Annotated in this window: 47 protein-coding genes and 1 pseudogene (1 of these 48 running past the window's edge); 13 read left to right on the top strand and 35 right to left on the bottom strand. The window is 76.0% G+C overall.

What is annotated here, in order from left to right; translation table 11 throughout:
- From chvE to Cpa01nite_RS06890, 17 genes are all read right to left on the bottom strand, one after another.
- Positions 1–662, bottom strand: the 5' portion of a protein-coding gene (gene chvE / locus Cpa01nite_RS06970; protein WP_203668025.1) for a multiple monosaccharide ABC transporter substrate-binding protein. 484 nt of this gene lie to the left of the window's left edge; 662 of the gene's 1,146 nt are visible here — the first part of the coding sequence; its start codon is at positions 660–662; its stop codon lies off the left edge, out of view.
- A gap of 404 nt (positions 663–1,066) precedes the next feature.
- Positions 1,067–2,575, bottom strand: coding sequence for an L-arabinose isomerase (gene araA / locus Cpa01nite_RS06965; protein WP_203668024.1), 1,509 nt, complete (start codon positions 2,573–2,575; stop codon positions 1,067–1,069).
- Positions 2,572–3,327, bottom strand: a complete 756-nt coding sequence (locus Cpa01nite_RS06960) for an L-ribulose-5-phosphate 4-epimerase (protein WP_203668023.1) — start codon at positions 3,325–3,327, stop codon at positions 2,572–2,574. Before Cpa01nite_RS06960 ends, araA begins: the two co-directional genes overlap by 4 nt.
- Before the next feature lie 26 nt (positions 3,328–3,353).
- Positions 3,354–4,967, bottom strand: a complete 1,614-nt coding sequence (locus tag Cpa01nite_RS06955; RefSeq protein ID WP_203668022.1) for a xylulokinase — start codon at positions 4,965–4,967, stop codon at positions 3,354–3,356.
- A 281-nt stretch (positions 4,968–5,248) separates the two neighbouring features.
- The gene (locus tag Cpa01nite_RS06950) at positions 5,249–6,289 is read right to left on the bottom strand and encodes a LacI family DNA-binding transcriptional regulator (protein WP_308439357.1); all 1,041 of its coding nucleotides are present in this window, start codon (positions 6,287–6,289) and stop codon (positions 5,249–5,251) included.
- Between the two features lie 8 nt (positions 6,290–6,297).
- Positions 6,298–7,146, bottom strand: a complete 849-nt coding sequence (gene proC, locus Cpa01nite_RS06945; RefSeq protein ID WP_203668021.1) for a pyrroline-5-carboxylate reductase — start codon at positions 7,144–7,146, stop codon at positions 6,298–6,300.
- A 61-nt stretch (positions 7,147–7,207) separates the two neighbouring features.
- Entirely contained in the window at positions 7,208–7,540 is a 333-nt protein-coding gene (locus Cpa01nite_RS06940) for a YnfA family protein (protein WP_203668020.1), read from the bottom strand.
- Between the two features lie 80 nt (positions 7,541–7,620).
- Entirely contained in the window at positions 7,621–8,610 is a 990-nt protein-coding gene (locus Cpa01nite_RS06935) for an Abi family protein (RefSeq protein ID WP_203668019.1), read from the bottom strand.
- Between the two features lie 227 nt (positions 8,611–8,837).
- A complete protein-coding gene (locus tag Cpa01nite_RS06930) occupies positions 8,838–10,988 on the bottom strand; it encodes an efflux RND transporter periplasmic adaptor subunit (RefSeq protein WP_203668018.1) in 2,151 nt (716 codons plus the stop codon).
- Positions 10,981–11,871: a hypothetical protein gene (locus tag Cpa01nite_RS06925; RefSeq protein ID WP_203668017.1), complete on the bottom strand. Its 891-nt coding sequence runs from the start codon at positions 11,869–11,871 to the stop codon at positions 10,981–10,983. The genes Cpa01nite_RS06930 and Cpa01nite_RS06925 overlap by 8 nt, the downstream gene beginning before the upstream one ends.
- A 50-nt stretch (positions 11,872–11,921) precedes the next feature.
- Complete coding sequence (locus tag Cpa01nite_RS06920; RefSeq protein WP_203668016.1) at positions 11,922–13,154, bottom strand: ABC transporter permease; 1,233 nt, start codon at positions 13,152–13,154, stop codon at positions 11,922–11,924.
- Positions 13,151–13,885 carry an ABC transporter ATP-binding protein gene (locus Cpa01nite_RS06915; protein WP_203668015.1) on the bottom strand — a complete coding sequence of 245 codons (735 nt, stop codon included), beginning with the start codon at positions 13,883–13,885 and terminating at the stop codon, positions 13,151–13,153. The genes Cpa01nite_RS06920 and Cpa01nite_RS06915 overlap by 4 nt, the downstream gene beginning before the upstream one ends.
- Complete coding sequence (locus Cpa01nite_RS06910; protein WP_203668014.1) at positions 13,878–15,173, bottom strand: efflux RND transporter periplasmic adaptor subunit; 1,296 nt, start codon at positions 15,171–15,173, stop codon at positions 13,878–13,880. Before Cpa01nite_RS06910 ends, Cpa01nite_RS06915 begins: the two co-directional genes overlap by 8 nt.
- A 162-nt stretch (positions 15,174–15,335) precedes the next feature.
- Positions 15,336–16,898 (bottom strand): DUF7059 domain-containing protein, encoded by a 1,563-nt coding sequence (locus Cpa01nite_RS06905; protein WP_203668013.1) that lies wholly within the window; start codon positions 16,896–16,898, stop codon positions 15,336–15,338.
- Between the two features lie 94 nt (positions 16,899–16,992).
- Complete coding sequence (locus tag Cpa01nite_RS06900) at positions 16,993–17,664, bottom strand: histidine phosphatase family protein (RefSeq protein ID WP_203668012.1); 672 nt, start codon at positions 17,662–17,664, stop codon at positions 16,993–16,995.
- A complete protein-coding gene (locus Cpa01nite_RS06895) occupies positions 17,661–18,116 on the bottom strand; it encodes a hypothetical protein (RefSeq protein WP_203668011.1) in 456 nt (151 codons plus the stop codon). Before Cpa01nite_RS06895 ends, Cpa01nite_RS06900 begins: the two co-directional genes overlap by 4 nt.
- A 67-nt stretch (positions 18,117–18,183) precedes the next feature.
- Positions 18,184–20,478, bottom strand: a complete 2,295-nt coding sequence (locus tag Cpa01nite_RS06890) for a sodium-translocating pyrophosphatase (protein ID WP_203668010.1) — start codon at positions 20,476–20,478, stop codon at positions 18,184–18,186.
- Positions 20,479–20,740: 262 nt separating this feature from the next.
- Here Cpa01nite_RS06890 and Cpa01nite_RS06885 point away from each other — a divergent pair, with 262 nt between their 5' ends.
- The 3 genes from Cpa01nite_RS06885 to Cpa01nite_RS06875 all read left to right on the top strand — a co-directional run bounded on the left by Cpa01nite_RS06885 (position 20,741) and on the right by Cpa01nite_RS06875 (position 23,641).
- Entirely contained in the window at positions 20,741–21,274 is a 534-nt protein-coding gene (locus Cpa01nite_RS06885; RefSeq protein ID WP_203668009.1) for a SigE family RNA polymerase sigma factor, read from the top strand.
- The gene (locus Cpa01nite_RS06880; protein WP_203668008.1) at positions 21,271–22,659 is read left to right on the top strand and encodes a hypothetical protein; all 1,389 of its coding nucleotides are present in this window, start codon (positions 21,271–21,273) and stop codon (positions 22,657–22,659) included. The genes Cpa01nite_RS06885 and Cpa01nite_RS06880 overlap by 4 nt, the downstream gene beginning before the upstream one ends.
- A gap of 745 nt (positions 22,660–23,404) precedes the next feature.
- The gene (locus Cpa01nite_RS06875; RefSeq protein ID WP_203668007.1) at positions 23,405–23,641 is read left to right on the top strand and encodes a hypothetical protein; all 237 of its coding nucleotides are present in this window, start codon (positions 23,405–23,407) and stop codon (positions 23,639–23,641) included.
- A 301-nt stretch (positions 23,642–23,942) separates the two neighbouring features.
- Here Cpa01nite_RS06875 and Cpa01nite_RS06870 read toward each other — a convergent pair whose 3' ends face one another.
- The 5 genes from Cpa01nite_RS06870 to Cpa01nite_RS06850 form a co-directional block, all read right to left on the bottom strand.
- Complete coding sequence (locus Cpa01nite_RS06870; protein WP_444542262.1) at positions 23,943–24,278, bottom strand: STAS domain-containing protein; 336 nt, start codon at positions 24,276–24,278, stop codon at positions 23,943–23,945.
- A gap of 79 nt (positions 24,279–24,357) precedes the next feature.
- Positions 24,358–25,101, bottom strand: a complete 744-nt coding sequence (locus Cpa01nite_RS06865) for an anaerobic ribonucleoside-triphosphate reductase activating protein (protein WP_203668006.1) — start codon at positions 25,099–25,101, stop codon at positions 24,358–24,360.
- Positions 25,101–26,921, bottom strand: coding sequence for a ribonucleoside triphosphate reductase (locus tag Cpa01nite_RS06860; protein WP_203668005.1), 1,821 nt, complete (start codon positions 26,919–26,921; stop codon positions 25,101–25,103). Before Cpa01nite_RS06860 ends, Cpa01nite_RS06865 begins: the two co-directional genes overlap by 1 nt.
- A gap of 279 nt (positions 26,922–27,200) precedes the next feature.
- On the bottom strand, positions 27,201–28,949 hold the full coding sequence (locus tag Cpa01nite_RS06855; protein WP_203668004.1) for a 5-oxoprolinase subunit B/C family protein: 1,749 nt from the start codon (positions 28,947–28,949) through the stop codon (positions 27,201–27,203).
- A gap of 13 nt (positions 28,950–28,962) precedes the next feature.
- Positions 28,963–29,736 carry a LamB/YcsF family protein gene (locus Cpa01nite_RS06850; protein WP_239068597.1) on the bottom strand — a complete coding sequence of 258 codons (774 nt, stop codon included), beginning with the start codon at positions 29,734–29,736 and terminating at the stop codon, positions 28,963–28,965.
- Positions 29,737–29,800: 64 nt separating this feature from the next.
- Between Cpa01nite_RS06850 and Cpa01nite_RS06845 the strand changes: the two genes are divergently transcribed.
- Positions 29,801–32,464 carry a DEAD/DEAH box helicase gene (locus tag Cpa01nite_RS06845; RefSeq protein ID WP_239068596.1) on the top strand — a complete coding sequence of 888 codons (2,664 nt, stop codon included), beginning with the start codon at positions 29,801–29,803 and terminating at the stop codon, positions 32,462–32,464.
- Positions 32,465–32,704: 240 nt separating this feature from the next.
- On the opposite strand, the pseudogene Cpa01nite_RS18845 reads toward Cpa01nite_RS06845, so the two are convergent.
- From Cpa01nite_RS18845 to Cpa01nite_RS06810, 7 genes and pseudogenes are all read right to left on the bottom strand, one after another.
- Positions 32,705–33,088 (bottom strand): annotated as a pseudogene (locus Cpa01nite_RS18845) (Rv3654c family TadE-like protein); the annotation flags it as partial.
- Positions 33,089–33,252: 164 nt separating this feature from the next.
- Positions 33,253–33,705, bottom strand: coding sequence for a TadE family type IV pilus minor pilin (locus Cpa01nite_RS06835; protein WP_239068595.1), 453 nt, complete (start codon positions 33,703–33,705; stop codon positions 33,253–33,255).
- An 11-nt stretch (positions 33,706–33,716) separates the two neighbouring features.
- Entirely contained in the window at positions 33,717–33,983 is a 267-nt protein-coding gene (locus tag Cpa01nite_RS06830; protein ID WP_203668002.1) for a DUF4244 domain-containing protein, read from the bottom strand.
- 244 nt (positions 33,984–34,227) lie between these two features.
- Positions 34,228–34,764: a type II secretion system F family protein gene (locus tag Cpa01nite_RS06825; protein WP_203668001.1), complete on the bottom strand. Its 537-nt coding sequence runs from the start codon at positions 34,762–34,764 to the stop codon at positions 34,228–34,230.
- On the bottom strand, positions 34,757–35,737 hold the full coding sequence (locus tag Cpa01nite_RS06820) for a type II secretion system F family protein (RefSeq protein WP_203668000.1): 981 nt from the start codon (positions 35,735–35,737) through the stop codon (positions 34,757–34,759). Before Cpa01nite_RS06820 ends, Cpa01nite_RS06825 begins: the two co-directional genes overlap by 8 nt.
- Positions 35,738–35,858: 121 nt before the next feature.
- Positions 35,859–37,106 carry a TadA family conjugal transfer-associated ATPase gene (locus tag Cpa01nite_RS06815; RefSeq protein WP_239068594.1) on the bottom strand — a complete coding sequence of 416 codons (1,248 nt, stop codon included), beginning with the start codon at positions 37,104–37,106 and terminating at the stop codon, positions 35,859–35,861.
- A complete protein-coding gene (locus tag Cpa01nite_RS06810; RefSeq protein WP_203667999.1) occupies positions 37,103–37,876 on the bottom strand; it encodes a CpaE-like family protein in 774 nt (257 codons plus the stop codon). Before Cpa01nite_RS06810 ends, Cpa01nite_RS06815 begins: the two co-directional genes overlap by 4 nt.
- A gap of 154 nt (positions 37,877–38,030) precedes the next feature.
- On the opposite strand from Cpa01nite_RS06810, the gene Cpa01nite_RS06805 reads away from it, so the two are divergent.
- A complete protein-coding gene (locus tag Cpa01nite_RS06805) occupies positions 38,031–38,906 on the top strand; it encodes an HAD family hydrolase (protein ID WP_203667998.1) in 876 nt (291 codons plus the stop codon).
- Between the two features lie 353 nt (positions 38,907–39,259).
- On the opposite strand, the gene Cpa01nite_RS06800 is transcribed toward Cpa01nite_RS06805, so the two are convergent.
- Positions 39,260–40,162, bottom strand: coding sequence for a cell filamentation protein Fic (locus Cpa01nite_RS06800; protein ID WP_239068593.1), 903 nt, complete (start codon positions 40,160–40,162; stop codon positions 39,260–39,262).
- 245 nt (positions 40,163–40,407) lie between these two features.
- On the opposite strand from Cpa01nite_RS06800, the gene Cpa01nite_RS06795 reads away from it, so the two are divergent.
- The 6 genes from Cpa01nite_RS06795 to Cpa01nite_RS06770 all read left to right on the top strand — a co-directional run bounded on the left by Cpa01nite_RS06795 (position 40,408) and on the right by Cpa01nite_RS06770 (position 49,557).
- Positions 40,408–41,850, top strand: coding sequence for an NAD-dependent malic enzyme (locus tag Cpa01nite_RS06795; protein WP_203667997.1), 1,443 nt, complete (start codon positions 40,408–40,410; stop codon positions 41,848–41,850).
- Positions 41,851–41,919: 69 nt separating this feature from the next.
- Positions 41,920–43,044: a 23S rRNA (uracil(747)-C(5))-methyltransferase RlmC gene (gene rlmC, locus Cpa01nite_RS06790; protein ID WP_203667996.1), complete on the top strand. Its 1,125-nt coding sequence runs from the start codon at positions 41,920–41,922 to the stop codon at positions 43,042–43,044.
- A 68-nt stretch (positions 43,045–43,112) separates the two neighbouring features.
- Positions 43,113–44,039 (top strand): formate/nitrite transporter family protein, encoded by a 927-nt coding sequence (locus Cpa01nite_RS06785; RefSeq protein ID WP_203667995.1) that lies wholly within the window; start codon positions 43,113–43,115, stop codon positions 44,037–44,039.
- A 185-nt stretch (positions 44,040–44,224) separates the two neighbouring features.
- Entirely contained in the window at positions 44,225–45,592 is a 1,368-nt protein-coding gene (locus Cpa01nite_RS06780) for a hypothetical protein (protein WP_203667994.1), read from the top strand.
- Positions 45,593–45,895: 303 nt separating this feature from the next.
- Entirely contained in the window at positions 45,896–47,836 is a 1,941-nt protein-coding gene (gene acs / locus Cpa01nite_RS06775) for an acetate--CoA ligase (protein WP_239068608.1), read from the top strand.
- 296 nt (positions 47,837–48,132) lie between these two features.
- Complete coding sequence (locus tag Cpa01nite_RS06770) at positions 48,133–49,557, top strand: dicarboxylate/amino acid:cation symporter (protein WP_203667992.1); 1,425 nt, start codon at positions 48,133–48,135, stop codon at positions 49,555–49,557.
- Positions 49,558–49,726: 169 nt separating this feature from the next.
- On the opposite strand, the gene Cpa01nite_RS06765 is transcribed toward Cpa01nite_RS06770, so the two are convergent.
- The 4 genes from Cpa01nite_RS06765 to Cpa01nite_RS06750 are packed head-to-tail and all read right to left on the bottom strand — an operon-like array spanning position 49,727 to position 54,094.
- Positions 49,727–50,914, bottom strand: a complete 1,188-nt coding sequence (locus Cpa01nite_RS06765) for a glycoside hydrolase family 1 protein (RefSeq protein ID WP_203667991.1) — start codon at positions 50,912–50,914, stop codon at positions 49,727–49,729.
- Between the two features lie 38 nt (positions 50,915–50,952).
- On the bottom strand, positions 50,953–51,846 hold the full coding sequence (locus tag Cpa01nite_RS06760) for a carbohydrate ABC transporter permease (RefSeq protein WP_373307348.1): 894 nt from the start codon (positions 51,844–51,846) through the stop codon (positions 50,953–50,955).
- Between the two features lie 8 nt (positions 51,847–51,854).
- Positions 51,855–52,814 carry a carbohydrate ABC transporter permease gene (locus tag Cpa01nite_RS06755; protein WP_203667990.1) on the bottom strand — a complete coding sequence of 320 codons (960 nt, stop codon included), beginning with the start codon at positions 52,812–52,814 and terminating at the stop codon, positions 51,855–51,857.
- Between the two features lie 5 nt (positions 52,815–52,819).
- Entirely contained in the window at positions 52,820–54,094 is a 1,275-nt protein-coding gene (locus Cpa01nite_RS06750; RefSeq protein WP_203667989.1) for an extracellular solute-binding protein, read from the bottom strand.
- Positions 54,095–54,264: 170 nt separating this feature from the next.
- On the opposite strand from Cpa01nite_RS06750, the gene Cpa01nite_RS06745 reads away from it, so the two are divergent.
- The gene (locus tag Cpa01nite_RS06745; protein WP_203667988.1) at positions 54,265–55,353 is read left to right on the top strand and encodes a LacI family DNA-binding transcriptional regulator; all 1,089 of its coding nucleotides are present in this window, start codon (positions 54,265–54,267) and stop codon (positions 55,351–55,353) included.
- A 9-nt stretch (positions 55,354–55,362) separates the two neighbouring features.
- On the opposite strand, the gene Cpa01nite_RS06740 is transcribed toward Cpa01nite_RS06745, so the two are convergent.
- On the bottom strand, positions 55,363–56,256 hold the full coding sequence (locus tag Cpa01nite_RS06740) for a LysR family transcriptional regulator (RefSeq protein WP_203667987.1): 894 nt from the start codon (positions 56,254–56,256) through the stop codon (positions 55,363–55,365).
- Between the two features lie 121 nt (positions 56,257–56,377).
- Here Cpa01nite_RS06740 and Cpa01nite_RS06735 point away from each other — a divergent pair, with 121 nt between their 5' ends.
- Entirely contained in the window at positions 56,378–57,658 is a 1,281-nt protein-coding gene (locus Cpa01nite_RS06735; protein WP_203667986.1) for an MFS transporter, read from the top strand.
- The last annotated feature ends 13 nt before the right edge of the window (positions 57,659–57,671 follow it).

Genomic DNA, 57,671 nt, shown 5'->3' with positions numbered 1-57,671 from the left:
TGCTCGATCTCGGTCTGGCCCGACTTCACGACGAGCGTGCCGTTGTCGATGTACGGCTGCAGCGTGTCCATCGCGCCCTGGAAGAAGAAGTGCGCGTTGTTGTCGTCCAGCGAGCCGGCGAACAGCTCGATGTTGAACGGGCCGGTGGCGCCGGCCTCGTTGCCCTCGGCGTCGAGGATGCCCAGGCCGACGAGCAGCGAGGTGGCCTGCTGGACGCCGACGTTGTAGTTGTCGAACGTGACGTAGAAGTCGACGTTCTCGGTGTCGCGGATCAGGCGGTCGTAGGCGATGACCGGGATGCCCTGGTCGGCCGCGGCCTGCAGCTGGTTCGCGAGCGCCGTGCCGTCGATCGAGGCGACGATCAGGAGGTCGGCGCCCTTCGTGATCATCTGGTCGATCTGCTGCGCCTGCGTCGGGATGTCGTCGGCCGCGTACTGCAGGTCGACCGTGTAGCCCGCCTCCTCCAGCTGGCTCTTCACGGCGTCGCCGTCGGCGATCCACCGCTCGGAGGTCTCCGTCGGCATCGCGACGCCGATCGTGAGGTCGCTGGGCTCCGCGTCGGTGCCGCCCTCGGCGCCGCCGCTGCCGGCGCCGCCGCCGGAGCACGCCGCCAGGCCGAGCGCGAGCACGCCGCCGAGCGCGACGAACCGGATGCTCTTCATGTCCTTCTCCTCCTCGAGAGGGTTTGCTGACCTCGTCGTCTGGGGCGCGGAGTCGCACCGTCGCCCGTCCTGCCCTGCGCCGCGCGGCCGGGGTTCATCCCCCACCGCCGGCGAGCACCTGCATACTGTCGCGGCCTTGACTTCAAGAAGTCAAGCCAAAGGATCGGCCGCCAGGTTGCAGATGGGTAACGGTCCGCTGCCACCGCCGGGAACCGTACGACGTCGCAGGTCAGGCGGACTTTTCCGCCGACCGCGCGCGCCTACGGGGGCACCCGGTTCACCCGCCCGGCGCATCGCCTTGGGTTCGGTGCGCGAAGTCAGAACGCCGATCGGGTGAGCGCTCACATGGCGACGGCCCGCCCCCGCGGCAGCGGGGACGGGCCGTCGTGACGAGCGCGTCGGGCTCAGAAGCCCTGGGCGATCCGGTAGTACACCTGGTTCCAGCGCACCTGGTCGCGGAAGCCGCGGCGGGTGGTGCTCTCGTCGATGACCAGCAGCTCCGTGCCGGCGATGTCGGCGTAGATCTCGAACGCCTCGACGCCCGCGGCGGTCGACATCACCGTGTGGTGCGCGCCGCCCGCGGTCAGCCAGGCCTCCGCCGACGTGGCGAAGTCGGGGCGGGGCTCCCACACCGCGCGGGCCACCGGGAGGTTCGGCAGCTCCTGCGTCGGGGGCACGACGTCGACGACGTTCGCGGTCATCCGGAACCGGTCGCGCATGTCGGCGAGCGACACCACCACGGCCTCGCCCGGGTCGGCGTCGAACACCATGCGGACCGGGTCCTCCTTGCCGCCGATGCCGAGCGGATGGATCTCCACCTTCGGCTTCGACGTGGTCAGGGAGGGGCAGATCTCGAGCATGTGGGCGCCGAGGATCTTCTCCGCGCCCGGGGTCAGGTCGTAGGTGTAGTCCTCCATGAGCGACGCGCCGCCGGGCAGGCCCTCGCCCATCACCTTGGCCGCGCGGACCAGGACGGCGGTCTTCCAGTCGCCCTCGGCGCCGAAGCCGTAGCCCTTGGACATGAGCCGCTGCACGGCGAGGCCGGGGAGCTGGCGCAGGTCGCCGAGGTCCTCGAAGTTCGTGGTGAACGCCTTCGCGCCGACCGAGGTCAGGAACGTCTCGAGCGCGATCTCCTGGCGCGCGGCGTACCGCAGCGACTCGTGGCGGTCGCCGCCGCGGCGCAGCTCGGGCACCACGTCGTAGAGGTCCTCGTACTCGGCGACGAGCGCGTCGACGTCCGCGTCGGCCACGGCGTCCACCGCGGCGACCAGCTCGTTGACGCCCCAGGTGTTCACCGAGACGCCGAACCGCAGCTCGGCCTCGGTCTTGTCGCCCTCGGTGACCGCGACGTTGCGCATGTTGTCGCCGAACCGGACCAGCTTCAGCTCGTGCGTGGCGGCCCAGCCCGCGGCGGCGCGCGCCCAGGTGCCGACCCGCTTCGCGACGGCCGGGTTCGACGCGTGGCCGACGACGGTCGTGCGGGCGACGCCGAGGCGGGACGCGATGTACGCGTACTCGCGGTCGCCGTGCGCGGCCTGGTTGAGGTTCATGAAGTCCATGTCGATGCTGTCCCAGGGCAGCTCGACGTTGGCCTGCGTGTGCAGGTGCAGCAGCGGCTTGCGGAGCTGGTCCAGGCCGGCGATCCACATCTTGGCCGGGCTGAACGTGTGCATCCAGGTGATGACGCCCAGGACGCGGTCGTCGGAGTTCGCGTCGAGCATCGCCCGGCGGATCGACACGGAGTCCTTGAGCACCGGCTTCCACACGATGCGGACCGGCACGTCGGCGGCCTCGTCCAGGGTGCGGGCCACCTCCTGGGACTGCTCAGCGACCTGGCGCAGGGTCTCCTCGCCGTACAGGTCCTGGCTGCCGGTGAAGAACCAGACCTCGCGGTCGGCGTAGGGCTTGGTCATGCGTCCTGCTCCTTCGTGTTCGCGGCGGCCGGGGCAGCACTGCCCTGGCCGTAGACGTTCTGGTACCGGGCGTACAGCGAGTCGACCTGGTCCTGCGGGATGCGCGTCGGCTCGCCGAGCTGGCGGGAGATGTGCACGGTGCGCGCGACCTCCTCGACCATGACGGCGGCCTTCACCGCGGTCTTGGCGTCCTTGCCGATGGTGAACGGGCCGTGGTTGCGCATCAGCACCGCCGGGCTCCGGGACTCCCGCAGCGTCTCGACGATGCCGCGACCGATCGAGTCGTCGCCGATGAGCGCGAACGGGCCGACCGGGATGTCCCCGCCGAACTCGTCGGCCATCATCGTCAGCACGCACGGCACCGGCTCGGCGCGCGCCGCCCAGGCCGTCGCGTAGGTCGAGTGCGTGTGCACGACGCCGCCGATCTCGGGCATGTGCGTGTACACGTAGGCGTGCGCCGCGGTGTCCGAGGACGGGCTGCGGGTGCCGTCGACCAGGTTCCCGTCGAGGTCGCAGACGACCATCGACTCGGGGGTCAGCTCGTCGTAGGTCACGCCGGACGGCTTGATGACGAGCAGGTCGTCGGCCGACGGGCCGGCCGGGTCCACCTGGACGCGCTGGGACACGTTGCCCGCCGTCCAGACGATCAGCTCCCAGCGGGGCAGCTCGGCGTGCAGCCGCGCGACGACCTCGCGGGTGCGCGCGACCGCCTCCTGCACCTCGGCCGGGTAGTCGGCGAGGGTCCGGGTCATGGGGTCTCCTCCTCGGGAGTGGGTGGTCAGAGGGCCTCGGTCGCCGCGCGCTCGACCGCGAGGCCGGCGCGGTAGCGGTCCAGGAACTGCTCGTAGCCGGCGACGTCGGCCGGCTCCGGGGTGACGGTGTCGACGGCCGCGCCGGCGAACACGCGCTCGGTCAGGTACGTCGGCAGGTCCTGCTCCGCCGCGGCGTCCAGGTAGGCGGCGAGCACCGCGATGCCCCACGCGCCGCCCTCGGCCGCCGTCTCGCCGACGGCGACGGGCGCGTCGATCGCCGCGGCCAGCAGGCGCTGCGCGACCCCGGCGGTCCGGAACATGCCGCCGTGCGCGAACATCGCGTCGATCGCGACGCCCTCGCCCTGCAGGACGTGCATGCCGAGGCTCAGGGTGCCGAACGCCGAGTACAGCTGCGTCCGCATGAAGTTCGCGAGCGTCAGGCGGCTGTCGGGCGTGCGGACGACGAGCGGGCGACCGGCGTCGAGCCCGGTGATCGGCTCGCCGGACAGGTAGTTGTACGCGAGCAGGCCGCCGCCGTCGGCGTCGCCCTCGAGCGCGGCGCGGAACAGGGCGCCGAACACGTCGTCGGCTGCGGCGGAGGCGCCGAGCGCGGTGGCGAACTCGCCGAACAGGCCCGCCCAGGCGTTGAGCTCGGACGCGCCGTTGTTGCAGTGCACCATCGCGACCAGGTCGCCGGCCGGCGTCGTCACCACGTCGAGCTCGTGGTGCACCCGGGCCAGCGGCTTCTCGAGCACGACCATGGCGAAGATGGACGTGCCCGCGCTGACGTTGCCCGTGCGCGGGGCGACCGAGTTGGTCGCGACCATGCCGGTGCCGGCGTCGCCCTCGGGCGGGCAGAGCGGGATGCCGGCCTGCAGCGCGCCGGTCGGGTCGAGCAGGGCGGCGCCCTCCTCGGTGAGCCGGCCGGCGTCGGCGCCCGCGGGGAGCACCTCGGGCAGCAGCGCCTCGACGTTCAGGCCGGGGCGGCGGGTCGCGACGATCTCGTCGACCTGGGCCAGCATCGTCGCGTCGTAGCCGCGGGTGGCCGGGTCGATCGGGAACATGCCCGACGCGTCGCCGACGCCGAGCACCTTCCGCCCGGTGAGCTTCCAGTGCACGTAGCCGGCCAGCGTCGTGGTGAAGTCGATCTGCGGGACGTGCGGCTCGTGGTCGAGGATCGCCTGGTAGAGGTGCGCGATCGACCAGCGCAGCGGGATGTTGAAGCCGAGCTTGTCGGTGAGCTCCGCGGCCGCCCGGCCGGTGGAGGTGTTCCGCCACGTGCGGAACGGCACCAGCAGCTCGCCGTCGGCGTCGAACGGCAGGTAGCCGTGCATCATCGCCGAGACGCCGAGCGCGCCGAACGTCGTCGGGCGGACGCCGTACCGCTGCTCGACGTCGGAGAGCAGCGTGGCGATCGACTCCTGGAGGCCGGCCCAGACCGCGTCGAGCGAGTAGGTCCACACGCCGTCGACGTACTGGTTCTCCCACGCGTGGCTGCCCGTGGCGACGGGCGCGTGGTCGGGGCCGATCAGGCAGGCCTTGATGCGGGTGGAGCCGAGCTCGATGCCGAGGGACGTGCGCCCCTCGGTGATCGCGGCGGCGATCTCGTCGCGGCGTGCGTCGTCGTGGTCCTGCGCCATTGCGTGCTCCGTCCTCGCGCGCCGGGCTGCGCTGCCCGGTCTCGCCTGCGATGTTCCCGCACGCGGCGAGGCGCCGCGTCCTCCCGCTGATGTTAGCGCTCACACGCGCGCCGTCCAACCGCCCTGGTGCCCGGCGCGGACCGCGCCCCTCCCGCGCGCACAACCCGCCGAGATGACAACTCTCGGCTGCGCGCCGGGCTTGCACCACAGCCGAGAGTTGTCATCTCGACTCACCAGCGCGGCGGGGGCGGGGGGCGGGAAGCGGCGGGGCGCGAGGGGCGTCAGCGGGCGGCGGGGGGCGCGGTGCTCGCGCGGGGGACCAGGGTGGCCGGCAGCAGGGTGCGGGGCGGGGGGTCGCCCGCGAGGGCCCCGACCAGGGCCTGGATCGCGCTGCGGCCGAGCGCCGGGAAGTCCTGCCGGACGGTCGTCAACGGCGGCACGAAGTACGCGGCGCCGGCCTCGTCGTCGAAGCCCACCACCGACACGTCCTGCGGCACCCGCAGCCCGCGCTCCCAGAACGCCCGCAGCAGGCCCAGGGCGAGCTGGTCGTTCGCGGCGAAGACGGCGGTCGGCGCGCCCGCGTCGGCCAGGCGCAGCCCCTCGCGGTAGCCGGACTCGGCGGACCAGTCGACCTCGACCGGCTCCGGCGCGGCGACCCCGGCGGCCGCGCACGCCTCGCGCCAGCCGGCGAGCCGCTCCTGCGCGTCGAACCAGTCCTGCGGCCCGGCGAGGTGCACGACCTCGCGGTGCCCGAGGTCGACCAGGTGCCGGGTCGCGGCCCGGGCGCCCTCGCGCTGGTCGACGCCGACCGCCACCACGTGCGCTGGCCCGGGCACGGGCTCGCCGGACGTCACGGAGACGACCGGTACCGGGACGTCGAACGCCGCGACGGCCTCCGCCACGTCGACCTGCGGCGCGATGATCGCGATGCCCTCGACGGCCTGGTCCAGGAAGTGGTCGAGCGCGCCGCGCATCGTCCCGCCGTCGAACGTGTCGATGGCCGCGACGCTCACGTAGTAGCCGACCTCGCGGGCCGCGCTCTCCAGGCCGATCAGCGTGCTGGTGGGGCCGTGGTGCACGGACGACGTGGTGACCACGCCGAGCGCGCCGGACCGCCGGGTGACGAGCGCCCGCGCCGCGCTGTTGCGGCGGTAGCCGAGCTCGGCGATCGCGGCGAGCACCCGCTCGCGGGTCTCCGGCCGGACGCTCGGGTGGTCGTTGAGCACGCGCGACACCGTCTGGTGCGACACCCCCGCGAGCGCGGCGACGTCGCTCATCGCGGGCGGGCGCCGGACCGCGGGGGCGCCGGGCGTGCCGGTCACGGCGCGGCCTACCGGTCCCCGCGGGGCGAGGGGGCCGCCGCCGCGCCGAGCTCCCGCGACCGGTCGTAGGCCGCACGCGCCGCCGCGACGACCCCGGCCCGGACGCCGTGCGCGTCGAGCTGCGCCACGCCCGCGACCGTCGTCCCGCCGGGCGAGGAGACCCGCTCGCGCAGCACGACCGGGTGGTCGCCGGTCTGCGCGGCGAGAGCCGCCGAGCCCTCGACGGTCGCGACGGCCAGCCGGGTCGCGAGGTCGCGGGTCAGACCCAGCAGGACCCCGGCCTCCGCCATGGCGTCGATCAGGTAGAGCGCGTACGCCGGACCGGAGCCCGAGATCGCGGTGACCGCGTCCAGGTCCCTCTCGGCCACCCGCACGACGAGGCCGGTCGCGGCGAGCGCCCGCTCCGCGAGGTCGAGGTGCTCGTCCGTCGCGTGCGTGCCCGGGGCGATCGCGCTGGCGCCCTTGCCGACCAGCGCCGGGGTGTTCGGCATGACCCGGACGACCGGCGTGCCCTCGGGCAGGGCGGCCTCGTACACCGCGACCGGGATGCCGGCGGCGACCGAGACGACCAGGGTGCCGGGGCGCAGCGTCGGGGCGATCTCGGTCAGCACGTCCGGCACGACCTGCGGCTTCACGGCGATCAGCACCAGGCCGGCGCCCTTCACCGCCTTGGCGTTCGGGTCGGCGGCGCGCACGCCGTACCGGCCGGACAGCTCCATCGCGCGGGCGGCGCTGCGCTCGGTGACGTCGACGTCGTCGGCCGTCCAGCCGGCGGCGAGCAGGGCCGTGACCAGGGCCTCGCCCATGACGCCGCCGCCGAGGACCGCCGCGTGCGGTCGTGCCGTGGTCTGCGTCATCGGGTGTCCTCCGGGGTGGGCGTGCGGGTGGGGCTGGCGGCGAGCCTAGCCCTGGCGGCGGTCACGCCGGCCGCGGCGCGTACATGATGACCGCGACGCCGGCGAGGCAGAGCAGCGCGCCGAGCACGTCCCACCGGTCCGGCCGGAAGCCGTCCGCGACCATCCCCCACACCAGCGACCCGGCGACGAACACCCCGCCGTACGCCGCGAGGATCCGGCCGAAGTGCGCGTCCGGCTGCAAGGTCGCGACGAAGCCGTACAGCCCGAGCGCGATGACGCCCGCGCCGATCCACGCCCAGCCCCGGTGCTCCCGCACCCCCTGCCAGACCAGCCACGCGCCGCCGATCTCGAGCAGCGCGGCGAGCGCGAACAGCAGCACCGAGCGCAGCGGCATGCGGACCCTCCCCCGCCGGGCCGCGGGCGGGCACCGGCGGGACCAGGGTGGCAGAAGGGCGCCCGGCCGGAGCGAACCGGCTACGTCGGTTCGTAGTTCCACAGCTCCAGTTGCTGCCATCCGTCGGGGAACCCCATCGAGGACCCCGGGCTCAGGTCCGACACCGCGGGGAACTTCTTCACGACGGTTGCGAGCTGGCGTGGCCAGTTCGTCGTCGGGTCCAGGCAGACCAGCAGGTGCCCGATGATCGCGGCCAGGACATACACACGGTTGTTGTCCGCATCGGGCAAGTGGTGGAGCCGAGCATGCGTGAGCCCCGGCGGCGGGATGCGCGGCGGGTAGACGGTCGGCCGGTTCCACACACGCGCGTTGTGCGCGCAGTGGTTCCGCAACACGTTGAGCGCTCGCAGCCAGCCATGCACCACATCGCGGTTCTTGACCTCGAGTGCGAGTGCGATCGCGGCGGCGTCCCGGGAGCTGAGCAGGTTGTAGAGCCCGGTGAGGCACCCGAAGGTCATGATCTCCGTGGCTGCCCAGATCGGCAGCCGACCGTCGTACTTCCGGACGAAGTGGCGGACGAACTCCTCGGTTCTGGCGTCGTCGAGCAGCGCGTCGAAGCGCCGCAACCACTCCGCGTGGAGCGTGCGTCCGGTGTCGGAACCCCGCGTCCGCGCGAGCTGTCCACAGCGTGCGGCGTCGAGGTGCGCCGGATCGAGGTGGCCGTGCGGGTCGGTCTTCCCGAGCTGGTAGCCGATCTGCACGCGCATAGCCACCTCGATCCGTTCGAGACCGCTCAGGAGCACTCCGCGCAATCGGTCGTCGAAGTCGTGCAGAGCGACGGCTTGGTCCAACGTCGCGCCCTCGATGAACTGGTCCGAAGGAGCGAGTCGCTCGGACGACGGTCCGGGCGCGGCGGCTCGACGCAGCACGTACGTGTAGGCGGAGAGGCGGTAGTAGCCGATGCGCCGGAGGGCACGGACAGCCGCGCGCTCATCACCGATGCTCAGACCTCGTTGGCGGAGCAGGTCGAGTTGCGCGTTGTAGTTCAGGTGGGGCTTCGCGTACTTCACGGACGCTCCATCAAAAAGAAAACCGACCCATCGGTGCCGGTGACCTGACGGTCGGTAGCACCCAGAGGGGTCGGTGTTTGTGCCTTCGAGGGTAGCCGAGTCACGGCCGCGGCGCAGGTGACCTCCGTCACATCCATCAGGTGGCCCATAGGAGGTCGCAGAAGGGCGCCCGGCCGGTCCGCGCAGGGGGACGCAGGACCGGCCGGGCGCCGTCGTGGGGCCCGGGCTCAGCTCCCGGGCGGGCTGCCGGCCGGCAGCTGACCGCCGCTGAAGCCGCCGGGGAACGTCATCTGGCCCTGGCCGGACGACGAGTCGTCGGTGCTGCCGCCGAGACCGCTGAGACCGCTGCCGGCCTCCGAGTCGTCCGACACCAGCGACTGGCTCAGGTCCGCCAGCACCACCTCGTCGCCCTCGGACAGGCCGGACACGATCTCGGTGAGCTCGGCGCCGACGGCCCCGCGTTCCACCTCGACCGACTGGACCGTCCCGCCGCTCAGCACCTGCACCGTGGCGGTCGAGCCGTCCAGGTGCACCGCCGACGACGGCACGGTGAGCGTCTGCTCGGATGCGGCGACCGCGATGGACACCTGGGCCGACGAGCCGTTGTAGAGCGCGACGTCCTCCAGGTCGACCGCGATGTCCACGGTGTACGTCGGGTCGGACGACGTCGTGGACGCGTTCAGGATGCCGACGCCGGTGACCGTGCCGGTCAGGTCCTCGTCGCTGGTGCGCACCGAGAGGGCGGCCTCCTGGCCGACCTCGACCAGGTCGACCTGGCTGAGCGGCACCGTGGTGGACACGGTGTACCCGTCGTCGCCGATGACGGTGATGACGGCCGACGTCGAGGACGCCTCGACCTCGTCGCCCGCGGCGATCGACACCGCCGCGACGGTCCCGGCGATCGGGCTGGTGAGGTCGACCAGGTCCAGCTTGCTCTGCGCGATGGCGAGCTCGGCCTCGGCGTGGTCGATCGCGGCCTGGTCGGCGAGCAGGTCGGCGGCGGTGGCGACGGTCGAGCCGCCCGCGGCCCCCGAGGTTCCCGAGCCGGAGGTGCCGGAGAGCGCCGAGCCCGTCGAGGACGAGGCGCCCGTGCCGGACGACGACCCGCTGGGCAGCGCCGTGCTCTGGTCGGCGGCCGCGGAGCCGTCGGTGCCGGTCGTGCCGCCGGTCGACGGCGCCGAGCCGGTGTCGACGCTCGAGCCCGAGGCGGCCGAGGTCAGCGCCTCCTGCGCCGCCGTCACCGCGGTGTCGAGGCCGGTCACGAGGGTCATGAGGCTGGTCTGCGCCTCGTCCACGGTCGTCTGCGCCGAGAGCACGGCGGTGATCGCGTCCTGGCACGACGTGAGGTCGTCGGTGGTCGTGCTGGTGGTGTACGCGGCGCCGGTGACCACTGCGCCCGTGGTCGTCCCGGCGCCGGTCGCGGTGGCGTCGTCCGTCGCGGCGTCCTCCGTCGGTGCGTCCTGCGTCGGCTCCTCGCTCGGCTCCGTGGTCGGTTCCGCCGTCGGCTCCTCGCTCGGCTCGGTGGTCGGCTCCGTCGTCAGCTCCTCCGTCGAGCCGTCGCCGGACGCGTCGCCGTCGCCGTCGAGCACCGCCTGGCACGCCTCCTGCGCGGCCGCGGTCGCGGTGGACGCCTCCGCCAGCGCCGCCTGCGCGGTCTGGTACTGCGCGAGAAGCGCCTGCTGCGCGGCCTTCACCGCGGCGATCGCCTGCGTGACGGCGGGGTCCGCCGTCGACCCGCCGGTCGAGCCGTCTCCCGTCGAACCGCCGGCCTGCGCGTCCCCATCGGTCGCCGCGGCCACCGGGGCCGAGCCGGTCGAGCCCGTCGCGGTCGACCCGGACCCCGTCGACCCGGTCGTCGACGACCCCGTCCCGCCCGAGGCGGACGAGCCGGTGCCGGACGAGCTGCTGCTGCTCGAGGTCTGGGAGTCGATGTCGTCCTCCAGCTGCTGCTGCGCGTCGGCGACCGCCTGCTCGGCCTCCTCGACCGCGTCCTCCAGCGAGGCCGTGTCGAGCGTGGCGAGCACCTGGCCCGCCGTGACCGTGTCGCCGACGGCCACGTCGACCGCGCCGACGGTGCCCGCGACGGAGAACGCCCGGTCGTACCGGCTGGCCGAGGCGACCGTGCCGGTGGCGTCGATCGTCTGCTCCACGGTGCCGAGCTCCGCGGTGGCGGTCCGGTAGCCGCTGCCCTTCGCGCCGGTGACGGCGATCCCCACGCCGCCGCCGACCAGGCTGAGCGCGGCCGCCGCGGCGACCGCACCGAGCACGGTCCGCCGGCGGCGGGTCGCCCGCCGGGCCAGGGCCTTCGGCGTCAGGGGCGCCGCGGGCTCCGCCTCGGCCCGCCGGCGGCCCACGCGCCGCCTCAGGCTGTCACGCATCGTCGCCCTCGCTCCCGGTCGAGCCGTTCGCGCCGGGGAAGCCGCCGCGCCCGCCGAACCCGGTCGAGCAGCCGCCGTCCGTCGGGTCGGACAGCGTGAGGCTCGTCGCAGCGACCTGGCCGCTGCCGTCGGCCTCGCCCTGCGCCGTGACGCACCGGCCCACCGCGATGGCCGAGGCGTCCGCCGCGACCGTGCTGGTGAACGTGGTGGCGTCGTCGACCGTGATGGTCGCGGTCGTCGTGGTCGCGTCGTCGGCCCCGGGCGCCCCCGTGGACTCGACCGTGATCGTGCTGCCGTCGACCGCGGTGACCAGCCCGGCGGTCGCGCCGCCGAACCCGCCCCCGGAGCCGCCGCCCGGCATGTCCGTCGGCGCGCCGTCGGGCATCTCGGCGCCCTCGGGCAGGTCGGTCGGCATCCCGCTGGGCATCTCGCCGTCCGCCGGGGACCCACCGCCCGAGCCGCCGCCGAAGCCGCCCGTGCAGCCGTCGTCGGTCGCCGCGGTGATCGCGACGGACGTCGCCGCCGCGTCCTCGTCGCCCGAGGTGAACGCGACCACGCACGACCCGACGGTGACGTCGGACAGCGCGCCGGTGACGGTCTGCGCGATGGTCGTGGTGGCGTCCCAGGCGACCGCCGTCTGGCCGTCGTCGCCCTGCACCTGCAGGAGGGCGTCGGCGACGGCGGCGATCTCGCCCGAGGTGCCCCCGCCGCCGGGCATCCCCCCGCCGCCCTGGCCGGACGGCGCCTGGGTCTGCGCGGCGTCGCCAACGTCCGCGGTGCCGGTGTCCCCGGCGTCGGCGGTGCCGCTCGAGCAGGCCGCGAGCAGCACCAGGACCGCCGCGGCGGCGGGGGCGGCCAGCAGGCCGGGACGGGTGCGGGACATGTCTCTCCTCGTGGTGGTGGTGCCGGGGGCGGGGCGGAGGCGCACGGGCCTCACTCCGACCGCAGGGCGTCGATGGGCGCGAGCCGCGCGGCCCGGGTGGCGGGGTAGACGCCGAACACGAGGCCGATGGCCATCGCGATCGCGACCGACCCGCCGACCGCGGCGCCCGAGATGACGATCGAGGTGTCCAGCAGGTCCGGCAGCACCGTCGCCGCGACGATGCCGAGCACCGCGCCGGCGAGGCCGCCCGCCAGGCCGAGCGCGCCGGCCTCGACCAGGAACTGCCGCCGGATGGCCCACGGCGGGGCGCCGAGCGCCTTGCGCAGGCCGATCTCCCGGGTCCGCTCGGTGACGGAGACCAGCATGATGTTCATGACCCCGATCCCGCCGACCAGCAGCGACAGCGCCGCGATGCCGGTGAGCAGGACGGTCAGGGTCCGGTACACCGAGGTGGCCGTGCTGACCAGGGAGTCCTGGCTGTCGATGCTGAAGTCCGCGCTGTCGGCGTCGGTGATGCCGTGCAGATTCAGCAGGAGCTGGTTCGCCTCCTGGTAGGCCGCGCCGAGCTGGTCGGCCGACGCCGCCTGCACGTAGATCGTGGTCAGCGAGTTCCGGTCGAAGCCGCCCGCGACGGTGTCGGACGCGGTGGTCAGCGGGATGACGACCAGGTCGTCGAGGTCGGTGTCCGTGCTCGAGCCCGCGGAGTCGAGCACGCCGACGATCGTGAACGCGGTGTCCGCGATCGTGAGCTGCTGCCCGACGACGTTCGTGGTGCCGAACAGCTCGGTGGCGGTGGTCGCGCCGATGACGGCCACGGTAGCGCCCTCCGCGTCGTCGTCCGCCGTGAGGAACTCGCCGGAGGTGACCGCGCGGGACCGCACGTCGAGCCAGTTCTCGGTGGTGCCGACGACGGTGGTGGTCCAGTTCGTGTCGTCGGCCTCGACGGACAGCGACGACTCCTTCTCCGGCGCGACCGCGCCGACGTCGGGCGCGTTCACCTCGGAGGCCAGCGCCTCGGCGTCTCCCCGGGTGAGCGTCGCGCCGGTGCCGAAGCCCCCGCGGATCCCGTCGGAGTCGGTCGACGACCCGGGCGTGACGATGAGCAGGTTCGACCCGAGCGCGCTGATCTGCTGGCTGACGTCCTTCTGCGTCCCCAGGCCCAGCCCGACGGTGAGGATCACCGCCGCGATGCCGATGAGGATGCCGAGCACGGTCAGCATCGAGCGCAGCTTGTGGCCGCGCACCGCGGCCCAGCCGGTGCGCAGGGTCTCGGACCAGGTCATCGCGGGTTCACCTCGTCGGACTGGATGAGGCCGTCCCGGACCGTCACGATGCGCCGGGCGTGCTCGGCGACCTCGAGCTCGTGGGTGATGAGCACGATGGTGCGGCCCTGGACGTGCAGCTCGTCGAACAGGGCGAGCACGTCCTCGGTGGACCGGGAGTCGAGGTTGCCGGTGGGCTCGTCCGCGAGGATCAGCGCGGGCTCGCCCACCAGGGCGCGGGCGACGGCGACCCGCTGCTGCTGGCCGCCCGACAGCTCGCCCGGGCGGTTGTCCAGCTTGTCGCCGAGGCCGACGCGCTCCAGCGCGGCCACCGCGCGCTCGCGGCGCTCGGCGGCCGGCACCCGGCCGTAGATCAGCGGCAGCTCGACGTTCCGCCACGCGGTGAGCGACGGCAGCAGGTGGAACTGCTGGAACACGAAGCCGAGCCGCCGGTTCCGGACGTCCGCGAGCTCGACCTCGTCCAGCTCGCCGACGTCCTCCCCCGCCAGCCGGTACTCGCCGGCGGTCAGCACGTCCAGGCAGCCCACGATGTTCATGAGCGTCGACTTGCCGGACCCGGACGGGCCCATGATCGCGACGTACTCGCCGGTGCGGATCGCCAGGTCGACGCCCCGCAGGGCCTCGAACTCGATGCTGCCGGTGCGGTAGGTCTTGCGGGCGCCGGCGAGCTCGATGACGTTCTCGGCGGCACCGGCCTCGTCCGGCAGCCGCTCCAGCACGAGCTCAGCCATTGCCGCCGCCCGGCATCTGACCGCCGCCCGGCAGCTGCGAGAAGTCGGGCCTCTCGCCGGACGAGAGGTCGGGCATCTCGCCGCCGCCCGGGAACTGGCCCTGCTCGGTGTCACCGGACCCGTCGCCCGACCCGGAGGTCCGCGGGCTGAAGGTGGTGACCAGCACCTCGTCGCCCTCGGCCAGGCCCTCGGTGATCTCGATCATGGTCCCGGAGGTCTCCCCGACGGTGACCGCCGTGCTGACCGTCGCGCCGTCCGCGCCCTCCTGCGTGACGACGGTCTGCCCGTCCTCGTCGGTCGTCACCGCCGACGCCGGCACGGTCAGCACGTCGGTGCGGCGCTCGTAGATGATCGACACGTCCGCCGACTCCCCGTCGTGCAGGCCCTCGGGGCTGCCGGTCACGTCGATCGTCACCGGGTAGGCCGCGACGCCGCCGGAGCTGCTGGGCAGCAGCCCGATCTCGGAGACGGTCCCGTAGACGGTGTCGGTCGAGCTGCTGGTGGTGATCTCCGCCTGGTTGCCGACCGCCAGCAGGTCCACGTCGGACTCGCTCACCGAGACGCTGATCTGCCAGGCGTCGGTGCCGACGACGACGAACGGCGCGGTGCTGCTCGACGTGGTGGACGACCCGGTGGAGCCGGTGCTGCCGGTCATGCCGCCGGCGGTGCCGGAGCTCCCGGTGCCGCCCGTGCTCCCGCTCCCCGACGACGAGCCCGAGCCGGTGACGACGTCGCCGACCTCGACGTCCACGGTGGTGAGCAGGCCCGAGACCGGCGCGGTCAGCGTGGCGCCGGCCAGGTCGGCCTCGGCGTCGTCGACGGCTGTCTGCGCCACGTCCACCTGGGCCGACAGCGCGGCCACCTGCGCGTCGGAGGAGTCCGAGCCGTCGGCCTCGTCCTGGGCGTTCGACAGCGACGCCCGCGCGCTCGCGAGGTCCGCCCTCGCCTGGAGCAGCGCCGCGTTCAGCTGGAGCGTGTCGACCGTCGCGAGCTGCTGGCCCGCGGTCACGGTGTCCCCCGCCGCGACGTCGACCGAGGTCACCGTGCCGCTGACCGCGAACGACACGTCCTCCTGGACGGTCGGCGTCAGCGTGCCGGACGCCGACACGGACTGCTGGATCGTCGACAGGCTCGCGGCCACGGCCGTGGTCGTCGACTCCGGCGTCGCGGCCTGCGCCGGCGTCTCCCGGATCCCGAACCAGTACACCCCGGTCCCGGCCACGCCCACCAGCAGCACGACGGCCACCACCCGCACCCACGGTCGGGTGCGCCTCCACAGCGCCAGCATGTTCTCCCTCGGTCCGTCGGGGACGGACCGCGCTCGCGGGCGAGTGCCGCGGGGCCGTCCCGGCTGGTCAGGACCGTAGGAAGGCAGGCTGGGGCAGTCTTAGCACCGCCCTGTGCCGGACCTGTGCGCGAGGTCGCGGGATTGGCGGCGTGTGCCCCGGGGTCAGGCCGGGAGCAGCAGCCCGTCCTGGACCAGGCCGCGGATCTCGGGCAGCACGTCCGCGGCCACCGCGGCCGCGTCGACGCCGAGCAGCGCTCCCAGCGCGCCGACGATCTGCCCGACCGTCAGCTCGCCGTCGCAGGCGCCGACCAGCCCCGCGAGCGCCGTCCCCGCCTGCACCGTCCGCCCGAACCCGCCGCCCTGCCGCAGCAGCACGATCTGCGGGTCGACGTCGCCGGGGCGGAGGTAGCGCTCCTCGGTGACGTCGCCGGGGACGACCAGCCGCTCGGCCGCGAGCGCCGCGTCGTCCCGCCGGCGCAGCCAGTCGTGCGCGGCGAGCGAGGCGCCGATCGCGGGCCCGAGCGGCTGCCGCACGGTGCCGGTGACCTCCTCGAGCCGCCGGAGCCGCGGCCCGCCGGCCACGTCGTCGGCCGGCCGGCGCAGCACGACGATGCCGAACCCGATCCCCTCGACGTCCCGGGACGCGAAGTCCGCGAGCCAGGCGGCGTACCGGGCCCGCCACGCCGCCGGGTCGCGGTCGGGCGTCGTGCCGCCGTCGCGGATCCACGTCTCGGCGTACTGGGCCGGGTCCTGCAGCTCGCGCTGCACGACCCAGCCGTCCAGCCCGGACGCGTCCAGCCAGGCGCCGACCCGCTCGTCCCAGGACTCCCCGCGCCGCACCTCCCAGTTGCCGAGCAGCTGGGCCACGCCGCCGGGGGCCAGCACGGACCCGACCGACGTGACGAGGTCCGACACGATCGCGTCGCCCGTGCGGCCGCCGTCCCGGTACTCGTAGGTCGGCACGTCCGCGGCGGCGCGCGGGGTGATGACGAACGGCGGGTTGCTCACCACCAGGTCGAACGCCTCCCCCGCGACCGGCTCGAGCATCGACCCGAGCCGCAGGTCGAGCGTCCTCGGGGCGATCCCCGCCAGCACCGCGTTGAACCGGGCGAACCCGAGCGCCCGCGCCGAGATGTCCGTGCCGACGACGACCTCGCTGTGCCGGGCGGCGTGCAGCGCCTGGATGCCGCAGCCCGTCCCGAGGTCGAGCGTCCGGCCGCTGGGCTCGCGGACCGTCACCTGGGCGAGCGTCGTGGACGCCCCGCCGACGCCGAGCACGTGGTCGGTCCGCAGCGCCCCGCCGGTCGCGAGCTCGCCGAGGTCGGACGCCACCCACCAGTCGACCGGGCCGGCCGCGTCCTCCGCCTCGTACGGCCGCAGGTCGACCCGGGCCCGCACGTCGTCCTCGCCGCCCGCGCCGGCCGCCGCGACCAGCCCCAGCCGCTCCGCCCCCGCGACGCCGAGCGTCGGCAGGGCCCGCGCCAGGTCGCCGGCGGGCACCGGGACGCCCAGCACGAACGTCCGGACCAGCGCCGCCCGCGGGTCCTCGCCCCGGGTCGCGAGCAGCGCGGGGACCGGCTCCTCGCGGTGCAGCGCGGCGGCCGCCACCGGGCCGAGCAGGTCCTCCACGCCCGGGACGGTGAACCCGGCCGCCGACAGGTCGGCGCGCAGGGCGTCGACGAGGGCGGGATCGGCGGTCAGGGGCTCGGTCGGTGCGGCGTCCACCCGGCCATCCTCCCCGACGCGGCGCGGCCGGGGCGCGCGGCAGGGGTGCGGCCGGGGCGCGGCCGCCGCGCTCCCGGGCGCCGCCCGCCCGGCCTCAGACCGGCAGCGGCTCCCCGCCCGGCCCGTCGCCCTCGGCGGGCGCGACCGGCTCGGCGTGCGGCACGACCTGGTCCTGCCACCGGGTCGCGGACCAGCCCGCGGTCCCGTCGGTCTCCAGCGTCACGACGCCGGTGTTGTCGAGCGGCCAGCGGCCCGCCGTCGCCGGGTCGAGGTTCGCCGCCCGGGTCAGGGCCCACAGGCGGATCATCGCGCCGTGGCTCACCACCGCGACGGTGCGCGCTCCGGAGTCGAGGATCTCGGCGACGACGGCCTCGAACCGGTCGAGCGTCGCCCGCCCCGACTCGCCGCCGGGCATCTCGGCGTCCAGGTCGCCCGACGCCCACGCCACCATCGTCGAGAGGTAGCGGTGCACCGACTCGTCGTCGGTGCGCATCTCCAGGTCGCCGGCCAGCACCTCGCGCAGACCCTCACGGACCTGCACGTCGAGCCCGTGCGGCTGGGCCACCTCCGCCGCGGTCGACCGCGCCCGCGTCAGCGTCGACGCGTACACGGCGTCGAGCGGCTCCGCGGCGAGCACCTCGCCCACCGCCCGCGCCTGGCGCTCGCCCTCGGGCGTCAGCGGCGCGCCGGGCGCCGCCGTGTCGAGCGCGTGGACCAGGTTGGACGGCGTCTGGCCGTGCCGGACGAGGTGCAGCCGCACGCTCACTCGCAGTTCTCGGTCGTGAACGCGCTCAGGTCGTCGCTCGCCGTGGCGAGGTCCTCGGAGTCGGCCGACTCGGCGAACTCCTGCAGCGCCGCGGTGAACGCCTCCTGGTCGGCCGGGTCGATGCCCTCCAGCGAGTCGTCGAGGTCGGCGAACGTCGAGGTGAACACGCCCCACGCGTCGGCGATCTCGTCCGGCGCCTCGACCTCGTCGAACTGGTCGCGGGCCTCGGAGATGGCGTCGGCGAACGCCTGCGGGTCGTCGCTGAGCGAGCCGGCGGCGGTGATCTCCGTCATCGCGTCCTCCCCCGCGTCGCAGAACGCCTGGACGCGCTCCGCGTCCCCGGAGCAGGCGGCGAGCGGCAGGGCGAGGCCCAGGAGGGCGGCGCCCGCGACGGCGCGGCGGGCGGCTCGGCGGGACGGGCGGAGGGCGGCGGCGCGGCGCGGCGAGGTCATGCGTCCACCTTGCCGGACGGCCCGCCGGGCGTCGAGGCGGGCGGGCGCGGGACGGGGCCTCGCGCGCTCACGCGCTCAGCGGCACCTCGCGCTCCAGCCGGGCCTCCTCGTCCACCCGCGCCGCCCGCAGCCGGGACAGCACCACGGCGGTCAGTGCGATCAGGGCCGCGGCGATCGCGATCGACAGCCGGAGCACGTGGTTCGCCCCGTCGCCGATGCTCACGGTCACCACCGCGGGCGCGATCAGCAGGGCGACCAGGTTCATCACCTTGATCAGCGGGTTGATCGCCGGGCCCGCGGTGTCCTTGAACGGGTCGCCGACGGTGTCGCCGATGACCACGGCGTCGTGCGCCGCGGAGCCCTTGCCCCCGTAGCGGCCGTCCTCGACCAGCTTCTTGGCGTTGTCCCAGGCGCCGCCGGAGTTCGCCAGGAACACGGCCATGAGCACGCCCGCGCCGATCGCCCCGGCCAGGAACCCGGCGAGCGGCCCGATGCCGAGCCCGAACCCGACGGCCACCGGCGCCGACGCGGCGAGCAGCCCCGGCGTCGCCAGCTCGCGCAGCGAGTCCCGGGTGCAGATGTCGACGACCTTGCCGTACTCGGGCCGCTCGGCCCCGGTCATGATCCCGGGGTGCTCGCGGAACTGCCGGCGCACCTCGAACACGATCGCGCCGGCCGCCCGCGTCACCGCGTCGATCGCCAGGCCGGAGAACAGGAACACGGTCGCGCCGCCGAGGATGAGCCCGACCAGCGTGACCGGGCTGATCACCTGGTAGTCCGTCATCGCCAGCACGATGTCGCCCGGCACCTCGGTCAGCCGGAGGTCCGCGAGCGCCCCCGCCACGGCGTCGGCGTACGACCCGAACAGCGCCGTCGCCGCGAGCACCGCCGTGGCGATCGCGATGCCCTTGGTGACGGCCTTCGTCGTGTTCCCGACGGCGTCGAGGTCGGTGAGGATCTGGGCGCCCTCCTCGGTGACGTCGCCGGACATCTCCGCGATGCCCTGGGCGTTGTCGCTCACCGGGCCGAACGTGTCCATGGCGACGATGACGCCGACCGTGGTCAGCAGGCCGCAGCCGGCGAGCGCCACCAGGAACAGCGACAGCGGGATCGACCCGCCCGCGAGCAGGAACACGCCGCAGATCGCCGCCGCGATGGTGCCCGCGGTGTACACCGCCGACTCGAGGCCCACGCCGATGCCGGACAGCACCACCGTGGCCGCGCCCGTCTGCGAGGTGCGCGCCACGTGGATCGTCGGCTTGGAGGTCGTGCCGGTGAAGTAGCCGGTGAGCCAGAGGATGACGCCGGCGAGCACGACGCCGATCGCCACCGCGGCCGCCGCGACCACGCGCGGGTCGCCCGGGTGGTCGCCGAGCCCGGCCGTGCCCGCGAGCTCCGCGAACGACGACGGCAGGTACGCGAACGCCGCGACCGCCGCGAGCGCCGCCCCGGCCACCGCCGCCACGGCGAACCCCCGGTTGATCGCCGTCAGCCCGCTCTCGTCCCCGCGCACCCGCGTCACGACGACGCCGAGGGCCGCCACCAGCGCGCCGATCGCGGTCACGACCAGCGGGAACACGAGGCCCTCCTCGCCGAACGCCGCCCGCCCGAGGATCAGCGCCGCCACCAGGGTCACCGCGTACGACTCGAACAGGTCGGCGGCCATGCCCGCGCAGTCACCGACGTTGTCGCCCACGTTGTCCGCGATCGTCGCGGCGTTGCGCGGGTCGTCCTCGGGGATGTGCTGCTCGACCTTGCCGACCAGGTCCGCGCCGACGTCGGCCGCCTTCGTGAAGATGCCGCCGCCGACCCGCATGAACATCGCCAGCAGCGCCGCCCCGAAGCCGAAGCCCTCGAGCACCGCGGGCGCCTCGCCCCGGTACAGCAGCACGACGACCGCCGCGCCGAGCAGCCCCAGCCCGACGACCGACATCCCGACGACGCCGCCGGTGCGCAGCGCGATCCGGGCGCCCTCGGCCCGCCCGCCGGGCAGCGACGCCGCCGCCGCGACCCGCACGTTCGCCCGCGTCGCCAGCCACATGCCGAGGTACCCGATCGACGCCGAGAACCCCGCGCCCACAAGGAAGAACACGGAGCGGCCGATCTTCACCCCGGCGTCGCCGGGCAGCAGGAACAGCAGCGCGAACACCACGACCGCGAACAGCACCAGCGTGCGGAGCTGCCGGGACAGGTACGCCGCCGCGCCCTCCTGCACGGCGCCGGCGATCGCCCGCATCGACGCCGACCCCTCGTCCGCGGCGAGGACCTGGCGGCGGAGGACCACCGCCACGACCAGGGCCGCGACGGCGACGGCGGCGATGACGGCGACCACCACGAGGCTTCCGGACCCGAGCTCGACCATGCATCCTCCTCGGACGCGGGGCACGGCCCTGCCCGAGCCGCCCCCGGTACGCGCCGCTCCGTTGCCGCGCGAGAGGACGCCACTGTAGCCAGATATGTCCGGTTGGGAAGGGGGTGGCGCCGCCGCGGCGACGGCGGGTGCTGGGCCGAACGGGTGACGCGGGCGGGGACCCCCAACGGTCGGGCCTGCTGCCACGTCCACCACACGACACTCACCCCGGGGGACGGCGACGCACCCCGGACGGCGACGGCGGAGGACCTCGGTGACCTGGCAGCACGACCTGGCGGCGTTCGCCCGCGAGCGCGGACCCGCGCTCGTCGGCTACGCGCGCCTGCTCACCGGCGACACCGCCACGGCCGAGGACCTCGTGCAGGACGCGATCGTCCGCGCCTGGTCCCGGCGACGCTCCGGTGCCGACATCACCTGGCTCGAGGCCTACGTGCGCCGCGCCGTCCTCAACGGCTGGGTCGACCGGTGCCGCAGGGAGCGGGCGTGGCGGGACCACGCCCACCTCCTGGTGGACGACGCCGCCACGCCGTCGCCGGAGCGGGCCACCGTCGACCGCGCCCAGGTCGCCGACGCCCTCGAGCGGCTGTCCCCCCGCGAGCGGGCCTGCACGGTGCTCCGCCACTACGACGACCTCACGGTCCCCGAGATCGCCCAGCGGCTCGACCTCTCCGAGGGCGCCGTCAAGCGCTACCTGTCCGACGCCGCGCGCCGCCTGAGCCGCCTGCTCGGCGTCGCCGACGACCTCGACACCGAGGACCTCTCGACCACGAACGGAGGCCGGCGATGAGTGACCAGCTGCGCCGCGCGCTCGACGACCTCGTGCAGGGCGTCGCCACCGAGCAGGACGCCCGCACGCGCGCCGGCGGTGGTCTGCCCGTCGACGCGATGACCGCTCGCGCCCGCCGAGGACGGGTCCGGCACACCGCGCTGGTGTCCGCCGTGACCGCGTGCGCCGTGCTCGGCGTCGCCGCCGGCGGCGCGGCCGTCGCGGCCTGGGAGCGTCCCGAGCCGGCCCCCGCGGCCCCGCCGACCGAGTCGACGGCGCCGTCTCCGACCCCGACGCCGACGACCACGCCGAGCCCGTCGGCGACGGCGCCCGCCGTCGTCCTGCCCACGGGCGACGCCGCGCTGCCGTTCGGCGCGTGCGGCGCGCTGGTCGACGCGGCGGGCGACGTCCCCCTGGACGACCGCTGGACCATCGCGACGACTCTCGCGAGCCCGGAGGCAGCCGTCGGCGGCGGCCTGCTCGTCAGCACCCGGGTCGACGTGGTGCTGCCGGACGACTGGTCGCCGGTCGGCGTCGGCTTCGGCATCTGGTCGGCCGCCGGGCCCGAGCTCCTCGTCGTCCGGGACGGCGTCGTGGTCGGGTCGGGCGACCTGTACGGCGACGTCCCTGCCGGCCTCGAGTCCTACGACATCCGCGCGAGCGCGAACTCCCCGGCGTACCAGGGGTGGCTGCCTCTGGTGTCGTGCTCGGACGGGAACCCCCTCCCAGCCGGGGACTACACGGTGGTCCCGACGGCTCGCGTGCTCCCGCTCGGCGACGACGCCGCGGTGGCGGACGAGCTCGCGGTCGACGGTGCCGAGTCGGTCGCGGCCCGCCACGCCGACGACTGGCGCCGCACGGTCGGCGAGCCGCTCGACGTCGTGGTCGTCGAGGGGGAGCCCGGCGCGCTCCCGCCGGCCCGGACCCGCGACGACGGCGTGATCGTCCCCGAGCCGTCCTGCGGGTCGGCGGTCGTGACGTCCACCGCCGCCCGGTTGCTGGAGTGGTCGGTGCTCGCGCCGCACGTGGTCGCCGAGGGCTCGACCCGGGACACCAGCGGCTCGCTCGCCTACCTCGGTCCGGGGCGTCTGCGCCTCGCCGTGCAGACCGTCCCCTCGTTCTGGGCGGTGCAGGACGGTGTCGTGGTCGGCGCCTCCCCCGCGCCCACCGACGCCTACCACGCGGTCGTCGACCTGGACCGGTCGAGCCCGCTCCATCTTCGCGGCACGCTGGACGTCAGGACGTGCCAGGGCGGCGGGCCGGGAGAGGAGCCGCTGCCCCCGGGGCAGTACACCCTCGTCCCCTCGCTGCTCGTCTCCGGTGGAGAGGTCCGCACCGCCGAGGGTGTTCGCGAGCTCCCCTCGGGCTTCGTCACCGGGGAGGCGTTCCCGTTCGTCGTCGAGTGACCACCGCGACCGGGACGGCGATCTCACCGACGGAGCGGTGCACGCCCCCGACGACGCGGGCGGTCCGGACCAGGAGGTCGACGTCGTTCGGCACGACCGCATGGTGCCGCCCGGCGCGACCCGTCGCCGCGTCCTCACCGCCTCGGACGTGCAGTGTTCGCGCCGCGTTCACCTCGGACGGGTGCGGACGGGGCCGATCGGGGGACCAGGTCGACAGGCCCCACCCGCGCGACCTCCTCCCGCGGTCGAGCGCCGACCGCGGGGACGCAGTACGCCCCGTCCACATCACACCGGGGAGGGGGCCACTCATTGCGTACCGACCTCGACTAGGTGGCCCCGATGTCCCGCTAGAACGGCAGGACGGGGCGACGAGGCCCCGTTCTCTCCTCCGGAGGTGCATCGCCATGGTCAAGACCTGGGCCGCGACCATCGCGGTACTGCCCCTTGCCGCTCTCACGACGGGTCCGTTCGTCGCGATTGATCTCGAGCGCGACTTCCGTCCCCCAGCCGCTGTCAACAACCCGGACGTGCCTCGGGAGCTGATCGACGCCTTGCCTCACGTGATCCAGCAGGACCCCGACGTGATCATCGATCCCGAACTCGTCCTCGGCCCGATCGTGTATCCCGACGGGACTCCGGTCGAGGGCCAGGACGCGGCGACGACCCGCGAGGCGCGCGCTCGGTGCGGGGGAACCGCGACGGCTACCGCCGTCGTCTGGGGTCCGGAGAGCAGGAGGACTGCACCGTGTGGGGCAGCCCCGGGTACAAGCAGGGCTACGCCTGGGGGGTGCAGGACGCCTCCAAGAGCGTGTGCGTCCAGGGCCGCGGCTTCACCGTCTCCGGCACCCGGACCTGGTACTCGATCGGGTGCGGCAAGAGCAACGCCGGAACGTCGGTGACATGGGGCAACGTCCTGAGCAACCCTTCGATCCGGGCCATGGCGACCTCGGGCGCGAGCAACTCGGTGGGATGGTGGATCTGAACCGTGGGCAGCTTGTTCCGATCCCGGGGCGGGACTCTTGCCTGGCTCCGCCGGCGCGCCGGAGGCCTCGCTGCGGCTGGTGACGCCCGCCTGACCAGACAGACGTACCGACCGCCGAGGACCGACGACCGCACGACCTCGGGAGAGCTGCACGAACGGTCCGGCGCACCGCTGCCCCCGGGCAAGCGAGACCTGGACGGCCCCGCTAGTTGAGGTCGACCGGCGGTGGGCGAGCCCTTCTCGCGCGGCCCACCGCCGGGCCGTACCGCATCGGGGCACGTCCGTCCGGGTGGTGTTCCGCTCAGCCCTCGCGGTCGGCGGCCAGCGCCTCGTCCACGGTCTCCCGGATGGTGAACACCTGGGTCAGCGCCGTGATCCGGAAGACCTTCAGCAGCCGCTCGGAGTCGATGACGAGCTGCAGGCGCCCGTCGAGCCCGCGGACGCGCTTGAGCACGCCGACGAGCAGCCCGAGGCCGGTCGAGTCCATGAACCGCACCTCGGTGAGGTTCACGACCAGGTCGACGTGCCCGGCGTCCACCAGGGCCGTCAGCTTCTCGCGCAGCGCGGGCGCGGTGTACACGTCGATCTCGCCGGTCACGTCGACGACGGTCCTGCCCTCGACGGTCCTGCTCGCCACGCTCACGTCCACGTGTGCTCCCCTCTGCCTCCGGGAGCATTCAAACAGACAGCACGCTCAGTGTCGGCGTGTTGCGTGCTCACGCGTGTCCCTTCCCTCCTCCGGCGGCGGCCAGCGCCGCGCGGTACTCGTCGGTCGTGCCGTCCGGGCGGACCTTCTGCAGCACGTGGTCGCGGACGCCGAGGCCGGCGAGCGTGGCGGTCAGCGCCACCACGTCGTCGGCCGTCAGCACGGTCGGGTCGACCGTCGTCCGCACCTGCACGGGTACCCCCGACTCCAGCACGAGGCGCAGCGACGCGAACGCCTGCTCGGTCGACGTCGTGGGGCCCCCGGTCCGCGTGATCGCGCGGTACAGGTGCGCCGGGGCCTTCACGTCCAGCCCGACCCAGTCCAGGTGCGGCAGCAGGGCGGCGAGCCGCCTCGGGTATGCCCCGCCGGTGTGCAGGCCGACGGCGAAGCCGGCCGCGCGCACCTCGCGCACCGCGTCGAGCAGCGCCGCCTGCCGTGTGGGCTCGCCGCCCGAGAACACGACGCCGTCGAGCAAACCCTCCCGACGCCCCAGCAGCGCCCGCACCCGCGCCCACGGGACGACGCCCGGCGTCCGGGGGTCGAGGATCGCGGAGTTGTGGCAGTAGGTGCACCGCCACGGGCAGCCCTGCAGGAACGCGGTGGCAACGATCCGGCCGGGCCAGTCGACGGTCGACGTGGGGACGAGGCCGGCGATCGCGAGGTCGTCGGCGCGGCGCCCCGCGGCCGGACGCGGCTCGCGCGCCGGGGCGCGGCGGGGCGGGGTCGCCCCCGTCCCGCCCGCCTCGGTGGCCATCAGACGGCGGCGACGGGCTCGAGGAACGGCGTGCGCTCCGCGTGCTCGCCCCGCTTGCCGATGTTGAACGAGCTCACCGGCCGGAAGTAGCCCATGACCCGGGTCCACACCTCGCACTCGACCGGCTCGGCGCCGGCCCCGCGCTCCTCCGCGCACCGGGTGCAGGTCGGGTGCTCGCCGGCCAGGTAGCCGTGCACCGGGCAGATCGAGAACGTCGGGGTGATCGTCAGGTACGGCAGCGAGAACCGGCTGAGCGACCGCCTCACCAGCTCCCGGCAGGCGTCGGCGCTGCTGATCCGCTCGGACATGTACAGGTGCAGCACGGTGCCGCCCGTGTACTTGCGCTGCAGCTCGTCCTGGCGCTCGAGCGCCTCGAACGGGTCGTCGGTGAAGCCGACCGGCAGCTGGGACGAGTTGGTGTAGTACGGGTTGGCGTCGGTCCCGGCCTGCAGGATCTCCGGCCAGCGCTTCCGGTCCTCCTTGGCGAACCGGTAGGTCGTGCCCTCCGCGGGGGTCGCCTCCAGGTTGTACAGGTGGCCGGTCGACTCCTGGACCTCGACCATCCGGGCCCGCACGTGGTCCAGCAGCCGCACCGCCATCGCGTGGCCCTCGTCGGTCGTGATGTCGTGCGCGTCGCCGGTGAAGTTCCGGATCATCTCGTTGATCCCGTTCACGCCGATCGTCGAGAAGTGGTTGTCGAGCGTGCCGAGGTAGCGCCTGGTGTACGGGAACAGGCCCTCGTCGATGTACCGCTGGATGACCTCGCGCTTGAGCTCGAGCGACGTCACCGCGAGGTCGACCAGGTGGTCGAGCTGCCGCAGCAGGATCGCCTCGTCGCCCGCGTACAGGTGACCCAGGCGGGCGCAGTTGATCGTGACGACGCCGAGCGAGCCGGTCTGCTCCGCCGACCCGAACAGGCCGTTGCCGCGCTTGAGCAGCTCGCGCAGATCGAGCTGGAGGCGGCAGCACATCGACCGGACGTCGCCGGGGTTCATGTCGGAGTTGATGAAGTTCTGGAAGTACGGCAGCCCGTACTTCGCGGTCATCGCGAACAGCCGCTCGGCGTTCTCCGACTCCCACGGGAAGTCCTCGGTGATGTTGTACGTCGGGATCGGGAAGGTGAACACCCGCCCGGAGGCGTCGCCCTCGGTCATCACCTCCATGTAGGCGCGGTTGATCATGTCCATCTCGGCCTGGAGGTCGCCGTAGGTGAAGCCCACCGGCTCGCCCGCCACGAACGGCACGTCGTCGCGCAGGTCCGCCGGGCAGGTCCAGTCGAACGTGAGGTTGGTGAACGGCGTCTGCGTGCCCCACCGCGACGGCACGTTCAGGTTGTAGACGAGCTCCTGGATGCCCTGGCGCACCTGCTCGTAGGTCAGGGCGTCGAGCCGGACGAACGGCGCCATGTACGTGTCGAACGAGCTGAACGCCTGCGCGCCCGCCCACTCGTTCTGCATGGTGCCGAGGAAGTTGACGATCTGGCCGATCGCGGACGAGAAGTGCTTCGGGGCGGTCGCCTCGACCTTGCCGGGCACCCCGTTGAGGCCCTCCTGCAGCAGCGTCCGCAGGGACCAGCCGGCGCAGTAGCCGCTCAGCATGTCGAGGTCGTGGATGTGCAGGTCCCCGTCCCGGTGCGCCGCGCCGACGGCCTCCGGGTACACGTGGCTCAGCCAGTAGTTGGCGACGACCTTGCCGGCCGTGTTGAGGATCAGGCCACCGAGCGAGTAGCCCTGGTTGGCGTTGGCGTTCACGCGCCAGTCGCTGCGCTCGAGGTACTCGTTGATGGACGAGCCGACCTCGACGACGGGCGAGTTCTCCATGGACGTGCCTTTCGGTGGGTGTGCGGTGTCGCCGCCCGCCCCGGCGCTCCGGCACAAGATGTGGTGGTCGGTCCGCCGCGCGGCAACAAGATGTGACAGTTCTATGCGCGGCAGGCGCCGCGAGCGGGGACGTTGGTCCCGGCGGTCCGGAGTGGGCCGGGCGACACCGGCGCGGACGTGGGGCGCAACTCCCCCGCTCGCCCGGCGTGTCGCCGCTCGACCGGCCGGGCGGGGTCGGACCGGGTGAGCGCCGCTCGCAGCCCCGCCGGCTCGCGGGGTTCAGCGCGGGGGCGCGTCCAGGAGGGAGAACGTCACCGCGTCGCCCGGGCGGAGCTGCGCCGCGAGGTCGCGCGACCGGGGCTCGACGACCGCGAGCACCGGGTAGCCGCCGGTCACCGGGTGGTCGGCGCCGAACACGACGGGCCGGCCGTCCGGCGGCACCTGGACCGCCCCGGGCACCAGCGGCTCCGAGGGCAGCTCACCGCGGTCGAGCCGCTCGACCGGCGGCCCGTCGAGGCGCAGCGCGACCCGGTCGCTCGCGGGGCTGACGACGTACCGGGCGGCGACGAGGCGGTCGAGCGCGCCCGGCGCGCACCAGTCGGCCCGCGGGCCGGGGCTCACGCGCAGCACCACGGGCTCGGGCCAGGACCGCGACGGGTCCGCCCACGGCTGCGCCGCGTCGAGGACGTCGGTGCCCACGGGCAGGACGTCGCCCGCCCGCAGCGGTGCCGGGCCGATCCCGGCGAGCCGGTCCGCCGCGCGCGAGCCGAGCACCGGCGGCACCGCGAGCCCGCCGCGGACCGCGACGTACAGCCGCACCCCGCGGGAGGCGGTACCGGTGCGCAGCACCCCGCCGGGCGGGACGCGGGTGGCGGCGTGCGGGGCCACCGGCACGCCGTCCACGTCGGCCGGGACCTCCGCGCCGGCCAGGGCGACGACGCCGCCCGCCGGGAACGCCACGACGAGGCCCCCGAGCAGCACCTCCAGGCCCGCCGCGTCGGGGGCGTTGCCGACGAGGCGGTTCGCCAGGCGCAGGGCGCCCGCGTCGGCGGCGCCGGAGCGGCCGACGCCGACCGACGCGAGCCCGGGGCGGCCGCGGTCCTGCACCAGGGTCGACGGTCCGGGGGCGAGGACCTCGATCTCGGGGCGGGGTGCGGCCGGGACGCGCGACGGGCGAGAGTCGAGCGCGGTCGGCACCGGGGCGTGCGGACCCGTCGCGGGCGGGGCGGGAGGGCTGAGCCGAGCGGCGGCTGGGGTGGACAGGGCGGCGGCCGTCGCCGCGCCCGCGCCGGGGTCGTCGACGGGCACGAACCGCACGCGCGTGCCGGGCCGCAGCAGCGCGGGCGGGTCGCGGTCGACGTCGAACAGCGGCACGTCGCAGGTGCCCAGCAGCATCCAGCCTCCGGGCGTGGCCGCCGGGTAGACGGCGGCGAACTCGCCCGCGACCGCCACGGCGCCCGCGGGGACCCGCTCGCGCGGCGACCGCCGCCGCGGCACGTGCAGCGCCGGGTCCAGCCCCGACAGGTAGGCGAAGCCGGGCATGAACCCGCCGAACGCCACCGTGTACGTCGCGGCGGCGTGCCGGCGGACGACCTCCCCCTCGGGCAGACCGGTGACCCGGGCGACCTCGGCGAGGTCCGCGCCGTCGTAGCGGACGGGCAGGACGACGGTCGACCCCGGGGCCGACGGACCGGTCGCGTCCACGGTCGGTGCCGCGGCGACGGCGGCGCGGGCCCGCTCCGCCAGGGCCTCGGCCGCGTCCCGGGCAGCCGTCGGCGAGCCGAACCGGACGAGCAGGGTGCGGGCGGCGGGCACGACGTCCACCGCTCCGGGGACGGGCCGGTCCCGCAGCGCGGCGTCGAGGGCGCGGACCGCCTCGAGGCCCGGCAGGTCGACGAGCAGGGCGTCGTCGCCGTAGGGCCGGACACGGGCGTCCGGGCTCGCGTCGCTCGCACCTGGCGGGCCCGGCGCGCTCGCGCCACCCGGCCCGCCCGGCGCGCGGCTCGCCCCGCCGTCCTGCTCGGTCACCGTCCGCGCCTCGTCACCGGGCCGCGGGACGCAGCTCGACCCCCGCGCCCTCCAGCGCCGCCCGGACCGCGCGGGCCACCGGCACGGCACCCGGGGTGTCGGAGTGCACGCACAGCGACGCCGCCTCGACGGGGACGAGCGTGCCGTCGACCGCCACGACCACCCCGTCGGTCGCCAGCCGCACCGCCCGCTCCGCGGCCTCGGCCGGGTCGGTGACGAGCGCACCGGCCCGGCCGCGCGGCACGAGCGTGCCGTCCGCCAGGTAGCCGCGGTCCACGAAGGCCTCGGTGACGGTCGGCAGCCCCGCCTCGCGCGCGTGCCGGAGCACCGCCGACCCGGGCAGCCCGACGACGGTGAGCGACGGGTCGACGCCGACGACGCCCGCGACGACGGCAGCGGCCTGCTCCTCGTCGTGGACGACCCGGTTGTAGAGCGCGCCGTGCGGCTTCACGTAGCCGACCCGGGCGCCGACGGTGCGCGCGACAGCCTGCAGCGCGCCCACCTGGTACGCCACCTCCGCCGCGAGCTCCCCCGGCGGGACGTCGAGCCGCCGGCGGCCGAAGCCGACGAGGTCCCGGTAGGACACGTGGGCGCCGACGGCGACGCCGCGCGCGAGGGCGGTCGCGCAGCGGGCGGCCATGATCGACGGGTCGCCGGCGTGGAAGCCGCAGGCGACGTTCGCGCTCGTGACGACGGTGAGCAGCGCCTCGTCCGTCCCGGGCTCCCCGAGGGTCCACGGGCCGTAGCCCTCGCCGAGGTCGCAGTTCAGGTCGATGTGCGTCGCCACGTGCCCATCCTGCCGCGCACCCGGCCGGTACGACGCACGGCCCGGCAGGGGTGAGGATGGTGCCGTGGTCGGAACCGGTGAGCTGCTCGACGTGCTGCTCGCCGCGGGCCGCCGCGCCGACCGGCTGACGCACGTGCGGCACCTGCCGGCTCGCCCGGGGTCGCCCGTCGACTGGCCCGCGTGGGCGGACCCCGACCTCGTCGCGGGCTACCGGGCCCTGGGCGTCGAGCGGCCGTGGCGGCACCAGGCGCAGGCCGCCGACGCGGCGTGGTCCGGCCGGCACACCGTGCTGTCGACCTCGACGGGCTCCGGCAAGTCGCTCGCGTTCTGGCTGCCCTCGCTGACCGCGGTGCGGGCGCAGGCCGCCGCGCGGACGCTCGACCCGGGCCGCATCGAGACGGTGACCCGGCGCGGATCCGTCCTCTACCTGTGCCCGACCAAGGCGCTGGCGGCGGACCAGCGGCACGCGCTCGACCGGGTGCTCACGGCGGCGCGGCTGCGGGACGTGCGGGTGTCCACCTGCGACGGCGACACCGCGCAGGAGGAGCGGCGCTGGGTGCAGGAGTACGCCGACGTCGTGCTGACCAACCCGGACTTCCTGCACTTCGCCCTGCTGCCGCAGCACCGCCGGTGGGCGCGGCTGCTCGGCTCCCTGCGGTACGTCGTGCTGGACGAGTGCCACGCGTTCCGCGGCGTGTTCGGCGCGCACGTGGCCGCGGTGCTGCGCCGGCTCCGCCGGGTCGCGGGCACGTACGGCGCCGACCCCGTGTTCCTGCTCGCGTCCGCGACCACCGCGGAGCCCGCGGTGAGCGCCGCCCGGCTGATCGGCGTCGCCCCGGAGGAGGTCGTGTCCGTCGCGGACGACGCCTCGCCCGCGGGCCGGAAGACCGTGGCCCTGTGGCAGCCGCCCGAGGTGGCGCCCGCCGAGGGGCCGTGGAGCGGGCTGCTGCCCGAGGACGACCCCTGGGCGCTGCCGCTGGACGAGCCGCCCGTCGACGTGGACCGGGCCGGGCCGACCGCCGCGCGCGCGGAGGGTCGCACCCCGGGCGGGCCCGGTACCGGCGCCGTGGACGGGACGGACGCGCGCGCCGCGGGCGGGACGGACGCGGGCACGCCGGCCGACGACCCCGCCGCGCGCACGGCCGCCCCGGCACCCGGCCCCGACGCCGGGTCGGTGGGCCCGACGCGGGAGGGCTCCGGACCCCTCGGCACCGGGGAGGACCTGGTGGCGGACGACCCGGACCGGCCCCGTCGCTCGGCGACGGCCGAGGTCGCCGACCTGCTCGCCGACCTCACCGCGGCGGGGGCGCGGACGCTCGCGTTCACCCGGTCCCGGCGAGCCGCCGAGTCGGTCGCGACCGTGACCCGCGAGCACCTGCGCGACGTCGACCCCGAGCTGGCGGCGGCGGTGGCGGCGTACCGGGGCGGCTACCTGCCCGAGGAGCGCCGCGCGCTCGAGCAGGCGATCCGGACGGGGCGGCTGCGCGCGCTCGCGACGACCAACGCCCTCGAGCTCGGCGTCGACATCTCCGGGTTGGACGCGGTGGTGATCGCCGGGTGGCCGGGCACCCGGGTGTCGCTGTGGCAGCAGGCGGGCCGCGCTGGCCGGGCGGGCGCCGACGGGCTCGTGGTCCTGGTCGCGCGGGAGGACCCGCTCGACACGTTCCTCGTCCACCACCCCGAGGCGGCGCTGGACGCGCCCGTCGAGGCGACCGTCTTCGACCCCGGCAACCCGTACGTGCTCGCGCCGCACCTGTGCGCGGCCGCCGCGGAGACGCCGATCCGCGCCGAGGAGCTCGACCTGTTCGGTCCGGGCACCCGCGAGCTGCTCGACGTCCTGGTCGCCCGCGGGGCGCTGCGCCGCCGCCCGTCCGGGTGGTACTGGACGCACGCCGAGCAGGCGGCCCGGCTCACCGACCTCCGAGGGACGGGCGGCGACCCGGTCCGGGTCGTCGAGTCCACCACCGGTCGCCTGCTGGGCACCGTCGACTCCGCCGCCGCGGACTCCACCGTGCACGCCGGCGCCGTCTACGTGCACCAGGGCGCGACCTACGTCGTCGACGACCTCAGCCTGGAGGACGGCGTCGCGCTCGTCGACCGCCGGGACGTCGACTACGGCACGTGGGCCCGCTGGGTCACGTCGACGGAGATCCGGGCGACCACCGCCGAGCGCCGGTGGGGGCCGATCACCTGGGGCTTCGGCGCGGTCGACGTCACGACGCAGGTGCTGTCCTACCAGCGCAAGCGCATCCCCGACATGGAGGTGCTCGGCTCCGACCTGCTCGACCTGCCCGCGCGCACGCTCCCGACGACCGCGGTCTGGTGGACGGCGCCGGTGGAGGTGCTGGAGCGCGCCGGGATCACCGTCGAGACCGCGCCCGGCGCCCTGCACGCCGCGGAGCACGCGTCGATCGGGCTCCTGCCCCTGCTGGCGACCTGCGACCGCTGGGATCTGGGCGGCGTCTCGACCGCGCTGCACGCCGACACCGAGCAGGCAACCGTGTTCGTGCACGACGCCTACCCCGGCGGCGCCGGGTTCGCCGAGCGCGGGTACGCGCTCGGGGCGACCTGGCTGCGCGCCACCCGGGAGGCGATCGCCACCTGCCCGTGCCGCTCCGGGTGCCCCGCCTGCGTGCAGTCCCCCAAGTGCGGGAACGGCAACAACCCGCTGGAGAAGGCGGCCGCGGTGCGGCTGCTCGACGAGGTCCTCGCGCACGCGCCGGGCTGACCGGGGCCGGCCCGGACTGTCTCGGCCGGGCCGGGCTGACCAGGGCCGGCCCGGACCGCCTCGTCCGCGACCCGGCCCGTCGGGCGCGCGCAGATCCCGAGCGCGTCGGCCCGGCGGGCACCGGTCCGGTCCGTCGGGTGCGCGCCGGCCGGATCCGCGTCGTTCCGTAGGGCGTCGGCCCGGCGTGCGTCGGCCCAGGTCCCGCCCGGCCGAGGCCGACCCGCGCAGCCCGGCGCGCGCCTCGGCGGACGCGTCGCCGACGGGTGTGGGCGCCGCGGCGCGGACCCGCACCGTCACAGGCCCGAGCACCTCGCACGCCGCGAGCGTCGCGCCGTTCCGCTCCACGACCTGCTGGGCGACGGCGCAGGCGTCGCCGTGGCCGCGCACGAGGCGCTCGCCTGCCGCGAGCGCGCCGAGGTCGGCCGCCGCCTGGGCCCGACCCCGGGCCGTCTGCGCCACCGCGAGCATCCCGAGGGCGCCCGCGAGCAGCACAACCGCCGCCGCGAGGGCGAGCACCAGCACCGTGGAGGACCCGCGGTCACCGGGCGCAGGGCGTCGCTCCCGTCGGGCGGGCGGCCGGCGAGCCCCCGCCGCGACGTCGCCACCCGGTCGACCCGTGGTCACGGCTCGACCGCGGCCGTCACCACCCGACCGACCCGACGTCACGGCTCGACCCGCGCCGTCGCCACCCGACCGACCCGACGTCACGGCTCGACCCCGGCTGTCGCCACCCGAGCGACCCGACGTCACCGCTCGACCCCGGCTGTCGCCACCCGACCGACCCGACGTCACGGCTCCACCCGCGCCGTCGCCGACCCGCGGACGGTCAACCCGCCCACCAGCGGCAGCGCCGGCCCGACGGTCGCCTCGACCGCCACGACGACCCACGGGTCGTCCCGGCCGACCGCTGCGCGCGCGCCGTGCCCCGCGACCCGCCGGGCCACCGCCGCCACCACCGCGTCGTCCTCGCCGATCGCGGCGACCCGTGCCCCGGCGCGCGCGGCGTCGGCGCACCGGAGCTGGGTCGCAGCGCAGGCCGCGAGCGCGGCGACGACGCCGAGCAGGAGCGCGACGACCGGCAGCAGCACGGCGAGCTCCGCCGTCACCGACCCGCGGTCCCGCCACCGGACCGCCGCGCGGACCGTGCCGGCGTCGACCGGCCCGACGTCTGCCGGCCCGACGCCGGACCGGCCGCGGACGGTCCGGCGTCCCGCCGCGGCCCCGCGCCGCGCACGCCGCATCGCGCCACCGCTCACACCGACAGCGCGTCGCGGACGAGGTTGGTCAGGGTCTCCCGGATCTCCGAGCTGCGGAGGATCACCACCAGGAGCCCCGCGAACCCCACCGCGGCGATCATGACCACGGCGTACTCCGCGGTCGCGAGGCCGGCGTCGCGGATCACGCCGGCGAACCGCCCGTGCGCCCGCCGGACGAGCGCGCCCACGCCCCGCACCGCCCGCGCCGCTCGGACGCCCGCCCGCCGTGCCCGGGCCCTCCCGGCGCTGTTCAGCTGCTTCATGTGCTGCCTCCCGTCTCGGTGCGTCGGCCGCCCGTCGGCCGACGTCTCGACCCTGCCGACCGCGCCGGGGTCGCCGCCGGCCCGGTGCCCGCGCGCTGGGGACGGAGCGCCCGGCCCGCGCTGTGGAGGACTCGGCGCCCGCCCGCCGAGCACGGCCGGCAGCGGCTGGTCGGCGGCCGTCGTGCCCGCGTCCGACCCGACGAACCGCGACCGTCACGCGCGGCGCCCGGCGCCCGGCTGGTCGTCACAGCAACCCGCGCCCGAGCGACACCAGGACGGGCACGAGACCCACGAGCACGAACGCCGGGAGGAAACAGACGCCCAGCGGCACGACGAGCCGGACGCCGAGCCGGCCCGAGGCCTCGCGGGCTGCCCGGTCCCGCTCGCGCCGCAGCGTGGCGGCCGTCGCCTGCAGCGCGGGGCCCGCGGCGGCGCCGGTGTCCCACGCGGCGGCGAGGCCGTCGAGGACCGAGCCGAGCGTCGGGGCGTGCGCCCACGCGCCCGCCCACGGGTCGCCGAGCAGGAGCGCGGCGCCCGCCCGCGACAGGTCGGCGCCGGTCGGTCCGCCGAGCGCCGCGCCCACCGCCGCAAGGGCTCCGGGCACGCTCGCCCCGGCCGCGACCGCCACCGCCAGCAGGTCGACCACGACGACCACGTCCACCGCCTCGCCGTCGACCACCGCGGCGGGCCGCAGCCGCGGACGGGGGACGAGGTGGCGGGCGCTCGGGCGGAGCAGGTGCACGGCCGCGGCGACGAGCAGCGCAAGCACGGCCTCAGCCATCGCCGTCCCCCGCGCCCGCGCCGCCCGGCACCCCCGCGCCACCTCCCCGCCCTCCCGCGCCACCTCCCCGCACCCCCGCGCCACCTCCCCGCACCCCCGCGCCACCTCCCCGCACCCCCGCGCCACCTTCCCGCACCCCCGCGCCGCCTCCCCGAGGCCTCGGGCCGCTCGTCTGCGGCCTCGCGCCGCCACTGGCCGGCCCGGCGCCGCCCGCGCCCGCCGCCCGCGCGTCCGCGACCATCCGCGCGACCCACCGGCGCCCCAGCGCGGTCAGCGCGACCCCGCCGAGCCCGCACACCGTGCCCGCGCCGCCGTCGAGCAGCATGCCCAGCAGGTCGGCGCCCAGCAGCGCGCCGAGGACGACCCCGAGCACCGGCAGCCAGGTGAGCAGCGTCGTCGTCTGCCGGGGGCCGGCAAGGGCGCTCCGGACCGCGGTCTCCGCCTCCGCGTCGGCGGCGAGCGACCGGGCGCACTCGTCGAGGACGCCCGCGACCGGCGCACCGAGCTCCGCCGCCAGCCGGCTCGCGGCGAGCACCCCTGCGACCCGCCGCCGGATCCGCTCCCCCGTGGGGTCCGCCGGCCGAGCGGCCCCGGCGCGCGGGGACGCGCCCCGGGTCCGAGCGGGCGCCGCGCCGAGCGCCGCGAGCACGTCCTGCGCCCCCGGCACCCCGTCCGCGCCGGTCGGCACGCCCAGGACGACCCGCCAGGCCTCGGGCGGCGCGCGCCCCGCCCGCACCTCGGCGGCGACGGCGGTCACCGCCGCCCCGAGTGCCGCGTCCAGGTCGACCCGGTCGCGCCGCCAGGTCCGGGACCGCTGCCCCGCCACCACCCCGGGAGCCACTGGTCCGCCATCCGACGGACCGGGCCTGGCGTCGGCGCGGCGGAGCCGTCGACCTGCGGACCCGTCCGCCGGCGCCGCCAGCAGCACGGCGACCGCGACGAGCAGCCCCACGAGCGCGGCCGGGCCGCTCACTCCCGCGGGTCCGCGCGCGTGCCGCCGAGTTCCGCGGTGCCGGGCACCCCGACGCCGCACCCGGCAGCGCCGCACAGCGCACGCCCCGATACCGAGGCGCGGCCCGGCCCCGTCCCGCCGCTCACGGCCCGTCCTGCCCCGCCGGGCCGGACCCGGCCCCGCCCGGCGCCAGCCCCGCCCGCGCGGCGAGGTCCGCCCACCCCGGCCCGGCCGTGACCGTGCCGTCGGACGCGACCGCGAGCGCGGTTCGCACGACCAGCCTGCCCCCGGCCGGGTCGCGCCCCGCGGTGGCGAGCTCGGCGACCCGGCGCCGGCCCGCGTCGCGCCGCAGGTGCACGACGGCGTGGATCGCGCTGGCCGCCTGCGCCGCGAGCGCCTCGCGCGACAGCCCGGCGAGCGCGCCGAGCGCCTCGAGCCGGGCGGGCACGTCCGCGGCGGCGTTCGCGTGCACCGTCGTGCAGCCGCCGTCGTGCCCGGTGTTGAGGGCGCCCAGCACCTCGCGCACCTCCGCGCCCCGGCACTCGCCGAGGACGACCCGGTCGGGCCGCATCCGCAGCGACTCCCGCACGAGGTCGGCCAGGTCGACGCCGCCGGCGCCCTCGACGTTCGGGCGGCGGGCGAGCAGGCGGACGACGTGGGGGTGCCGCGGGGCCAGCTCGCCGGCCTCCTCGACGCAGACGATCCGCTCGCCGGGGTCCGCGAGGGACAGCAGGGTCGAGAGCAGGGTCGTCTTGCCGGTGCCGGTGGCCCCCGACACGAGCAGGTTCGCCCGCGCCCGCACGAGCCCGCGCAGCACGGCGTCGACGCCCGCGGGGACCGTGCCGCTCCGCACCAGGTCGTCGAGGTCGAACGGCTGGTGCCGCACCACGCGCAGGGACAGCAGCGTGCAGCCGTCGGCCACCGGCGGCAGCACCGCGTGCAGCCGGGTCCCGTCGGGCAGCCGGGCGTCGGCCGCCGGCCGGGCGTCGTCGAGCCGCTGCCCGGCGGCCGCGGCGAGCCGGACCGCGAGATCGCGGACGCGCGCCGGGTCGCCCAGGTCGACCGGCGCGCGGGCGAGCCGGCCGGAACGCTCGACCCAGACGTCGCGCGGCCCGTTCACCAGGACGTCCGTCACCGCCGGGTCGTCGAGCAGCGGCTGGAGCGGCCCGGCCCCGACGAGCTCCGCCCGGACCACCCCGTCGAGCTCGGCCAGGGCGTCGCTGCCGAGCACCCGCCCGGTGTCCCGGAGCGCGGCGGACACGCGCGCGCCGGTGACCGGCCCGCCCTCCTCGGCGAGCCGGCGCCGGACCGTCGCCACCAGCCCGTCGACGCCCGCGTCCCTCGCCCCCGCCGGCCCCGCGCCCGGGACCGCGCCCGGGCCCGACGTCACGTCAGCCTCCGGGCGAGCCGCGCCACCGCCCGGGCGGCCGCGGTCGGGAGGGCCGGGCCGACGCCCCGGTCGACCGCGGCCCCGAGCCCCCGCGCCCACGGCAGGGACGCGACCACCGGCAGCCCTACAGCGGCGGCGACCTCGTCCGCGCCGAGGCCGCCGGGAGCGGGTCCGCGAGCGACCAGGCCGACGCGGCGCCCGTCGCCCACCAGCCCGTCCCGCAGCAGCCGGGCGCCCGCGACCGAGGGCACGTCGCGCGGGACCACGACGAGCACGGTCCGGCAGGCGGCGAGCAGCACCGAGCCGACCGCACCCGCGCCCGCGTCCCCGCCGTCGCCCCGCGGCCCGCCGTCGCCCGCCGCGGCCGCCAGCAGCGCGGCCCGGTCGAGATCCAGCACGACCGACCCGTACGCGGAGGCCAGCGCCCGCAGCACGTCCGGCAGCACCTCCGTCGGCGGCGGCCCCGGCCGCTGGTCGTCCGTCGGCAGGACGGCGCACCGCCCCCAGCGCATGAGGTTGCCGGCGAGCAGCACCGGGTCGACCGACCCGCGCGCGCCCGTCAGGTCGGGCCAGCGCAGCCCCGGGTGGCCCTCGAGGCCCAGCACGGTGTCCAGCGACGGCCCCACCCCGGTGTCGACGAGGACGGCCGTCCCGCGGCGGGCGAGCTCGGCGGCCAGCGCGGCACCGGTGACGGTGGCCCCTGCCCCGCCGCGCGCGCCGACGACGCCCACCACGCCCGCGCCGCCGGCTGATCGCTCCGTCCTCGCCACCGTTCGTCCCTCCGTCGTCACCAGCCCGAGGCTGCCGCCCCGCACTGCGCGCCGCTCGGCCCGCGGCCCCGCTCCTGTGGACCACGCACGCTCGCCGGCCCTGTGGTCGTCCCGGTGCGGCTCGATACCCTCGATCCAGGAGGAACCCGTCCCGATGAGCCACGGCCACACCTCGTCCGCACCCCCCGGCGCGGCGGCACCCGCGCGCGCCGCCGCGTTCTTCGACCTCGACAAGACGGTCATCGCGACGTCCGCCGCGAGCGCCTTCGCGCGGCCGTTCCTGACCGGCGGCCTGCTGAGCCGGCGGGCGATGCTGCGGTCCGCGGGCGCGCAGCTCGCGTTCCTGCTCGGCAGCGCGACCGAGGGCCGGACGGAGCGGGTCCGGGCCCAGCTGTCGGCGATGGTCGCGGGCTGGGACGTCGAGCGGGTGTCCGCGATCGTCGCCGCGAGCGTGCAGGACGCGATCGGCCCGGTCGTCTACGCCGAGGCGCTGGACCTGGTGGCGGAGCACCACGCCGCGGGCCGGGACGTCGTCGTCGTGTCCGCGTCGAGCGCGGAGCTGGTCCGGCCGATCGCCGAGCTGATCGGCGCCGACGAGGTCATCGCGAGCCGGATGGGCGTCGCGGACGGGCGCTACACCGGCGAGATCGCGTTCTACGCCTACGGCCCGGCCAAGGCGGAGGCGATGCGGGAGCTGGCGCGCGAGCGGGGGTACGACCTGGCCGCGTCGTCCGCGTACAGCGACTCGGCCACCGACGCGCCCATGCTCGCGGCGGTCGGGCACCCGTACGTCGTGAACCCGGACCGCGCGCTCCGCCGGCTGGCCGAGGCCGAGGGCTGGACGCCGCTGGTGTTCCGCCGGCACGTCGCGGTGGGCGCCGGCCGGCGGCGCGCGGCGCTGCGGCAGCTCACCGGCGCCGCGGCGCGCGACCGGCTGGTCGTCGGCGCGGCCGCCGCCCTCGCGCTCGCGCTGGTGGCGGCGGCGTGGGGCCGCGACCGGTACCGGCGGCGCGTCGCGGCGGCGACCTGACCAGCCGCGCTGGTCCGCGCCGTCCACCAACCGATCGCCCGTCCCGCCATCCGGTCACCCGTGCCGGCGTCACCTGGGAGTTCGCCGGTCCCTCTTCCCCGCGGCCCGCCCGTCGGCTGTGATGGGCAGCACAACAGAAGGCCACGAGGGAACCCACGCGCGACCCGTCCACGCATAGGACGCGTCGAACGGGCTCGAACCCGTCTCGACTGACCATGTGCACGCCTGATAACCCTCGCGGCCGTCCGTTCGGCGACGGCGTCCTCCCCGGGCGCCGTCGTCCGTGTCCGGGCCCGTCCACGCGCCCGACGCGGCGGACGGCGCCCGCGCGACCGCGGCGGACGGCGCCCGCCTCAGCCGAGCCGCCCCGCCAGCACCGCGTCCGCGACCCGCCGCGCCTCGGCCGCTCCCGCGACCACCGCGTCCGCGCAGACCCCGACCCACGCCGCCACGCCCGCCGGCGTCCCGGTCGCGAACCGGGCCGCCGTGGCCAGGTAGGGCTGCGGGGCCGCGGCCCACGCCGCCTCGGGCACCACGGTCCCGGTCGGGTCGAGCCCGCGCGCGCAGAGCAGCAGGCGCGCCGCGGTGCGGGCGACCGTCCCGTTGGCGGCGGCGAACGGGCGGACCGCCAGCAGCTCGCCGTGCACGACCGCGGCCACGACGAGGGCGGGCGCGCGCGTGGCGGCGACCGTGCGCGTCAGCAGCGCGACCCGCTCCGCCGCGTCGGCCCCGGACGGCGCGGGTCCCAGCCCGGTCAGGTCCAGCGGCGACCCGGCGACGCGCACCCGGCCCAGGTCCGCCTCCGGCAGCCAGCCGGCGCCGGCCGCGGCGTGCAGCCGGGCGAGGAGCTGCCCCAGCGGCGGCAGGGCCGGCTCGGACCGCCCGCCCAGCTCCGGCCGCCAGGTGGCCGCGAGCGCGGTCGCGCGCAGGGCGCCGGTCGCGACCCGGAGGTCGGCGGCGGCCGCGTCGTCGAGGAGCCACCCCGCGCCGTCCGCCGGCCGGTCGACGCCCGTCGCCACCCCGCGGAGCACCTCCAGCGGCACCCGGGCGCCGTCCACCGCGGCGCCGGCCCGGGCCGCGCGGACGTCGGCCTCGGCGCGGGCCTCGCGCCACCGCCGCCGGAACGCCTCGTGCCAGCGCAGCTCCTCGCACGCGGTGCGCGCCCGGTCGACGGCGCCGCGGACCCCGGGCAGGTCGAGCAGCGGCGTGAGCGGGTCGTCCGCCGCGGGAGCGGGCGAGGGGGCGACGGGGAGCACGCGGCCACCCTACGAGCGCCGCCGGCACGCCCCGCTCCCCGAGACCCACTGATCCGGACGAGACCACCGTCCGCGCGCGTGGGTCTCGTCCGGATCAGTAGGTCTCGCGCCACCGCCCACGCCAGCGCCCGCACCGCCGGCCGCGCCGCCGGCCGCACCGCCGGCCGCACCGCCGCCCCGGCACGCGCGGCGCGCCGGCGCCGGCGCCCTGGGCGTCGCGACGGGTTCCGGGCCACACTGACCCCATGCCCTCGACGCCGAGCGTGTCCTCGTCCATCACCGCGCGCCTGCACGTGGAGGCGCGGCCCACGGCCGTCTCCGAGCTGACGTCCGCGATCGAGCAGACGGGGGGGATCGTCACCGCGCTGGACGTCACGGCGTCGGGGCACGAGCGGCTCACCGTCGACGTGACCTGCGCGACCAGCGGCGAGGAGCACGCCGGCCAGATCGTCGAGGCCCTGCGCGCGCTGCCGGGCGTCGACGTCGAGCGGGTCAGCGACCGCACCTTCCTCATGCACCTCGGCGGCAAGCTGTCGATCGAGTCGAAGGTGCCGCTGCGCAACCGTGACGACCTGTCGATGGCCTACACGCCGGGCGTGGCCCGGGTGTGCGAGGCGATCGCCGCCCGGCCGGACGACGCGCGCCGGCTCACGATCAAGCGGAACACCATCGCCGTCGTCACCGACGGCAGCGCGGTGCTGGGGCTCGGGGACATCGGGCCGCTGGCGTCCCTGCCGGTGATGGAGGGCAAGGCCGCGCTGTTCAAGCGGTTCGCCGGGATCGACGCGTTCCCGCTCGCCCTCGACACCCAGGACGTGGACGAGATCGTCGAGACCGTCGTGCGGGTCGCGCCGGTGTTCGCCGGGATCAACCTCGAGGACATCTCGGCGCCGCGGTGCTTCGAGGTCGAGCGGCGGCTGCGCGAGCGCCTCGACATCCCGGTGTTCCACGACGACCAGCACGGCACGGCGATCGTCGTGACGGCGGCGCTGACGAACGCGCTGAAGGTCGTCGGCAAGCAGATCGACCAGGTCCGGGTGGTGCTGTCCGGCGCGGGGGCGGCGGGCACCGCGGTGCTCAAGCTGCTGCTGTCGGCGGGCGTGCACGACGTCGTGGTCGCCGACATCGACGGCATCGTGCACACCGGGCGGGAGCTGGCTTCGCCCGAGCTGCGCTGGATCGCCGAGCGGACCAACCCGCGCGGCGTGACCGGCGAGCTGCGCGGCGCGCTGGCCGGGGCGGACGTGTTCATCGGGGTCAGCGCGCCGAACATCCTCACCGGCGAGGACGTCGCGACGATGGCCCCGGACGCGATCGTGTTCGCGATGGCGAACCCGCGCCCGGAGATCGACCCGGTCGAGGCGGCCCGGTACGCGGCGGTCGTCGGCACCGGCCGCAGCGACGTCGCCAACCAGATCAACAACGTCCTGGCGTTCCCGGGGGTGTTCCGCGGGCTGCTCGACGCCCGGTCCCACGTCATCACCGACGCGATGCTGCTCGCCGCGGCGCGGGCGCTCGCCTCGGTGGTGTCCGACGACGAGCTCAACCCGGCGTACATCATCCCGAGCGTGTTCCACCCCGACGTCGCCACGACGGTCGCCACCGCGGTCGCGCAGGTGGCGGGCGCGGCGGCCGGCCCGCGGGCGGACACCGGGGCGGTGGCGGTCGTCCCGGTGCCCGGGATCTAGCGGTTCCGGGGCGGGTCCCGCACCGCCCGCGACCCGGGGTGCGCGCCCGGGCGACCGTAGGATCGACCGGTGCAGTGCCACCACTACGACGCCGCCCGGTGTCGCTCCTGCACCTGGATCGAGCTGCCCTACGCCGACCAGCTCGCCGCGAAGCAGGAGCGCTGCCGCGAGCTCGTCGACCCGTTCGGGCCGGTCGACTGGCTCCCGGCGGTGGCGAGCGCGGAGCAGGGCTTCCGGAACAAGGCGAAGATGGCGGTCGGCGGCACGGTCGACGCGCCCACGCTCGGGATCCTCGACCCCGGCGGCGTCGGGGTCGACCTGCGCGACTGCCCGCTCTACCCGGCGTCGCTGCAGGCCGCGCTGCCCGTGCTCGCGGAGTTCGTGACGCTCGCGCGCCTCGTCCCGTACGACGTGCCGACCCGCCGGGGCGAGCTCAAGTACGTGCTGGTCACCGAGTCGCCCGACGGCGAGCTGATGGTCCGGTTCGTGCTGCGGTCCTCCGAGGCGCTGCCGCGCCTGCGCAAGCACCTGCCGTGGCTGCTCGCCGCGCTGCCGCGGGCCGTCGTCGTGTCGGCGAACCTGCTGCCGGAGCACAAGGCCGTCCTCGAGGGCGAGCAGGAGGTCGTGCTGACGGAGCGAGCGACGCTGCGGATGCGCATCAACGACGTCGACCTGCACCTCCGCCCGCAGAGCTTCTTCCAGACGAACACCGCCGTCGCGGCCGCGCTGTACCGGATCGGCCGGGAGTGGGTCGACGCCGCCGGGCCGCGCTCGGTGTGGGACCTGTACTGCGGGGTCGGCGGCTTCGCGCTGCACGTGGCCCGGCCGGGGCGCGCGGTCGTCGGGATCGAGACCAGCACCGAGGCGGTCGCGAGCGCCGAGCAGAGCCGCGACGACCTCGGGCTGGCCGACGTGCGGTTCGCCGCCGGCGACGCGACCGCGTTCGCCCTGGGCGCCGCGGCGGCGCCGGACCTCGTGGTCGTCAACCCGCCGCGGCGCGGCATCGGGCCGGCGCTCGCCGGGTGGCTGGAGGAGTCCGGCGTCCGGGACGTCGTGTACTCGTCGTGCAACGCCGCCTCGCTGGCCCGGGACCTGGCCGCGATGCCGTCGCTGCGCCCGCGCCGCGGCCGGCTGCTCGACATGTTCCCGCAGACCGGGCACTACGAGGTCGTCGTCGCGCTGTCCCGGGACTGACGCCCGCGCCGGGTCGGCCGTGCCTTTCGTCCCACGTCCGGCGCCGGCCGGCGGAGCACGCTGGTCGCATGCTGACCGTCGCCCAGGCCCTCGAGTACCAGACGCAGGCGGCCCGGACGAAGACCGACCTCGCCCGCCGCCCCGGCGTCTACCTGGTCAACACGATGCTCGCCGGCGCGTACATCGGGCTCGGCGTGGTCATCATGGCGACCGCGGGCGGTCCGCTCGCGGACGCCGGCTCCGGGTTCGCCCCGCTGGTGCAGGGCCTGGTGTTCGGCGTCGCCCTGACGATCGTCGTGGTGGCCGGTGGCGAGCTCGCCACCTCCGCGATGATGGTCTTCACCCAGGGGGCGATGCGCGGCGCGATCTCGTGGGGCCGCGCCGGCGCGACGCTGCTCGCCTGCCTCGCGGGCAACCTGCTCGGGGCGTTCGTCCTGGCGGTGGTGCTGCACCTGTCCGGCGCCCTCGGGCCCGACCGCCCCGGCGGCCGGATGATCGCGTCGATGATCGCCCACAAGGCCGAGGAGTCCGGGACCGAGCTGTTCTTCCGCGGCGTGCTGTGCAACCTCCTGGTCTGCCTGGCGATCTGGTGCGCGGGCCGGCTGCAGGACGAGGTCGCGAAGATCGTCGTGGTCTTCGCCTGCGTCATGGTCTTCATCACCTCCGGGTTCGAGCACGTGGTCGCCAACATGACGACGTTCTCGTTCGGACTCGTGGGCGGGCTGCCGGACGCGACGGTCGCCGAGTTCGCGCGGAACGTGCTGCTGGTCGGGCTCGGGAACCTGGTCGGCGGCGGGCTGCTCGTCGGCGCGGCGAACGCCGTGGCCGCGGCGCCGGCGCGCCCGGCGGGCGTCCCGGCGGTGCCGGCCGCGACCGAGGCGCCCGCCGAGCCCGCCGCAGCCGGCGCGGGCGCCGCAGCCGGCGCGGGCGCCGCAGCCGGCGCGGGCGCCGCGGCCGGCGCGGAGCCGCGACCCCTCGCCGCCGGGAGGCGCTGACCCGCACCCGCGTTCACGCCCGGATCCGGACATCTCGGGCGCGCCGCAGGGCGTCCTGCGCCGCGGCGCCCTACGGTCGGACGGAGCACCGACGTGTCCCGACCGGCCGCGTCGCACACCGAACCCGCTGCGCGGGAGGCGCCACCGCTCCTGCCCCGCACTGAGCCGGCGACAAGGGAGCAGACATGAGCAGCACCTCGGACCGCGAGCACGACGACGCCGTGACGGCCGACGCCGCCGAGCAGCGCGCGTCGGGCGGCACCGGAGCGACCTCGACGGGCGCGGCTCCCGGCGCGACGACGCCGACGCCGTCGGCTGCTGCCCCCGTCGACCCGGCAGCCGGCGACGAGGCGACGAGCGCGGGCGAGCCCGGCCGCACCGGCGCGACGCCCGCCGCTCCCGCCGCCGAGCCGGCCGCCACCGAGCCGACTGCCGCGCAGCGGGCCGCCGCGGACCCGGCCGTCGCCGCCGTCCCCGCGCGCCGCACGACCACCCCGGGCCGCGGCACGAGCGCGCACCGCGCCACCCGCCCCGCGCCCACGCCGCCCGCGCCGGAGGAGCCGGTCGCCTCGGTCGTCCCCGCCACCGGCCACGCGCCCGGCGTCCCGGGCACCCCCGGCGGACCCGGCACCCCCGGCGGACCCGGCACCCCCGGCGGGCCCGGCACCCCCGGTGGACCCGGGAAGCCCGGCGGGCCCGGGACGGCGCGGCTGTCCCCGGACGGCTCCGGCGCCCCGACGGCCCCGCTGCCCACGACGCCCGCGGCGGGCGTCGCCGAGCCCGCCGCCCCGCCGGAGCCCGTGCGGCGCACCAGCATCCGCGGCGCCGAGGCGCGCGCGGCCGCCGTCCTCACCCGCGACCCCGCCGAGCCCGGCGCGGTCCCGGACGCCCCGCCCGGGACCGGCACCCCGGCCGCCGGCCTCCCCGGCACCGGCCCGTCGGACGCCTCCGTCCCGTACGGCGACCCCTCCGCTCCCGCGCCCGCCGGACCGACCGCGCCGGTCATCCCGGGCGGCCAGGACGAGGCCGAGCAGGACGGCCCCCGCACGGCCCGCTCCCGCCGCGGCGGTGCCACCGCGGCCCGCCCCGAGCCCGCCCGGCGGCCCGGCGGGGGCGCGCTGCGGCACGTGCTCGGCGCGCTCGTCGGTCTGCTGGTGGGCGCGATCGGCGTCTGGACCGTGCTGTTCGGCCAGTCGCGCGTGCTCGCCGCGCAGGCCCCGGGCTGGGACGCCTCGTACGACGCGATCGGCGTGGTGCTGGTCACGGTCGGCGTGGCGGTGCTCGCGCTGGTCCTGGCGCTGGGGCTGTGGACGCCCGCCGTCCCGCTCACGGCCGGCGCGGTCGCCTCGGTCGTGGGCGTGGTGCTGCTCTACGTGCCCGCCACGACGCACGTCGACGTGGTGCGCTGGTTCGCCACGGACGGCACGGAGTACTCCGTGGTGCGCGCGACGGTCACGGCGACGTCCGGGTCGGTGTTCGTCGTCGGCTCGCTGCTGCTCGTGGCCGGGCTGGTGCTCGCCGTCGCCCGGCGCCGCTGGCTCCCGCGGGTCTGACGGCGGGGCGGCGGGCGCGCCGGCACCCCGCCGGCGCCCCGCCCGCGCACCCCCGGCGCACGCCGCACGCGCCCGCCCGGCACCCCCGGAACGACCCGCCACCACCGCATCCGCGCTCGCCAGGGACGTAAGTCCTACTAGAGTGCCGGGAGACGCGGCATCCGAGCCGCGCCAGCCCGCACCGACGTCGTTGCGCTGGAGGCACACGTGGCCCTCGACAACTCCGCCCCGCCCGCCGGGTCCGCCGGGGGCACGCCCCCCGCGGCCGGCACGCCGGACGCCCCCGCCCCGGGGCTCGAGAACCTGCTGACCGAGGACCGCCGGTTCCCGCCCGATCCCGCGTTCGCCGCGCAGGCGAACGCCCACGCCGAGCTCTACTCCTGGGCCAACTCCGCCCGCCTCGAGTTCTGGGCGGAGCAGGCGCGCTCGCTGCTCGACTGGGCCGAGCCGTTCCAGGAGGTCCTCGACTGGTCGGGCGCCCCGGTCGCGCGCTGGTTCGGCGACGGCCGGCTCAACGCCGCGTACAACGCGGTCGACCGGCACGTCGCGGCGGGCCACGGCGACCGCGTCGCCCTGCACTTCGAGGGCGAGCCCGGCGACACCCGGACGCTCACCTACGCCGACCTGCAGCGCGAGGTGTCCCGGGCGGCCCACGCCCTCACGGAGCTCGGCGTGCAGACCGGCGACCGGGTCGCGATCTACCTGCCGCTGATCCCCGAGGCCGTCATCGCGATGCTGGCCTGCGCCCGGATCGGCGCCCCGCACTCCGTGGTGTTCGGCGGTTTCTCCGCCGAGGCGCTGCACACCCGGATCCTCGACGCCGACGCCCGCGTGGTCATCACCGCGGACGGTGGCTACCGGCGCGGCGCCGCGAGCGCCCTGAAGCCGACGGTCGACGAGGCGCTCGCCAAGGGGAGCGGCGACGTGGTCCGCCGCGTGCTCGTGGTCCGGCGCACCGGCCAGGACGTGCCGTGGACCGAGGGCCGCGACGTCTGGTGGCACGACGCGGTCGACCGCGCCCCCGACACGCACGAGCCGGTCGCGGTCGAGGCGGAGCACCCGCTGTTCATCCTCTACACCTCGGGCACCACCGGGAAGCCGAAGGGCATCTTCCACACCACGGGCGGCTACCTGACGCAGGCGGCGTGGACGCACCTCAACGTCTTCGACCTCAAGCCCGAGACCGACGTGTACTGGTGCACCGCCGACGTCGGCTGGGTGACCGGGCACACCTACGTCGTCTACGGGCCGCTGATCAACGGCGCGACCCAGGTCATCTACGAGGGCACCCCGGACACCCCGCACCGCGGGCGCTGGTGGGAGATCGTCCAGAAGTACGGGGTGTCGATCCTGTACACCGCGCCGACGGCGATCCGGACCTGCATGAAGTGGGGCGAGGACGTGCCGGGCGGGTTCGACCTGTCGAGCCTGCGGGTGCTCGGGTCGGTCGGCGAGCCGATCAACCCGGAGGCCTGGACCTGGTACCGCCGGGTGATCGGCGGCGACCGGACCCCGGTGGTCGACACCTGGTGGCAGACCGAGACCGGCGCCATCATGATCAGCCCGCTGCCGGGCGTCACCGTCGCCAAGCCGGGCTCCGCGCAGACGCCGCTGCCCGGCATCGCCGCCGACGTGATCGACGACGACGCGAGGTCCGTCCCGAACGGGTCGGGCGGCTACCTGGTGCTCACCGAGCCGTGGCCGTCCATGCTCCGGGGGATCTGGGGCGACGAGCAGCGGTTCCGCGACACGTACTGGTCGCGGTTCGCCGGCATCTACTTCGCCGGCGACGGGGCCAAGAAGGACGAGGACGGGGACATCTGGCTGCTCGGCCGCGTGGACGACGTGATGAACGTGTCCGGGCACCGGCTGTCGACGACGGAGATCGAGTCGGCGCTCGTCTCGCACCCGTCGGTCGCCGAGGCCGCCGTCGTGGGCGCGACCGACGACACCACCGGCCAGGCCGTCGTCGCGTTCGTCATCCTGCGCGGCGGGGCCGCCGAGCGGTCGCCCGAGGAGACGGCCACCGAGCTGCGCGCGCACGTCGCGCAGCAGATCGGCCCGATCGCCAAGCCGCGCACGATCCTCGTGGTCCCCGAGCTGCCCAAGACCCGGTCCGGCAAGATCATGCGCCGCCTGCTGCGCGACGTCGCCGAGCACCGGCAGGTCGGCGACGCCACCACGCTGGCCGACTCCTCGGTCATGGACCTCATCCAGCAGGGGTTGCAGAAGCCCGCGGGCTGAGCACACCGCGCGCTCGGGCAACCATCTCCGTAGACTGGTCCGCGTGCCCCGCTCCGGCGGGGCACGCGCCGGTCCGCCTGCGCCCGCCCGGGCGCCGGTCGCGGGACCGGCCGACGGATCGGGAGCAGGGGGCAGCAGTGACCGGGTGGGACCTCACCGCGCGTCGCGCCGTCGACCTGCGCCGCGTCGCCAGCGCGCTCTGTCGCTGAGCACGACCGCCGTCCCCCCGCCCGCCGTGCGCGGGCCCCCCCCCACCACCACGGGTGCGCGTCGGCGCGCCCGCGAAAGGCTCCCCCATGTCCTCCACCGCCTCCGCGGTGCGTGGCCGCTCGCGCGCCCGCGCCCTGCTCGGCAACTTCGGCTTCCAGATCATCGCGGCGCTCGTGCTCGGCGCCGCGCTCGGCTGGGTCGCCCTGTCGATCGGCCCCGTCGACGCAGGCACCGACGCCGAGTCCCCGAACTGGCTGACCAGCACCCTGGACACGATCGGCTCGTCGTTCGTCACGCTGCTGCGCGCCATCGTCCCGCCGCTGATCTTCGCCGCGATCGTCGCGTCCGTCGCCAACCTGCAGAACGTCGCCAACGGCGCGCGCCTGGCGTGGCGGACCCTGTCGTGGTTCGCGATCACGGCGCTGATCTCCGTGGTCATCGGCATCGGCCTCGGCCTCGTGCTGCAGCCCGGCAACCACACCACCATCAGCCTCGACCAGGCGGAGGAGCCGGGCCGCACCGGCTCCTGGACCGACTTCCTCGACGGTCTGATCCCGGGGAACCCGCTGGGCCTCGGCGCCAGCACCTCGGTCGCCGAGGACGGCACCGCCAGCACGTCGGTCAGCTTCAACGTCCTGCAGATCGTCGTCATCGCGATCGTCGTCGGCATCGCGGTGCTGCGCACCGGGGCGAAGGCCGAGCCGTTCCTGTCGTTCGTCCGGTCCGCGCTGGCCGTGATCCAGAAGGTGCTGTGGTGGGTCATCCGCCTCGCCCCGCTGGGCACGCTCGGCCTGGTCGGCAACGCCGTCGCCTCGTACGGGTGGGACTCGCTGGCCTCGCTCGGCCGGTTCGCGATCGCCGTGTACGTCGGCCTCGCGCTGGTGCTGCTCGTCGTCTACCCGGTGCTGCTGCGGGTCAACGGCCTCGGCGTGGCGCGCTGGTTCCGCGGCGCCTGGCCGGCGATCCAGCTGGCGTTCGTGTCCCGGTCGTCGATCGGCACGCTCCCGGTGACGCAGCGGGTGACCGAGCGGAACCTCGGCGTGCCGTCGGAGTACGCGTCGTTCGCGGTGCCGCTGGCGGCGACCACCAAGATGGACGGCTGCGCCTCGATCTACCCGGCGATCTCGGCGATCTTCGTCGCGCAGATCTTCGGCATCGACCTGTCGGTGCTCGACTACCTGCTGATCGCGTTCGTGTCCGTGGTCGGGTCCGCCGCCACCGCCGGCCTCACCGGCGCGATCGTCATGCTGACCCTGACGCTGTCGACCCTCGGCCTGCCGCTCGCGGGCGTCGGCCTGCTCCTGGCGATCGACCCGATCCTCGACATGGGCCGCACCGCGGTGAACGTCGCCGGGCAGACGCTGGTGCCGACGATCGTCGCGAAGCGCGAGGGCGTCCTCGACCGGGCCCGCTACGACTCCGCGCAGGCGGAGGACCTGTTCACGGACGACGACGAGGAGTCCGCCCCGTCCGACGCGCTGCCCGCCCCGGAGCCGGCTGCGGCGCGCTAGCCCGAGCTCGCTCGCGACGCGCCGCGCGTCCTGACGCGCCGAGGTCGTCGGTTCCGTCCGCGCGAGCGGGTGCGGAACCGACGACCTCGGGCGCGACCGACGACCTCGGCCGTCGGGCGGCGGCCGTCGGGCGGCGGCCGTCGGGCCTCGGCCGTCGGGCGCCGGCGGCTCAGCGCGTCGGGTGCGTCAGCGTCCCCGTGCGGGCGACCTCGCCCAGCCAGTGCGCGCTCGGCTTGGGGGTGCGCTCGAACGTGTCGCGGTCCCAGGCGATGAGCCCGAACGTCGGCGTGTACGAGCCCCACTCGTAGTTGTCGAGCGCCGACCAGTGCAGGTACCCGCGCACGTCGATGCCGTCGGCCATCGCCTCGTGCACGCCGACCAGCGCGTCGTGCGTGTAGTCGACCCGGCGTGCGTCGTCCTGCGTCGCGATGCCGTTCTCGGTCACCACGACCGGCACGCCGCCCGTGCGCTCCCACGCGTTCCGGATGCCGATGCCGATGGCGGGCGGGAAGTACTCCCAGCCGGTCAGCGTCGTCTCGGCGCCCTCGGGCACCGGCAGCGGGTTCCCCTGCGGGTCGACGAACGTGCGCAGGTAGCCCTGGACGCCGATCCAGTCGTCGCCCTTCGCGGCGTCGAGGAAGATGTCCTCCCGCGGGTAGCCGTAGGCCTTCGTGGCCTCCTCGGCCCCGGGCGCCGCGTGGTACGCCTGCGTCGCGACCGACCAGCCCGACCGCACCTGCGGGAGCTGCGTGAGCACCGCGCGCGACCGTCGGTGCGCCTCGATCAGCGCGTCGGTGATCCGCGGGTCCGGCGCCGGCAGCCGGGACGCGGTCATCTCGGTGCCCTCCTCGCCGCGGGTCATCGCGACCATGTTGGGCTCGTTGATGGTGCAGACCCACTCGACGTCGTCGCCGAGGACGGGCAGCGCGATCTCGGTGAACCGCTCGAACAGCGCCGGGGCGTCCGGGTTCCGCCAGCCGCCGAGCCGCGCGAACCAGCGCGGGTGCGTGAAGTGGTGCAGCGTCACCGACGGCGTGAGGCCGTGCTCGCGGCAGGTGTCGACCATGCGGCGGTAGTGCGCGAGCTGCGCCTTCGACACGAAGCCCTGCTCCGGCTCGATCCGGGCCCACTCGATGCTGAACCGGTAGGAGTTCATCCCGAGCGACGCGAGCAGCGCGATGTCCTCGGGGTACCGGTGGTAGGAGTCGGCGGCGTCGCCGGAGGGCTCGGCCAGGTCGGTCCCCGGCGCGTGCTCGCGCACCCACCAGTCGGAGTTGACGTTGTTCCCCTCGACCTGGTGCGCGGCGGTGGAGGCGCCCCAGAGGAAGCCCTCGGGGAACTGGCGGCTGTCGGACATGCGGGTCCTTCCGGTGGTGCGGGGTGCGGGGTACGGGGTCACTTGAGGCCGACGGTCGCGATGCCCTGGACGAAGTAGCGCTGCAGCAGCACGAACAGCAGGAGGATCGGCGTGATGACCAGCACCGCGCCGGCCAGCAGCAGGCCGTAGTCGGTCGCCTGCTGGCCCGTGGAGTACAGGGACAGCGCGACGGGCAGCGTGTACATGTCCTGGCTCTGCGCCGCGACGAGCGGCCACAGGAAGTTGTTCCACGAGCCGAGGAACGTGAGGATGCCGAGCGTCGCGAGCGGCGGCCCGCACAGCGGCATGACCACGCGCGCGAAGATGCGCAGCTCGCCGGCGCCGTCGATCCGCGCGGCCTCCATCAGCGGCTCGGGGATCCCGAGCATGAACTGGCGCATGAGGAACACGCCGAGCGGCTGGGTGAGGAACGGCAGGATCAGCGCCGGGTAGGTGTTGAGCAGGCCGAGCGACGTGACCTGCACGAACAGCGGCACGAACGTCACGACGCCCGGGACCATCAGCATGATCATGACGAGCGCGAACAGCGCCCTCTTGCCCGGGAAGTCCATCTTGGCGAGCGCGTAGCCCACCATCGAGCAGAACAGCAGGTTCCCGAGCACGGTCACGACGGCGACGACCACCGAGTTGGTGAAGAACTGGCCGAAGTTCAGGTCGGTGAACCAGCGCCCGAAGTTGGCGAAGGTCGGGTCCTGCGGCCAGATGGTCGGCGGCTTGGTGAGGATCTCGCGCTGCGTCTTGACCGAGCCGAGCACCATCCAGACGAACGGCAGCAGCCACAGCAGCACACCGACGACGAGGACGGTGTAGGTGAGCGCACGGCCCGTGGACAGCCGGCGGCGGCGCGGCGGCGTCGGCCGCGCGAGCCGGTCGACGGCCGGGTGCGGGGACGGCGGGGTGATGGTGGACACGGTTCCCCCTAGTCCTGCGACCGCAGCAGCCGGAACTGCAGCAGGCTCATGAGCGCGATGGCGAGGAACAGCACGTAGGACGCCGCCGAGGCGAACCCGTACTTGCCGAAGCCGAACTGCTCGAACGTGTAGAAGGCGGTCGACAGCGTGGAGTCGAGCGGGCCGCCCTGCGTCATCACGAAGGCCTCCTCGAAGAACTGCAGGTAGCCGACCGAGATGAGCACCGCGCCGAGCAGCAGGGTCGGGCGCAGCAGCGGCAGCGTCACGCTGCGGAACCGGCGCCACGGGGAGGCGCCGTCCACGACCGCGGCCTCCTGCACCTCCGCCGGGACGGACTGCAGGCCGGCCAGGAAGATCACCATGAGCGTGCCGACGTTGCGCCAGACCGCCATGAGGATCAGCGACGGCAGGGCCCAGGTGGTCGAGTTCAGCCAGTTCGGCCCCTCGATCCCGACCCAGCCGAGCGCGGTGTTGAGCAGCCCGTCGGGCTGCAGGATGTACCGCCACACCACCGACACGGCGACGATGCTGGTCACCACGGGGGCGTAGAACCCGACGCGGAACGCCGACCGGAACCGGCCGATCCCCGAGTTCAGCGCCACCGCCAGCGCGAGCGCCACGACCATCGTCAGCGGGATGCCGACGACGACGAACGTCCCGGTGACGGCGAGGGACTTGAGGAACCGCGCGTCGCCGAGCAGGGCGACGTACTGGTCCAGCCCGACGAAGTTCACCGCGAACGGCGTGCGGACGTCCCGCGAGGTGAAGTCGGTGAACGACATCGCGAACGACGACACCAGCGGCACGAGCATGAAGAACCCGAAGACCAGGACGAACGGCAGCGCGAACATCCACGCGACCATCCCCTGGCGCCGGCGGCGCGCGGCGGCGGGTCCCCGGGAGGCGGCGGCCCGTGCCCGGCCGGGTCGCGTGGACCCGGCCGGACGGGGTGCGGCTGTGGTGGTCATGCGGCTCAGCCCACGCCGATCGACGACGCCTGCTGCTGCAGCTCGGCGAGGGCGTCCTCGGGCGCCTCGCCGCTGACCGTCATCCGCTCGAGCACGGAGTCGGCGGCGGCCCCCACCTGGACCCAGGCGGTGTTGACCGGCGGGGCCTGGGTGTCCTCGAGCTGCTCGCCGAACACGGCCAGCTTCTCGTCGTCGGCCAGCGCCGGGTCGTCCCACGCGGACTGCTGCGAGGGCAGGTCGCCCGTGACGCCGTACCACTCGACCTGCACGTCGGGCTGGGTCAGCCAGTCGACGAGCTTCCACGCGGCGTCCTGGTTGTCCGAGTCCTGGAACACGACCAGGTTCGAGCCGCCCGCGAACGAGGTGGACGAGTCGCCCGCCGGGATCCGCGCCGTCGCGTACTTGTCCTCGAAGCCCTCGCCGCCGAGCGTGGCGAGCTGACCCATCATGAACGGGCCGTCGATGAGCATCGGGGTGGTGCCGGCGACGAACTCGGCCTCCTGCGCGCCCGGGGTCTTGTCCGCGGCCGGGTTCGCGACGCCGTCCGCGAAGAACGACGTGTAGTACTCGTACGCCTCGACCATCTCGGGGGTGTCGAGCGTCCACTCGGTCCCGTCGTCGTCCATCAGGCTCGCGCCGTTCGACCACGGGGCCCACAGCGAGCCCTGGAACGAGTCGTTCCCCGCGGACTGCAGCCGGATGCCGTAGTCGGCGCCCGCCTTCTCCTGCATGTCGGCGGCCATCTGCTTGAGGTCCTCCTGCGTGGCCGGCGCCTCGGTCCAGCCGGCCTGCTCGGCCAGGTCGGTCCGGTAGTAGAGGACCCGGGTGTCCACGTACCAGGGCACGCCGACCGCGGTGCCGTCCAGCTCGGCGGTGCCGAGGGAGCCCTCGAAGACCCCGCTCGTGTCGATGCCGTCCGGCACCGGGGCGAACGCGTCGCCGAACTCGGCCATCCAGGTGGTGCCCATCATCGCGACGTCGGGCGTGGTGCCCGCGGCGATCGAGGTCTGGAACTTGTCGCGCGCGGCGTCCCACGGGATCGGCACGACCTCGATGTCGAGGTCGGGGTTCGCGTCGGTGAACGCCTGCACGAAGTCGGGCAGCGCCTCGCCCTCGGCGCCCATGGCCCACACGGTGAGCTCGCCGGAGGCGGCGCCCTCGGACAGGGTCGCGGCGTCGGTCGCGGCGCCGGTGCCGGCGTCGTCGGAGCGGCCGCACGCGGTCAGCGCGGTCACGGCGAGCGCGGTCACCAGGGCGACGCGCGCAGCGGGACGGATCATGGTTCGTTCCTCCTCGAACGGACGGGTGCGGTGCGCCGGCGGCCACCTGGCGCTTCTATGCGCTTAGATCACCACCGATGTTAAGCGCATAGAATGAGGTGGTGCAAGGGGCACGAGGAAGGGGCGAGGAAGCCCCTACCATCGACCGGGCCCCCGGAGGAGGTGGAGCAGTGCCGCGTCGACCGACCGTCTACGACGTCGCCGAGCGCGCCGGCGTGTCGATCGCCACCGTGTCGTTCACGTTCCGGCAGCCCGAGCGCGTCCGGGAGTCGACCCGCGCCGCCGTGCTCGTCGCCGCCCGGGAGCTCGGGTACGTGCCGAACGCGAGCGCCCGCGGGCTGGCGCACGGACGCACCGGCGCCCTGGGGCTCTACTCGTTCGACCTCATGCTCGCGGCGCCGCAGCAGGGCGCCGACGGCGCGGCCCCCGCGGGCGACGCAGACGACCTCGACCCCGACGCCGACCCCCGGGCCTTCCCGCTCTACGTCGACGAGGTGCAGCGCGGCTACGAGCTCGAGTGCTGGCAGCGCGGCCAGGCGCTGCTGCTGAGCAGCGGCAGCGGGTCGGGCGCGTCGGTCACCGAGGTCGCCGGCCGGGTGGACGGGCTCGCGGTGTTCCCCGGGCCGACGCCCGTCGGGACGCTCGAGCACGTCGCCCGCCGGATCCCGGTCGTCGCGTTCAGCATCCCGCCGGTCGCCGACGGCCTGCACCACGTCACGGTGGACAACCGGGCCGGCATGCGCGACCTCGTCGGGCACCTGGTCGGCGACCACGACCTGCGCGACCTCGGGTTCGTCGGGCGGCTGACCACGCCGGACTACGCGGAGCGGTTCGCGGGTTTCCGCGAGGCCGTGGCGGCCGCGGGGCTGGACGCGCCCGCCGAGCCGCTCGACCCGACCGACCTCGCGGAGCCGCACCGGTTCGAGGTCGTGGCGTCGCTGGCGGCGGAGGACCGGCTGCCCCGCGCGCTGGTGTGCGCGAGCGACCAGCTGGCGCTCGCCGTGCTCGACCTGCTCGCCGCGCGCGGGGTCCCCGTGCCGGAGCGGGTCGTGGTCACCGGGTTCGACGGCATCCTGGCCGGGCGGCTCGCGCGGCCGACGCTGACGACCGTCCGGCAGCCGATGGCCGCGATGGGGCGGCTGGCGGTGCAGGTGCTGGTGCGGCACGCGGGCGCGCCCGCGGAGGAGCCGGAGAGCCACCTGCTGCCGGTGCGCGTGGTGCGGCGCGAGTCCTGCGGCTGCCCGCCCGCCCTCGCCTGACCCCCGGGGTCAGGCGAGGGCGTGCTCCCGCACGTGCCGGACCAGCGCGGCCGTCGCCGCGGACGGGCGCCGGTCCCGCGGCACCGCGAGCGCCAGCGGCCAGCGCAGCCCGGCCGCCAGCGGCACCGCGGGCAGGTCGGGCGCGGCCTCGGCGGTGAACCGCGGCACGATCGCGACCCCCAGCCCGTGCCGCACGTAGCCCGCCACGGTCCCGATGTCCGCGACCTCGACCGTCACCCGCCGCTCCAGCCCCGCGGCGGCGAACGCGCGGTCCGTCGCCGCCCGGTTCCCGTAGCCGGCGGGCGAGTCGATGAAGTCGAGCCCGGCGACCTCCGCGAGGTCGACCGCCCGCCCGGCCGCCCGCGCCGCGAGGTCGTGCCCCGCCGGGACCAGCAGGTCCATCGGCGCCGACGCGAGGTCGAGCAGCCGGACGCCGGGGGCCGAGCCGGTCGGCACCGACACGAACGCCAGGTCGAGGCGCCGGTCCGCCACCGACGCGGCCAGGCCGGCGGATCCCGAGGTGGAGGCGCTGAGGCGCAGCGCGACCCCCGGGTGCGCCCGGTGGAACGCGCCGAGCAAGGCCGGCACGTCGACCAGGCCGACCGACGGCATGGTCCCGACCCGGACCGTGCCGGACAGGCCGCCGCGCACCAGGTCGACGGCCTCGCGGGCGTCCCGCGCCGCGTCGAGCGCGGCCCGGGCGTGCGGGAGCAGCGCGGCACCCGCGTCGGTGAGGGTGACCCGGCGCGGGCCGCGGGTGAGCAGCGGTGCCCCGACCTCGCGCTCCAGGGCCTGCACCGACGCGGACACCGCTGACTGCACGAGGAGCAGCCGTCCCGCCGCGGCGGTGAACGTGCCCTCCTCGACGACGGCGACGAACGCGCCGAGCTGGCGGAGCTCCATGGGCGGGATGATATCGCTGACACCGATGGCGGGTAGCGCAAATCAGCGTTGGACGCGATGGCGTCCTGCGGCGCACCGTGGCAGAGCACGCGCACCCCGACCGAGAGGACGGCCGCCCGCCATGTCCAGCCCCACGCTCCCGCGCCCCGCCCGGGCCGACGGGACCCGGACGCCGCCGGTGACCGCCTCCGCCGTCGCCCCGCCCGCGCCCCGGGCCTCCGTCGCCCGCCACCGCGCCGGGTTCTGGCTGGTCGCCGCCGCCTTCCTCGCGACGATGGCGTTCTCCACCGCACCCGCGCCGCTCTACCCGCTCTACCAGGCGGCCGACGGGTTCTCGACGTTCACCGTGACGATCGTGTTCGCCGCGTACGCGGTGGGCGTCGCCCTGGCGCTGGTCCTCGCCGGGCACGTCTCCGACTGGCTCGGCCGGCGCCGGGTCCTGCTGCCGGCGATCGCGCTCGAGCTCGTCGCGGGCGCGCTGTTCCTGTCCGGGACCGGCCTGGCGACGCTGCTCGTCGCCCGGTTCGTCAGCGGTCTCGGCGTCGGGATGCTCACCGCGACCGCCACCGCGCACCTGCACGAGCTGCACGCCGCGCACCGGCCCGGGGACGCGGGGCGCCGCCCCCAGGTCGTCGCCGTCGTCGCGAACATCGGCGGCCTGGGGCTGGGCGCCCTGGTCGCCGGCGCCCTCGCCGAGACCGGCGTCGCACCGCTGCGGCTGCCGTACCTCGTGTTCGTCGTGCTGCTGCTGCTCGGGGTCGCCGCCGTGCTCGTGGCACCGGAGACGGTGCGCCGGCCGGCCGAGCGCCCGGCGTACCGCCCGCAGCGTCCCCGCCGCACCGGTGGCGACCCGGCCGCGCAGCTGCTCGCCTACACCGCCGCCTTCGCCTCGTTCGCGGTGTTCGGCGTGTTCACGTCGGTGGCGCCGGGGTTCGTCGGCGGGACGCTGCACCACGCGTCCCGGCTGCTCGCCGGCCTGGTGGTGTTCGTGGTGTTCGGCGCCGCGGCGGGCGTGCAGGCCGGGACCACGCGGGTCCGCCCGGCGACGCGGCTGCGCGCGGGCGTCGCCGCGGAGGCGGCGGGCCTGGTCGTGCTCACCGCCGGGATGCTCACCGGGCGGCTCGACGTCTTCCTGGTCGGCGGCGTCGTCACGGGCGCGGGCGCGGGGCTGCTCTTCGCCGCGGGCTCGGCCACGGTCGCCGCCTCGGCCGCCCCGGCGGAGCGCGGCGAGGCGCTGGCGGGGCTGTTCCTGGTCGCCTACCTCGGCCTGAGCCTGCCGGCGATGGGCCTCGGCCTCCTGGCACGCGTGCTGCCGCAGGCGACCGCGATGGCGCTGCTGTCCGGCGTGCTGCTCGTGCTCCTGGGCGCCCTGGCGCTCGGCGCCCGCCGCACCCGCCGCTGACCGCGCCCGCTCT

Source organism: Cellulomonas pakistanensis, assembly GCF_016862755.1.
GTDB lineage: Bacteria > Actinomycetota > Actinomycetes > Actinomycetales > Cellulomonadaceae > Cellulomonas > Cellulomonas pakistanensis.
Note: the sequence above shows the minus strand (reverse complement) of the source record. Positions and strands in the feature narration are given on the sequence as shown.

Excerpts from the sequence above, each read along its gene's own strand:
- araA (WP_203668024.1), bottom strand. The coding sequence starts at position 2,575 with ATGACCAAGCCCTACGCCGACCGCGAGGTCTGGTTCTTCACCGGCAGC.
- Cpa01nite_RS06960 (WP_203668023.1), bottom strand. The coding sequence starts at position 3,327 with ATGACCCGGACCCTCGCCGACTACCCGGCCGAGGTGCAGGAGGCGGTC.
- Cpa01nite_RS06955 (WP_203668022.1), bottom strand. The coding sequence starts at position 4,967 with ATGGCGCAGGACCACGACGACGCACGCCGCGACGAGATCGCCGCCGCG.
- proC (WP_203668021.1), bottom strand. The coding sequence starts at position 7,146 with ATGACGCAGACCACGGCACGACCGCACGCGGCGGTCCTCGGCGGCGGC.
- Cpa01nite_RS06940 (WP_203668020.1), bottom strand. The coding sequence starts at position 7,540 with ATGCCGCTGCGCTCGGTGCTGCTGTTCGCGCTCGCCGCGCTGCTCGAG.
- Cpa01nite_RS06930 (WP_203668018.1), bottom strand. The coding sequence starts at position 10,988 with ATGCGTGACAGCCTGAGGCGGCGCGTGGGCCGCCGGCGGGCCGAGGCG.
- Cpa01nite_RS06925 (WP_203668017.1), bottom strand. The coding sequence starts at position 11,871 with ATGTCCCGCACCCGTCCCGGCCTGCTGGCCGCCCCCGCCGCCGCGGCG.
- Cpa01nite_RS06920 (WP_203668016.1), bottom strand. The coding sequence starts at position 13,154 with ATGACCTGGTCCGAGACCCTGCGCACCGGCTGGGCCGCGGTGCGCGGC.
- Cpa01nite_RS06915 (WP_203668015.1), bottom strand. The coding sequence starts at position 13,885 with ATGGCTGAGCTCGTGCTGGAGCGGCTGCCGGACGAGGCCGGTGCCGCC.
- Cpa01nite_RS06910 (WP_203668014.1), bottom strand. The coding sequence starts at position 15,173 with ATGCTGGCGCTGTGGAGGCGCACCCGACCGTGGGTGCGGGTGGTGGCC.
- Cpa01nite_RS06895 (WP_203668011.1), bottom strand. The coding sequence starts at position 18,116 with ATGACCTCGCCGCGCCGCGCCGCCGCCCTCCGCCCGTCCCGCCGAGCC.
- Cpa01nite_RS06890 (WP_203668010.1), bottom strand. The coding sequence starts at position 20,478 with ATGGTCGAGCTCGGGTCCGGAAGCCTCGTGGTGGTCGCCGTCATCGCC.
- Cpa01nite_RS06880 (WP_203668008.1), top strand. The coding sequence starts at position 21,271 with ATGAGTGACCAGCTGCGCCGCGCGCTCGACGACCTCGTGCAGGGCGTC.
- Cpa01nite_RS06865 (WP_203668006.1), bottom strand. The coding sequence starts at position 25,101 with ATGGCCACCGAGGCGGGCGGGACGGGGGCGACCCCGCCCCGCCGCGCC.
- Cpa01nite_RS06860 (WP_203668005.1), bottom strand. The coding sequence starts at position 26,921 with ATGGAGAACTCGCCCGTCGTCGAGGTCGGCTCGTCCATCAACGAGTAC.
- Cpa01nite_RS06835 (WP_239068595.1), bottom strand. The coding sequence starts at position 33,705 with ATGCGGCGTGCGCGGCGCGGGGCCGCGGCGGGACGCCGGACCGTCCGC.
- Cpa01nite_RS06830 (WP_203668002.1), bottom strand. The coding sequence starts at position 33,983 with ATGAAGCAGCTGAACAGCGCCGGGAGGGCCCGGGCACGGCGGGCGGGC.
- Cpa01nite_RS06825 (WP_203668001.1), bottom strand. The coding sequence starts at position 34,764 with ATGGCTGAGGCCGTGCTTGCGCTGCTCGTCGCCGCGGCCGTGCACCTG.
- Cpa01nite_RS06805 (WP_203667998.1), top strand. The coding sequence starts at position 38,031 with ATGAGCCACGGCCACACCTCGTCCGCACCCCCCGGCGCGGCGGCACCC.
- Cpa01nite_RS06795 (WP_203667997.1), top strand. The coding sequence starts at position 40,408 with ATGCCCTCGACGCCGAGCGTGTCCTCGTCCATCACCGCGCGCCTGCAC.
- Cpa01nite_RS06785 (WP_203667995.1), top strand. The coding sequence starts at position 43,113 with ATGCTGACCGTCGCCCAGGCCCTCGAGTACCAGACGCAGGCGGCCCGG.
- Cpa01nite_RS06780 (WP_203667994.1), top strand. The coding sequence starts at position 44,225 with ATGAGCAGCACCTCGGACCGCGAGCACGACGACGCCGTGACGGCCGAC.
- Cpa01nite_RS06770 (WP_203667992.1), top strand. The coding sequence starts at position 48,133 with ATGTCCTCCACCGCCTCCGCGGTGCGTGGCCGCTCGCGCGCCCGCGCC.
- Cpa01nite_RS06765 (WP_203667991.1), bottom strand. The coding sequence starts at position 50,914 with ATGTCCGACAGCCGCCAGTTCCCCGAGGGCTTCCTCTGGGGCGCCTCC.
- Cpa01nite_RS06755 (WP_203667990.1), bottom strand. The coding sequence starts at position 52,814 with ATGACCACCACAGCCGCACCCCGTCCGGCCGGGTCCACGCGACCCGGC.
- Cpa01nite_RS06750 (WP_203667989.1), bottom strand. The coding sequence starts at position 54,094 with ATGATCCGTCCCGCTGCGCGCGTCGCCCTGGTGACCGCGCTCGCCGTG.
- Cpa01nite_RS06740 (WP_203667987.1), bottom strand. The coding sequence starts at position 56,256 with ATGGAGCTCCGCCAGCTCGGCGCGTTCGTCGCCGTCGTCGAGGAGGGC.
- Cpa01nite_RS06735 (WP_203667986.1), top strand. The coding sequence starts at position 56,378 with ATGTCCAGCCCCACGCTCCCGCGCCCCGCCCGGGCCGACGGGACCCGG.